Raw genomic sequence first — 56,680 nt, 5'->3', positions numbered from 1 at the left:
TGGCGATCTCCATCGGCGTCGCCGTCGGTGACGCGGGAGACGAACTGGTCGAAATCCTCAAGCGCAAGGCCAATGAGGTCAAGGTCGGCCCCGGCGACGACGCCACCAGCGACATGGGCCCGGTGGTCACCCCGGCCGCGCGGGCACGGGTGATCGACGCCGTCGCGGGTGGCATCGCGCAGGGCGCCACCGCGGTCGTCGACGGCCGCGGCCACACGGTCGCCGGCCACGAGGACGGCTTCTTCGTCGGACCGTCCCTTTTGGACAACGTGACCGTGGAGATGGACGCCTACCGCGAGGAGATCTTCGGGCCCGTGCTCGGCATCGTGCGGGTCGGCACGGTGGACGAGGCCATCGCGCTGATCAACGCGAACCCCTACGGCAACGGCACCGCCATCTTCACCGGCAGCGGCGAGGCCGCCCGCAAGTTCCAGCGCGAGGTCAAGGTCGGCATGATCGGCGTGAACGTGCCCATCCCGGTGCCGATGTCGTACTACTCCTTCGGCGGCTGGAAGGACTCCCTCATCGGCGACAGCCCCATCCACGGCCCCGAGGGCGTCCGCTTCTACACCCGGGCCAAGGTGGTGACCACCCGCTGGCCGCACACCGAGGCCGCCTTCACCTTCCCGACCGCCGGGTGACGACTCCACCCTCGTCGTCCGCTTGAACCGTTCGGCGCGCGGATCCGTATCCCCGTTTGTCGGGAAGTGATGGACGACGGAGGTCCCGTGCTACGACACACGCTGGCGGTGCTGATCGGTTTGGTGGCTTGCGCGCTGTCCGGATGTTCGATGACCGAGGCCGCCGATCCGGCGGCGCCGAACGCATCCGGCGCCAACCAGGCGGACATTCGGTTCTCCCAGGACATGATCCCGCACCACCGGCAGTCGATCCAGATCGCCGAACTGGCCGTGCAGCGGGGAATCTCGGAGTTCGTGAAGGCCGAGGCCGGGGAGATCATCGGCCAGGAAACCGCCGAGATCGAAACGATGTCCCGGTGGCTGCGGGCCTGGAACATCGAGGTGCCCGCCGGGACCGGGCATTCCGGGCACGCCATGCCGGGAATGCTCTCGGCGGGCGAGATCGCCTCACTGGAGAACAGTTCGGGCACGGATTTCGACCGGAGGTGGCTGACCGCGATGGCCAAGCACCTGCGCAACGGGGTCGGCATGGCGTCGACGGTCCTGGCGTCCGGGCAACACCCGGAGACCAAGGCGTTGGCGCAGGACATCGTTGCGGAGCAAGGAAAGCAGGTCGCCGCGATCAACGAACAGCTCGCCCGGTCGTGAATGGACAGGGCGGTGCTGACCGCCCTGTCCACTCGCGACCCCCGGATTCGCCAGCCGATCAGCTCTTCATGTCGGCGAACATGCCGGGCTCGTAGGAACCCGCCGGGTTGCGCACGATCACGTTGAGCCGGTTGGCCGCGTTGATCAAGGCGACCAGGGAGACCAGCGCGGCGATCTGGTCGTCGTCGTAGTGCTTGCGCACCTGGGCCCAGGTCTCGTCGGACACGCCGTGGTGATGGTCGGCGAGCCGGGTGCCCTCCTCGGCGAGCGCCAGCGCGGCCCGCTCGGCCTCGGTGAACACGGTGGCCTCGCGCCAGGCGGCGACCAGGTTGAGCCGGACCGGGGTTTCGCCGGCGGCCGCGGCATCCTTGGTGTGCATGTCGGTGCAGAAGCCGCAGCCGTTGATCTGGCTGGCGCGCAGCGAGACCAGCTCCTGGGTGGCCTTCGGCAGCGACGACTGGCCGATCACCAGGCTGGCGTTGGCGAACCGCTTGCCGAACTTGACGGCGAGCTCGTTGTCGAACAGGTTGAATCGGGCGTCCATGACTTCGTCCTCACTCGTGGTTTCGCACTGAACGAACACGAGATGCCAGGGGGACCGGTCCTTGTGACAGCACGTGACGTACGCCACGGGCGGGTCGCCACTGTCACAGAACAGCGAAGCCCGGCGTCTGTTGGGTGACACCGTCGAGAACGAACAGGAGCCACCATGGCCGAAGACCGCCCGGACCCCGCCACCGAGGCGTTCCTCGCCCACCGCAACCTGCTGTTCACCGTCGCCTACGAGATGCTCGGCCTGGCCGCCGACGCGGAGGACGTCCTGCAGGAGACCTGGCTGCGGTGGGCGAACGTCGATCTCGACACGGTGCGGGACCAGCGTGCGTACCTCGTCCGGATCACCACCCGCCAGGCGCTCTCCCGGCTGCGCACGCTGGGCCGCCGCAAGGAGTCCTACGTCGGCCCCTGGCTGCCCGAGCCGCTGCTGACCGCGCCCGACGTGGCCGCGGACGTCGAGCTGGCGGACAGCGTCTCGATGGCGATGCTGCTGGTGCTGGAGACCCTCGCGCCGACCGAGCGGGCGGTGTTCGTGCTGCGCGAAGTGTTCGACTTCGGGTACGACGAGATCGCGGAAGCCGTCGGCAAGAGCCCCGCCGCGGTCCGCCAGATCGCCCACCGGGCGCGGGCGCACGTCGCCGCGCGCCGCCCGCGCGGGGTCGTTTCACCGGCCGAGACCCGGGGCGCGCTCGACGCGTTCCAGCGGGCGGTCGAGACCGGCGATCTGCAGAGCCTGCTCGACATCCTCGCTCCGGACGTCGTCCTGCTGGGGGACGGCGGCGGAGTCAAGCAGGCCGTGCTGCGCCCCATCGTGGGGGCCGACCGGGTGGCCCGCGTGCTGGCCGCCGGGCTGGGCCGGATCGCCGACGCGGCGTCGCTGCAGCAGGTACAGGTCAACGGCTACCCGGCCCTGATTCTCCGGCTCGACGGCGAACTCGACACCGTCGTGGCGCTGCGCATCGACGACGGCCTCATCACCGGGCTCTACGCCGTGCGCAATCCCGAAAAACTGTCGCATCTGCAGCGGGAGACCGTCCTGCGCCGCTGAATCCGGAAATGCCGCGTGGGGTACGCGCGCCCGGGTGTGGAACTCGCCTACCGAAACGGGGAACTCGGTAGACCGAAACGGGGGACTCGCGTGCCCGGCGCCCGGTCGGTCGCCTGCCTCGTCACGACGGGCCGGGGAGCGTGCTGATCTCCCACAGCGCGAGTGCCTTGTCCGCATACGCGCCGTCGTTCTCGGTGCAGCCTTCGAGGAGCACCGCCAACGGCTCGGGGAATCCGAAGGGTTCCCGGCACAGGTTCAGCGGCCGCCAATCCCCCGTCGAGATGTCGGAGTTGCGGGTCAGCTCGACGAACGTCGTCGTCAGCAGGTAGCGGGAACCGCTGCGCCGCAGGTTGCTCACCGCGCGCCCGATGTCCGCGTTGCTCAGGTGCACCAGGCAATCCCGGCAGAGCACCGCGTCCGCCCGCGGCAGCGGGTCCCCGATCAGGTCGAGCGTCCGGAACTCCCGCGCGCCGCCGTCCCCGTACCGCTCGGCGTTCCGCGTCACCAGTTCTGCCACGATGTCGGCCCCGATGTACTTGTCCACACCGAGATCCACGCCGCTGAGCCAGCCGAAGTCACCGCACGGAAGATCCAGCAGCGTGCGCACGCCGAAGCGGGCGAGCAGCTCCGGCAGCCGCGTGCGCAGCTCACGGGTCTGCTCGGCTTCCGAACCCGAACCGGACACCGATTCCGAGCCCCAGAGGTTGGCCCGGAAGATATGGGTGAACCGCTCCCGGTTACCCATCCGCTCAAGTACCTCGGCATGCCGCCGGTAGTTGATCTGCGCCACCGTCATCGGTCGATCATCCATACCAGGCACCTTACGACGCCCCGGCGTCAGTACAGGTCGCGCTGGTAGAGCTGTTCGACGGTGGCGCCCAGGCCACCGACCTGGTCGCCGAGGGTGCGGGCCATCTTCCCGGCGTTCTCCGCGATCGTCATGGTGTAGAAGTCGCTGCCCAGGGTGACCGCGTCGGCGAGGTGGCGTTCGTCGCGTTGCCACAGCTTCGCGCGGATCACCGCCTTGCCGCACTGGGAGAACACCTCGCGCACCCGCACGATCGTGGCCAGTACGGCCGGTTTGCCCTCGGCGCCGAGCCGGTCCAGCAGTTCGGGGTCGTCGGTGACGAACGCGTTGCCGTTGACGCGCACGGTCTCGCGCAGCCCCGGCACGAAGAACACCAGGCCCACGGCCGGGTTGCGGGTGAGGTTCTCGAACGTGTCGGCGAGTTTGTTGCCGGGGCGGTCCGGGATGGCCAGCGTCCACGGATCCAGCACCCGCACCGTCCCCGGCGGATCGCCCTTGGGGCTGGCGTCCAGCTGCCCGGTCTCGTCGGCGGTGGCCAGGACGAAGAACGTGCTGTGCGCGATGAACCGGGTGACGAACTCGCCGAGGTAGGGCTCCTTCTTGTCCGCGATGAACGGCGGCGGGTAGCCCAGGACCTCCCGCACCCGGGCCATGTCGATCGGCCGGTAGTCGTCGGCCGCCGTGCGCTCCGGGGCCGCCCCGCGGGCATTTCCGATGTCCACGCTCATCGTCGTTCTCCTTGTCACCACTGGGAATTCGTCAGATGTCGAGCACCAGCCGGGAGCCGCGGGCGCGGGACACGCAAGGAAACATGCGGTCACCGACTGCGCGATCCTCCGCGGAGAGGATGTCGTCGCGGTGCTCGGGAACGCCCTCGAGCACCCGGGTCTCGCAGGTGCCGCAGACACCTTCCCGGCACGAGCCGGTCACCGGCAGGCCCTCGTCTTCGAGCGCGCTCAGCACGCTGCGGTCGGCGGGCACGGTCACCGTGCGGTTCGACCTGGCGCACACCACCTCGATCTCGGTGTTCGGCAGGGCCGGTTTGGGGCGGGCTTTGAACCGCTCCAGGTGCACGGCGCCGGGCTCCCAATGCGCGGCGCCGTCTTCGACCGCGGCCAGCAACGGCTCCGGACCGCACGCGTAGATGGCGGTGCCGGGACGTGGCTGGTCGAGCCATTCGTTCAGCGGTATCCGGCCTACCCGATCCTCGGGGTAGAGCCACACCTGCTCCTGGTACGGCCGCAGTTCGTCGAGGAACGCCATCGAGGCCGCCGCGCGACCGCCGTACGCGAGCCGCCACGGCACCCCCTGGTGCGCGGCCTGCCGCACCATCGGCAGGATCGGCGTGATCCCGATTCCGCCCGCGATGAACAGGTACGCCGGGGCGGGGTGGAAGCCGAAGTTGTCCTGCGGGCCGCGCACCCGTACCGGTTGGCCCGGGCGCAGGAACGCGTGCACGTACTCCGACCCGCCGCGGCTGGCCCGCTCGCGCAGCACCCCGATGCGGTAACCGGACCGGTCCTCCGGAGACCCGCACAGCGAGTACTGTCGCGCGATCCCGGTGGGCAGCACCAGTTCGACGTGCGCGCCGGGGCGCCACGGGGGCAGGTCCCGTCCGTCCGCCGCGCACAGTTCGACCGAGACCACACCCGCGGCCTCCCACCGCAACTGGCGCACCACCATCGGGAGTTCGACCGCCCCGGTACCGGGCCGGGCCGGAGCCGCACTCGTCATAATCACCCCTGCTGTGTTAACAAAGTTATCACCAATAAATCCAATGTAGTGATAACATCGTTAACGTGTCAACGAACGCGGACGGAACCCGGACTCGACGCAAGACGGCACTGCGGGTGGAGACGGTCGCGCGCGCGGCGCTCGCGCTGGTCGACTCCGGCGGACTGGAGTCCCTGACCATGCGCCGGCTCGCCGTGAGCCTGGACGTGCAACTGCCGACGATCTACCGGCTGTTCGACAACAAGCAGGCCCTGCTCGACGAGATGGCCGAGACGGTCCTGGGCGGCGTGCTGGCCCGGGTGCGCGAGGACGGCGAAGCCGACTGGGCGGGCCGCGCCGCCGCCCTCGCGCGGGCGATGCGGGAAACCTTGCTGGCGCAACGGGACGGAGCCCGCATCGTCGGCGGCACCTACACGGCCAAGCAGCACACGCTGACCCTCGCCGAAACGATGCTGGCGAGCATGCGGGACGCCGGTTTCCCGGGCGACACCGCGCTCCGGGCCAACACCACGATCTTCAGCTTCGTCCTGGGCGAGGTGCTCGAACAGCAAGGCGCCACCGGTGGCGAGATCGAAACGCTCACCGCCTCGCTGCGCGGCGGCCGGTATCCCTGCCTCGCGGCCGCTCCGGTCGAACTGATCGTCGACTTCGACGCGCGCTTCGACTTCGGACTGCGCATCCTGCTGGCCGGGCTGAGCGCCGAACTCGCGTGACCCACGCCAACGATCCGGCGGTCCGCGACCTGAAGCCGCCCTCCGCTCGGCGCGACCGCGGGCCGAGGGTGGCACCACCCCGGGCCGCCGACCTTTCGACGCGAGGTCAGCGGCGGCCCGAGGGGGCTGGGCTAGGCGGCGCGACCGGCCTTGAGCGCCGCCGCGGTGTCGGCGACGCGCCGGGCCTGGTAGCGGGCCGCTTCCAGGGCCACGTCGCCGGGCTTGCCCCCGCCGGCCACGTGGGAGGTGCCGTAGGGATTGCCCGATTTGAACTGGACGGGGTCGGTGTAACCGGGGGGAACGATGATGCCGCCCCAGTGGTAGAACGTGTTCGCCAGCGCCAGGAGGGTGGACTCCTGCCCGCCGTGGGGGGTGTTGCTGGCGGTGAACGCCGAGTACACCTTGTCGGCGAGCTTGCCCGCGAACCACAGGGGGCCGGTGCCGTCGATGAACGCCCGGAGCTGGCTGGCCGGGTTGCCGAAGCGGGTGGGGGTGCCGAACAGCACCGCGTCGGCCCACTCGAGGTCGTCGTGGCTGGGCTGGGCCAGCTCGGCGGTGTCCCGCACGTGCTGGCTCCAGGCCTCGTTGGCACTGATCGCCTCGGGTGGCGCCGTTTCGGCGACCTTGCGCAGCCGCACGTGTGCGCCGGCCTTTTCCGCACCCTCGGCGGCGGCTTGCGCCAGGGCGTGCACCGTGCCGGTGGCGCTGTAATATATGACTGCGACGTTCACGGGATCCATGATCAGTTTTCCTTCTTTCGCGGGGTTCTCCAGTACTACGACGACGCAATCCCCCGCTTTGTGAGGTGACCGCCCACCACAGGCGTGACCAAGGGAGTTGGCGACACCATTAACACGCAAGAAGACCAGCGCGAACCGGGCCTGAGCACGATCCTGGGCAAGCGGCGTCACCTGATCAATCTCGCGTACCGGCTCCTCGGCTCGCTGGCCGACGCCGAGGACGTCGTGCAAGAGACGTACGCCCGCTGGTACGCCCTGTCGCGCCAGCAGCAGGGCGCCATCGAATCCCCCGGCGGCTGGCTGACGACGGTCGCCAGCCGCATCTGCCTCGACCTGCTCGGCTCGGCGCGGGCCAGGCGGGAGCGGTACGTGGGCGAATGGCTTCCGGAGCCGCTGCCCGATCACGCGGAGTGGATCACCGGGAGCACGGCCGACCCGGCCGACCGGGTCACCCTCGACGAGTCGATCAACATGGCGTTCCTCGTCGTGCTCGACTCGATGACCCCGGCCGAACGCGTCGCGCTCATCCTGCACGACGTCTTCCACTACTCCTTCGCGGAAGTGGCCGAGATCGTCGGCCGGACCCCGGCGGCATGCCGTCAGCTGGCCTCCTCGGCCCGCCGCCGCATCCGCGCGTCGCAGGGGCCCGCGACTCCGGCGGCCCAGCGCGCGGACATCGTCCGGGACTTCAAGCAGGCCTGGGCGGCCAAGGACATCGACGCCCTCATCGGCCTCCTCGACCCCGAGGCCACGACGGTCGCCGACGGCGGCGGCCTCGCCAGCGCCGAACTCCACCCCGTCGAAGGCGGCGAGCGGGTCGCGCGCGCCTTCGCCGGCATCGCGGGCAGGGCCCCCGAATTGACGATCCTGGAGCGCACGGTCAACGGCCAGCCCGGTCTGGTGGTGCGGCAAGGGGGCGTCACCGTGACGGTGCTGGCGTTCGACGTGGCGGGTGACCGGATCAGGCACATCTGGGCGGTGCGCAACCCCGAGAAGCTCCGGGCCTGGACCGGAGCCGCCAGCCCGGCGCCGACCCGCTGAGGCTCGCTACCGGGCGAAGACCAAGGTCGCGGGCGACGGGGTGGGCTGGAACGAGACGTCTTCGAAGCCGGCCTTGGTGAGCCAGGCGTGGTAGTCGGCGCGCCGCCAGGTCCCGCCCTGTTTGCTCTTGAGCAGCATTTCCGAGGCGAAGAGCAGCGGGAAGGGCGGGCCGCTCCGGTCGTCGTCGACGATGTAGTCGTTGATGACCAACGTGCCGCCGGGCCTGAGGGCGTCCCGGAGCTTGGTGAACATCGCGATGTTGTCCGCCGCGCCCTCCTGGTGGGCGATGTGGGAGTACACCGCGAAGTCGTAGGCGGCGGTGCCGAAGCCGGTGGTGTGGAAGTCACCGTCGATGCAGGTGAATCGATCGGCCACGCCTCGCTCGGCCACCAACCGGCGGGCGATCGCGTTGATCGGCCCCCAGTCGAGCTGGGTCGAGCGGGCGGCGGGGTTGAGCTCGAGCCAGATGGCCGAGTAGATGCCCGAGCCACCGCCCACGTCGAGGATCGAGATCTCCCCGGCCTCCGCCAGGCGCAGCAGGTCGGCGGCGATCGTCGCGACCGGAACCGACTGCGCGGCGATGGCCTGGACCACCTTCTCCCAGTGGGGGTTGTCGGCCACCTCCACCGTCGCGTCCGTCACCGGCCCCCCGGCGCGGACCACCTCGGGCAGGGCCGCCAGGTCGCCCATGTGGGCCAGCTTGAGTTTGGCGAAGTCGCTCAAGCAGGCGGGCTTGCCTTCGACCAGGAAGGCGGCGGCTTCGGCGGTGTTGCGGTAACGACCGTCGCGCAGTTCCACCAGGCCCAGGCTGACCAGCCCGTCGAGGAGGGTTTGCGCGCCCCGCTCGGAGATCCCGCCCCGGGCGGCCAGCCGGTCGGCGGTGTCCGCACCGGCTTCGAGGTGGGTGAACAGCGAATGGCTCGCCGCCGCGCCGAGGATGCCGGTGGCCCAGTAGCCGTTGACCAGTCGCATGATCCGATCCGGCGTCGGTGTGTTCTGCATGCTGTCCTTTCTAGGTCCGGTGTGGACTCGCATGGGTCCGGACCGAGCCGCGCAGGGTTTCCGCGACCCGTTCGATCTGGTTCATGCCGAGTTCGGCGTGCATGGGGATGGCGAGCGTGCGCTGGAAGAGGTCGGCCGAGACCGGGCACTGCTGCTTCGTCTCGTAGACCGGTTGCAGGTGGCACGCCCAGGTGCCGTGCCCGCAGCCGACGCCCCGCGCCCGGAGGTCGGCGGCGACCCCGGCGCGGTCGACGCTCGGATCCAGCGTCACCAGGTAGGACTGCCACGCGTGGGTGCGGTCGGTCGGCACGTGCGGAAGCGTGAGGAGTTCTTCGCCGGTGAGCAGTTCGCGGTAGCGCTCCGCGCACGCGCGCCGGCGGTCCAGCAGCGCGTCGATCCGGCCCAGCTGCACCCGCAGGATCGCGGCGGCGATGTCGGACAGCTTGTAGTTGTAGCCGATCTCGGTGAACTCCGGGATCGGCAGGCCGATGACCCGTGCCTGCTCGAAGATGCTTTCGATGCCGAAGGACGACCGCAGCCTCGCGTCCGCCGCGAGCGACGGATCGGTGGTGAGCAAGGCGCCGCCCTCACCGCTGGTGATCCCCTTGCGCCCGTGGAAGGACAAGCAGGCCACCGGCGCCAGCGCACCCGCCGGGCGCCCCTGGTAGGTGGCGCCCACCGCGCAGGCGGCGTCCTCGACGAGAAAGAGCCCGTAGCGGTCCGTGATCGACTTCAGGTCCGCGTAATCGGCGGGCAGACCGACCGTGTCCACCGCGATCACCCCCACCGTGCGCGGACCGATCAGGTCCGCGACCGCCTGCGGGTCCACGGTGCCGGTGTCGGCACGCACGTCGGCGAAGACGGGGACCGCGTCGACGTAGCGCACCGCGTGCGCGGGGGCCGGGAACGTGTAGTCGGCGACGATCACTTCGTCGCCCGGCCGGACGCCGAGCGCGAGCAGGGCCAAGTGCAGCGCGGCGCCGCAGTTGCTCACCGCGACCGCGCCGTCGACCCCGAAACGTTCGGCGAGTTCCCGCTCCAGCGCGGGCCCCCGCGGCCCCTGACCGGCCGGCCAGCCCGAGCGGAACACCTCCGCCACGGCCGCCAGCTCCTGCTCCCCCAAACTCGCGTGCACCAGGGGAATCGTGTCCATCGTGGTCACCTCCCCGCTACGCTTCACGTTCTGCTCCTTGATGGGAATTCATCCCGCTTGCCATCGGCTTGGCGCCCCCTTGGCGCGGGCTCGAGGCACGCGCTGCCGCCACCCTTCCAGCGGGGGCCGCCAAGCCAACGCCAACCCGCTGCACAGTCCCGGCCAAGTCCGGTGACCGATGCTCGGCGCCGGCACTCGACGGGACTCGAAGGGATCAGCGCATGACGCCTGAAGCCACGCTCGCGCGATTTCGCGAATACATGGTCGGACCCGCGCGATTCATGAACGTGCTGTCCTGTTTCGAACTCGGCATAATCGACACGCTCCGGGAAAACCCCGGCATGACCGCGATCCAGCTCGGTGCCGCCGTCGACGCCAAACCCGACGCCGTCGAACAACTCCTGCACCTGCCGGTCAAAGAGGGCCTCCTCGCCTACGACGAAACCTCCCGCGGCTACTCCCTCGACGCCCTCGCGGACGTCGCCGAGGCCGACCTCGAACGAGTGCTCACCTTCCTGGACCTGGTCAAGGTGCTCATGCTCAGGCAGTTGTTCTACCTCACCGACAGCGTCCGCACCGGCGAGGTCGTCGGCCTGAAAGAACTCTACGGCTTCGACGGGAACCTGTTCAGCGCCGTGGCCGAGCACCGGGACCTGCGGGAGTCCTGGGCGACGGGGATGGACCTCGGTACCGCCCGCGTCGATCCGTGGTTCTTCGACCACGTCGACATCCCACCCGGCTCCCGAGTGCTCGACCTCGCCGGCAACACCGGCCTCGGCGCCATCAACACCTACCAACTGAAGAAATCGCCGGGACTCAAGGTGACCACATTCGACCTGCCCGAAAAAGAAAAGGAATGCCTGGAGAACTTCCGGGCGCACGGCGTCGCCGAACACTGCTCCTTCATCGGCGGAGACGTCTTCGAGGAAGTCCCCCACGGCTTCGACATCGTGCTGATCAAGCACTTCCTGACCTTGTTCGACCAGGACGCGGCGACCAAGATCCTCAGCAACGTCAACAAGGCACTGGACGTCGGCGGGCAGGTCAACGTGCTGGTTCCGGTGTACCAGGACAACGTCCGGGACTTCGACTCCCGCTCGGTCGACTTCTACCCCGCGTTCTTCCTCGGCTGCGCCATGGGCCAGGGCGGGCCGCAGAAGCTCTCGACCTACCGGGGCTGGCTGGAAGAATGCGGTTTCGAGATGACGAAGGTAACCGTCGAGAACCCCGCCGGCATCCCGCCGGACGCACTCCCCCTGCAGGCCATCCTGTGCGCGACGAAAACCGCGTGATCAGCTGACCGCACGGCAGTCATAAAAGGGATTAGTTGAATGACACCTGAAGCCACGCTCGCGCGATTTCGCGAATACATGGTCGGACCCGCGCGATTCATGAACGTGCTGTCCTGTTTCGAACTCGGCATAATCGACACCCTCCGGGAAAGCCCCGGCATGACCGCGGCCAAGCTCGGTGCCGCCATCGGCGCCAAACCCGACGCCGTCGAACAACTCCTGCACCTGCCGGTCAAAGACGGCCTCCTCGCCTACGACGAAACCTCCGGCGGCTACTCCCTCGACGCCCTCGCGAGCGTCGCGAAGGCCGACCTGCGGCGAGCGCTCACCTACCTGAACATGATCAAGGTCGTCGCGCTCAGGCAGTTGTTCTACCTCACCGACAGCGTCCGGACCGGCGGGGTCGTCGGCCTGAAAGAACTCTACGGCTACGAGGGAACCCTGTACGGCGCCGTGGCCGAACACCAGGACCTGCGCGAGTCCTGGGCGACCTTGATGGACACCGTCACCGCCCGCATCGATCCGTGGTTCTTCGACCACGTCGACATCCCACCCGGCTCCCGAGTGCTCGACCTCGCCGGGAACACCGGCCTCGGCGCCATCAACACCTACCAACTGAAGAAATCGCCGGGACTCAAGGTGACCACCTTCGACCTGCCCGAAAAAGAAGAAGAATGCCTGGAGAACTTCCGCGAACACGGCGTCGCCGAACACTGCACGTTCATCGGCGGGGACGTCTTCGAAGGAGTTCCCCAAGGCTTCGACATCGTGCTGATCAAGCACTTCCTGGACATGTTCGACAAGAGTGACGTGGTCCGGATCCTCGAAGGCGTCAACCGGTCGCTGGAGGTCGGCGGGCAGGTCAACGTCATGGTTCCGGTGTACCCCGAGAACATCAAGGACACCGACAACTACAACGTCGACTTCTTCCCGGCCTTCTTCATCGGCTGCACCATGGGCCAGGGCGGGCCGCAGAAGCTCTCGACCTACCGGACCTGGCTGGAAGAATGCGGATTCCGGGTCACCAAGGCGATCACCAGGGATTCCGCCGAAATCCCCCCGGACGTCATCCCGATTCCGGCCGTCCTGTGCGCGACGAAGACCGCATGATCAGCCGAGCGGACGGGGAAGAAGAATGAAGTTCGGTGTGTTCTCCATGAACTCGGACGAGGGCCTCGATCCGCTCGAGCTCGCCCGCGAGGCCGAGGGGCTCGGTATCGAGTCGATCTTCGTACAGGACCACAGCCACGTGCCGGTGACCCGCCGAATCCCGTTCGGCGCCGGGAACGAGAAGACCGCCAACATCGCGGAACGCAAGGACCTGAGCAAGGGATTCGAGGAAGCCGGGGGCGATATGCCCCGCGACTTCTACCGCAACCGCGAGCAGTTCGTGACGCTGGCCGCGATGGCCGCCGTCACCTCGACCTTGCGGATCGGCACCGGGATCTGCGTTGTGGTGCAACGGGATCCCATCTGGCTGGCCAAGCAGGTCGCCACCCTCGACCAGTTGTCGCGGGGGCGGCTGCTGTTCGGGGTCGGGGTCGGCTCGCCGTGGAATCGCGAGGAGATAGGCCACCACGGCACCGATTACCGTACCCGGATGACGCTGATGGCCGAGCGGATGGAGGCCATGCAGCGGATCTGGACGAACGACCAAGCGGAATACCACGGAAAGTTCGTCCGGTTCGACCCCCTCTACTCCTGGCCGAAACCGCTGCAGAAGCCGAGGCCGCCGGTGTTCGTCGGCGGGGACGGCCCCACCGTGCTCGACCGGGTGCTGGCCTTCGGCGACGGGTGGATGCCCGGTCACCACGACGACATGGGCTTCTTCCGGGCCCGGATCGCCGAGTTGCAGGAGCGTGCCGCCGCGTCCGGCCGCGGGCACATGGAGATCACCGTCTTCCTCGCCCACCTCGATCGGCTCGACGACTACCTGGCGGCGGGCGCCGATCGCGTCGTGATCATGCTCCCGACCGGGGCGGAACGGAAGTTCCTCAAGGACGTCGCCAGCGCCATGTACCGCTTCTGACCGACCCTCACATCTCGCCGGGCTACTTCGTCAGAGGTGTGTAACCAGTCAGCGATGTGCGGAGGAGCCCAACCATGGACGCTCGTTTGAACCTGTTCGGCAACCGGGGCGCGGTCAAGGTCCTGAAGTACCTCACCTCGGCGCACAACGTGGTCGCGAACTCGACGCTGCCGGTCACGACGCAGGAACTGGTGCGGCTGCGCGCCAGTCAGATCAACGGCTGCGGCTTCTGCGTGGACATGCACACCAAGGAAGCCACGCACGCCGGGGAGACCGCGTTGCGGCTCAGCCTGGTCGCGGCCTGGCGGGAGGCCACGGTCTTCACCGATGCCGAGCGCGCGGCCCTGGAGCTGGTGGAGCAGGGCACCCGCATCGCCGACGCGGCCGGTGGTGTCACCGACGAGGCCTGGGCGAACGCCGCCAAGCACTACGACGAGGAACAGCTCGCCGCGCTGGTGTCCGCCATCGCCATCATCAACGCCTTCAACCGCGTGAACGTCATCGTCCAGAACCCCGCCGACGGCAGCTACCAGCCCGGCCAGGCACTCCTCTGACCACGTCACACCCCCACCCCGGCGAGGGCGACCTGCTGGGAGGAGCGGGCGAATTCGCCGCGTAGGTACACCGCCCAGGTGGTCACCGCGCACACCACGTAGAAGGCCAGGAACGAGTAGAAGGCGATGTCCCCGGAGCCGAAGCTCTGGAACGAGGCCCGGAACGCCAGGTTGATGAACAACCCGCCCAGCGCCCCGACCGCCCCGGCCACCCCGATCAGCGCACCGGACAGCCGCCGCGCCTTGAGCAGCTCGCCCGCCTGGTCCGCGCCCGCGTCGATCGCCAGCGCCGCCTTGGTCCGGAAGATCGCCGGGATCATCTTGTAGGTCGAGCCGTTACCGATCCCCGACAACACGAACAACACGATGAAACCCAGCGTGTACAGGCCCAGCGACTGCGCGTTGGAGGCCACGATGGTCAGCCCGGCACCGAGTGCCATCAGCACGAACACCGCCAGCGTCACCCGCGCCCCACCGACCCGGTCGGCCAGCTTGCCGCCCAGCGGGCGGGACAGGGAACCCAGCAGCGGGCCGAGGAAGGTCACCGCCGCCGCCTGCACCGGACTGCGGTGGAACTGGTTCTGCAGCACCAGCCCGAACGCGAAGCTGTAACCGATGAACGACCCGAACGTGCCGATGTAGAGAAACGACATCACCCACGCCTGCGGCTCCCTGACCACCTCCCGCATCGACCGCTTGTCGTTACGCACACTGGCGATGTTGTCCATCCACAACGCCGCACCCACCGTCGCCAGCACGATCAACGGCAGGTAGATCCACAACACCAGCCGCGGCGTCGCCGCACCCACGGTGCCCAGCACCAGCAGCGCGACCAGCTGGATCACCGCCACCCCCAGATTCCCGCCCCCCGCGTTCAGCCCCAGCGCCCAGCCCTTGCGGCGTTCCGGATAGAAGGTGTTGATGTTGGTCATCGACGAGGCGAAGTTCCCACCCCCGACCCCACCCACCGCCGCGACCAGCAGGAACACCCAGAACGGGGTACCCGGCCGCATCACGATCGCCGCCAGCACCGTCGGCACCAAAAGCATCCCGGCACTGAAGATCGTCCAGTTCCGGCCCCCGAACCTCGCCACCGCCAACGTGTACGGCAACCGCAGCACCGACCCACCAAAGTCGGCGTGGACACCAGCAGAAACTTGTCCGCGGGCGACAGCCCGTAGTCCTTGCCCATGAACAACACCATCACCGACCACAAGGTCCAGATCGAGAACCCCACATGCTCGGCGAAGATCGAGAAGACCAGATTCCGCCGGGCGATCTTCTTCCCGGTGCTCTCCCAGAACCCCTCATCCTCGGGATCCCAATGCTCGATCCACCGCTTCTTCCCTGGTTTCGCGGTGGTGATCACTCCGACTCCCTCCGAGGCTTTTCCCGGATGCTGTCACGGCGTACTAACGAACCGGTCAACGATCGTGCGGACGGCGGGTGGGTCGCCCTGGTCGCGGTGCTCCTATGCGGGGGAGGGCGGTCCGTAGCGGAGCGGGGTGATCTGGGTGATGCCGTAACGGTCGCGCAGCCGTTGCACGGCGCCGGAATCCACCGATCGACCGGCCGCGAAGATCTCCACGATCTCCTCGAAGTAAAGCTCGTGATCGGGCGCCGGGTAGCTCTGGAACAGCATGCGCGCGGGCTTGTCGGTGGGGTTGGTGAACGCGTGCGGGCATCCGGGCGGGACGAACATGCAGCTACCCACACCCGCCCGGATGACTCGTTCCCCGTCCGGAGATTCCCAGTCCTGCCACCCTTCCTCGGTCCGTTTGATCGGCTCGAACGCGAAGAGGTCCAGCTCGCCTTCCAAGACGTAGAAGAACTCCTTGGAATCCTCGTGGGTATGCGCCCCCACATCGAAACCGGGCGGAACCAGCACCTCGAAGCAGGAGGCGAAGCCCCCGTGCGCTCCGGTGACCTTGAAGGTGACTTCCTGCGCCTTGGTGACCAGCTTCCGCCCCTCGCCGGGCGGGATGACCAGGCCGTCCATACGATCGTCTCCTTTCGCCTGCGCGAAATCTCGTTCACGGAAGGGTCGCGACGCGGCCCTTCGGATTGAATTCCAGGTTCTTCGGTGCGTCGGCGATCCAGCTGCCCACCGCCATCTCGGCGGTGATACCGGGACCGAATCCCGCGATCACGCCGGTGGCTCCTGGCAGCGTCGCGTCTTCGTCGAACAGCGAGCGCAGCGCTTCGAGCACCACCGCGCTGGCGATATTGCCGTATTCGGTCAAGGTCGCCCGGCTGTGGCGGAACGCGTCATAATCGACGCCGAGGAACTTGCTCAGATCGTCCAAAATCCGCGGACCGCCGGCGTGAATGATGTAGAAGTCGAGGTTGCCGACATCCCAGCCGTGGTCCGCGGCGAGCTCCCGCAGCACCGGGGCGAGCGGTTCCATCGTCCCGGGCACCCGGCGATCCAGCTGGAAATGGAAACCGGTGGCGCGCACGGCGTAGGAAATCCATTCCTCGGTGTTCGGAATGAGATACGAGGCATTGCGCTCCAGCACCATGCCGGTGCCGCCGCTGCCCCGCACCACCGCCGCCGCGACGGCGTCCCCGAACAGCCCGTCGGACAGCAGCGAACCGACACCGTCGTCGCCGGGTTGGTAGCACAGCGAACACAGCTCGCACGAGACGATCAGCACATTGCCTTCGGGATAGGCCATGCAGAAATCGTGGGCACGATTGATCGCCGCGCCACCGGCCGCGCAGCCCAGCTGCGCGATGGGGATCTGCCGGGCATCGGACCGAAATCCCATGTTGTTGATCAGCCAGGCGGTCAGCGACGGCATCAGAAACCCGGTACACGACACGTAAATGATCGCGTCGATATCCCGAGCCGCCAGACGAGCGTTCGCCAGCGCTTGTTCGACCACCTCGGGGCACCGCTTCTTGGATTCGATCTCGTAGATGCGGTTGCGTTCCTCGAAGCCCGGGTGGCGGAGTGTCTCTTCGAGCGGCCGCACGATATGCCGCTTCCGCACTCCTGTGTTCCGGATCAATCGAAGAGCCAGCGGAAGCTGCGGCTTTCCGGCATGGAGCCTTCGCGCGGATTCCAGGGTCTCTTCCATGGTGACGACGTATTCCGGCACACTCACCGACGGCTTGCAGAGCGTTGGCATGGGTGGCGCACCCCCGGGGTCGCGTCGGATGTACGCCAAGAACCGTCGTTCATCCCACTTGCCATCGACTTGGTGTCGACCTGGCGATCACTCGGGGGCGCCGACCGCCGAAACAAGCCGCCGCCAAGCCGGCGCCAACCCGCCGAATAGCCGCGGGCGAGTCCGGTGACCGATGCTGACCGCACGCGACCGAGCCAGCGTACGGCGCGAATTCCATCGAATACCGGAAAAGGAGCTGGTGTGGATGAAGGGCTTCGCGGTCGGCAATTCGGCACGGAAGCGCGGTCTTTATCTCGGCATCCTGCCGGAAACCGCCGCGGACAAGAACCCTTCGACGTTGCTCACCCTCGACCACGATCTGGACGTCCTCCCCGAGGAGGGGCGGCGCCTGACGGTGGCCGAACTCGCCTGGCACGTGGACGACCTGGCGGGCCGGTTGTGGGCGGCCGGGGTCCGGCCCGGCGAACGCGTCGCGATCCACAAGGCCGCCAACTTCGACGTCTGGGTGCTCGCCACCGCGGCGGCGCGCATCGGAGCGGTGCCCGCGATGCTTTCGCCCGCCCTGGACGGCGCGACCGTCGGCGCCCTGCTCGGCCGGTTGGAACAACCGCACCTGCTCACCGACGCGCACAAACTCGACGCGCTGGCCGACGTGCCGCTGACGGACCTCACCAACCGGGTGATCATCGTGACCGGGTCCCTGCCGGGTGCGACGTCGCTCGCCGAGCTGGCCGGCTCCCCGCGGGTTCAACCGGTGTTCCAGGGGCTGGACGAGCCCGCGCTGATCACGCACACGTCCGGCACCACGGGGCTGCCCAAGCTCGTCGTGCACACGCCGCGCACCCAGCGCGCCCGGCTGCGGCCGCAGTTGTTCCTCCTGTCGTTGATGCGGAAGCAGGAGACCGTCGCGATCCACGTCCCCTTCGTGCACTCCCGCCTGTACGCGGCGATGGCGCTGTGCCTGTCCAGGGCGATGCCGGTGCTGCTCATGAACGGATCCGCCGCCGACCAGGTCGCGACGTTGTTCGCCAAGCAACGGCCGGGTTTCATCGAGGCGCTGCCCAACTCGTTCCTGGAATGGGAGGGGCTCACCGACGATCCGCGCAAGCCGTTCGCGTCGGTGAAGTACTTCAGCAGCACGTTCGACGCGATCCACCCGGGCACCATCAGCCGGTTGCTCGGCTCCTCCGAGCGGCGAGCGCCGCTGTTCTTCCAGATCTATGGGCAGAGCGAGGTCGGACCGGCCGTCGGCCGGCCCTACTTCCGCAAGTCCGCCCATCGGACGGACGGGCGCTGCGTCGGCTACCCGCTGCCGGGCAGCGCGCGGGTTCGCGTGGTCGGCCGGGACGGCAAGCGGCCGTCCAAGCGGAATCCCGGCTTCATCGAGGTCCGCTGGGACGGCCTGGCGAAGAGCTATTTCGGCGAGCAGGAGCGCTACGACGCCAACCTGAACGGCGGCTGGTGGCGGACCGGGGACGTCGGTTACCGCACCAGGCGGGGCTGCCTGCACCTGCTCGATCGGGAGGTGGACGTCATCCCCGGGGTGCACAGCAACCTTGAGATCGAGGATCTCGTCTTGGGCAGGCTGCGTGAGCTGAGCGAGCTCGTCGTGGTGCCGGGCCCGAAATCCGAGCCGGTCCCGGTGGTCTGCACCCACGAGGACCAGCCGCTGGACCGGGACCGCTGGCGCGCGGCCGTCACCGAGTTCCCCCACCTGGCCGATCCCGTCCAGATCCCGTTCGCCGAGCTACCTCGGACCGCCACGCTGAAGGTGCGGCGGACCGAGCTGTCCCGCCGGCTCCGCGAAACGACGACGGAGCCGGCGTAAACCGTGACCATCACGAACCGCGGCGCTACGGCGGCCAAGCCGGGCCCGGCGGCGGGCAAAGGCACAAGGCCTCCTCAGCCGCGACCGGCCGGTGCCGCGGACGAGTGGTGCAGACGTGCGGCGCGGCCCGGGGCCTGCCCGGCACCGGCATGGCCGGGGTCGGGCGCCGGTCCAGGGCCGGGTCCTGGTTCAGGATCTCGCGCTCGAGGTGTTGCAGCGCCGGCCTGGGGTCGATGCCCAGTTCCTCGGCCAGCCGCACCTTGATGGTCCGCAGCACCTCCAGCGCCTCGGCCTGCCGCCCGGCCCGGTACAACGCCAGGCTGAACAGCTCGCAGCCGTATTCGCGCAGCGGATGGGCCTGCACGAAGGCCGCCAGTTCGGCCACCGCGACCTCATGCGCGCGCACGGCCAGCAGTGCCGCGCAACGCCCCTCCACCACCGACAGCCGCAACTCCTCCAGCCGCGCCACCTCCGGCGCCACACAAGAAGCGTTGGCCATTTCCGTGTAGGCCTGCCCCCGCCACAACGCCAGCCCCGCCTCGAACTCGCTCAACGCCTGCCGCGGATCACCCCGCTCCCAGGCCTGCCACCCGGCGGTGGCCTGCTCGCCGAACCGGCGGACGTCGACGTCGACCACGCGGCCGTCCACCAGATAGCCCTGGGGACAAGTGCGCAACACCGTCGCCGGTGTGCGCGGCGCGCGATCCGGTTCCAGCACTCGCCGCAAATTGGCCACATACGTCTGCAGCGAGGTCATCGCCGATCGCGGCGGACACCCCGCCCACAACTCTTCCCGCATCAGATCCACCGCCACCGGCTGACCCACCTGGCTGACCAACAACGTGAGCAACGCACGCTGCTTGGGCGCTCCCAGCTCCACCAGCCGGCCATCGACCACCGCCTCCAGCGGACCCAATGCCCGAAACTCCACCATGACCTGCGAATCTCCCGGGGTATCCGGCGGTTGCGCTTCGGTCCATCGGATAGATCCCGACGGATTGCGACACGAGGTTGCAGCGACTTCCGCGTTAGTCATGTGGTCAGTTCCTCCGAAAACAGCAGGGAAGATGTAGCGACATGCCATAACGATGCCGAAGTTACTTGACTACAGAACGTCTCCGGCTGGACAGGAACGCGCGCAGCACGATGATGTCGGTGATTCGGCCATGCGCAAACCCCCAGGTTCTACGACAACCGCGCGCACTCATTCGGCAAGGCCTTGGCGTTGCGTGTGGACAATCTCATTTAGACACTCCGGTAGTATGAGCCCGGAGTAGGCCAATCGCTACCGACACTGTGGAACCAACCAGAATTTCCATAGCATGTCCCCCAAGCCTCTCGATAATGCTACTCTCCGTTTGTCGACTCTTAATTTCGATCTTTGTCGAGAGGACGCGCACTCGGCGAGTGATCAATTTTCCGCGCTCGACAGCGGCCCGTGAAAAAATGACCTCTCGCACTGGCGCCCATTCGGCGTAGGAAACGAGCGCCCATCCAGCGGAACGGCCCGGTCAACAGCTTTCGATCCGGAAACCGTTCGCGGAGACCAGGCGCACCGGTTCGACGTCCCCGGCTTCCGCCGCGTGGCGCCGGAAAGATTCACCGGCTTCGTACGCGCGAATCCGGCGCAGGTACGTGCGGCTGGACACGGCCAGGTCGACCTCGCCCACGCGCAGCCGCCAAGACCACAGCCCGCGGTCGTCGCGGCCCGGCAGCACCGTCGCGCCGGTCAGGCCGGACCGAAGCTCGCGCAGGGACACCAGGCAGGCCACCTCATTCGGATGACACTTCACCGGTTGCGCGAGAGTTCGATTATTTGCCGACAGGAAGCGCCACACGACACAACTGTCCCACTGCCCTCGCGCCGGGAACACCGTGAACATCTGAAAGCGAGCGTCGGCCATGACCTCTCTCTGTTTCACCAGCCCCCGACAGTGCCGCGCAAGGGTCCGGCAGTCCGGTGTCCAGGGGGCGAACATCGGCAGTCCGTCCGGCGCCACGCCGATGCACGACGGATGAAGGCGCCACGCCGTATGCTCCGCGCATTAACGACCCGAATGGCGACTTTTACCCCATGCGACGCCCATTCATCATTGTTCGATGAAAAGGAAAAGCAAACCTGTCGGCCAGAAGTTGCCGGTGTTGGAGATTTACCCGTGGCAAAAGCGGCCCGGCACGATCAAACTGATCACGGCGTCCCCGGAAAATCACCGCAGCCCGATCGTAATCAGGATTCCCGGGAACGTCCGGAACGGTACCCGGCTGCGCGCGTCCGGCACCGCGGACTTGCGCGTTCGGCTGCTCTACGGGAGAACTGTCCTGCACGCGCTCGTCGCCGCGCTGGTCCTCCTGGGCCTGTTCACCAATGCGGCCGCGATCGCACTGGTGGTCGGTGTCCTGTGGATTCTGCTGCGGTACTGCCGGGGTTATGTCGGAGTGGCGAACGGGACGAGGGCGAACGCGTGGCGCGGCAGGCGTGCGCCGCGGTCCACGGGGTTCCGGTACTACCTGCGCTTCTTCGGCGTTCTCTACCTCATCCCCATCGGGCTCGCCACCGCGTTCCACGTGTTACTGGCATCGGTGCTGACCATATTCGGCGGAATGCTGACCATCGGGCAACTGGCCGGCCTCCAGCAATGGCTGGAAGGGATCTCGAAATTCTTCGCGGACAACCTGAAGCTGACCGAACTGCGGATGCTCGGCCTGCTCGTCCTGGTCTACGTGCTGAGTTGCGTCCTGACCGCCTGGCCGGGCAAGGCCCGCGCCGGGGCCGCCCGGGGGCTCAACCGCCTGGCCGACCTGTACGGCAAGTACAGCGGCCCGATCGCGGCCGGGCTGGCGACGCTGGCGGCGTTCACGCTGCTCGGCACGCACGCGGGTGTGCCGAGCGGCGACCTGCTCCTCCGGATCAAGACCAAGGAGGACGACTACGCCAAGATCGCACACCAGGTGGAGGCCAGACTCGCCCAGGAGGTCGCTACCAGCCTGTACCGGGACATCGCCGGCAAGATGCCGCCGGAGTACCGGGACGCCTTGCCCTTGCTTCCCCGGATCAGCGCGACCGCGGCCGCGGTGCACGCGGAAGCCGAGCAAGCACGAACATTCGGAGTCCGTGACGACGCGGTCGACCAAGCGGTGCGCGACGAGTCCGCACGGAAGCAGAAGGTGGACGCCCTGCCGGGCGAGCAGAAGGTCGTCAGCCCGGACCGGAAGGCGCCACCGCCGGAAATCACCCCGAACCGGATCGACGACGCCGCGCGCACGACGTCGGGAAGCCCCGCACCAGGGATCGAGATCGCGACGGAGGGGCCGAAGAAGATCGTGCTCCAAGTGGAGAAACTGGCCACCGAACTCCTGCTCAAGTTCACCAAACCGATCACCGAGGCCATTCCGCTCCTGGAACCGATGATGCAGAGCTTCGTCGAATCGGTGGACAAGTCACTCCAGGACCGGCTGGAAAAGGCATATCACCGGGTGCTGGACTTCCTGACCCGCGACTCCGCGACCAACGTGGACGACCTGGTGTCCGGGGAAGCCCGGGCCGTGGTCGCCGAAACCGACGTCTCCCGCCCCGTTGCCGACGCGAGCCCGCGAGCGACGGAACTCGCCTCCGAATGGCGCGGCAAAGCGGCCGTGCTGGACGAAGGCGCGGCACGCCTGGCCCGGCAGACCGGCGCCAAGGTCGAGGACCTCATCAACGCGCTGGGCGGCCCGAACCCGCGAGAAGCCGCCCGGCAGTTGCAGAACCTCGACAAATCCCTCAGCCAGGCACACGTCCAGCAACTCGTGCGCACCATGACCGCCGGTATACCGGTGACCAGTCACAACGCGGCCATCGTCGTCGGCAATCTCGACTCGCCACACGTCACCTCCGACATCCGCGGCCAGGCCCGGCGCATCTGCGGTTGTCGTTGAAAACGACCGCCGCGCCGGGTGTTCAGCCCTGGTGGCGGGACAGCGCGGGGGCCCAGAAGTCGGGCAGGACGAAAGGCACGACCTCCTCGTCGAGCAGGCCGAAACCCCGGTACACGGCGTCGTGCGGCGCCCGCTGACCGCGGGCGGGATGGTCGGCGGGAATTCCGGCCGAGTAGTCCTCGGTGACGAACTCGCGCCATGCCTCGGTCGCGCATTGCCGGTGCAGGATCTTCCACTCCCCGTCCCGCTTCTCGAACACGTCCAGGTAGCGGCCCTCGATCTGCTGGTCGAGGTAGCGGCCGTCGTTCAGCGACACGTGGTGCAGCACGTACCACTGCGATTCCACGAACGCCCGCGTCCCGTCGAGGGTGATGAGCGGGTTGGTGATCGAGTGCTGGGAGTTGTCGGCCCGCGCCAGCACCTCGACCACGTGCTCGGCGAACTCGTGGGCGTTGCCGTTGAAGAACCAGTGGCAGTCGGTCGCGTCCGGGTGGTAGCAGGACTTGAACAACTCGAGGTCGCACCGGTCGGCGGCGCGCGCGTAGCGGAACAGCACCTCGGTGATGGCGGCCCGGTCCTCGCATTCGGCCAGCCTGCCCTCCAGCTGGGCGACCCGGGCGGCCAAGGCTTCGAGGGTGTGGTCGTCGGCGGAAGTGGCCACGCTGTCCTCCTTGACATGGGTGAACCGCCAATCTACTGCGGCACCGCGGTCATCGAGCGCCGCGACCGCACACGACAAGCCGGGGCAGACTGGCAGGATGGCGCACCGGCCCCGTGGAAACCCACCGGTATCAGGAGGATCCGTGCTGAGTGTCCCCTCGACCGACGACCAGCCGGACGGCGAGGACAGCCGCTCCGCCGGGCGGAGTCCGGTGACGACGTCCGCGTCGATCGTGGACTGCGCCGCCTACCGCGACGGCACGCGCCTACCGGGCCGGTGGACTCCCGCCGACGCCCTGGCCGAGGTCCGCCGCCACGGCACGGGATTCGTGTGGGCCGGGTTGTTCGAGCCCGACGCCGAGCACCTCCGGGACATCGCGGAGATCTTCGGCCTGCACGAACTCGGTGTCGAGGACGCGGTCCGCGCCTACCAGCGCCCCAAGCTCGAGCGGTACGACGGCACCCTGTTCACCGTGTTCAAAACCGTGCGCCACGTCGAGCACGACTCGCCGACCACCGCGCACGAGATCGTGGAAACCGGCGAGATCATGGCCTTCCTCGGCGCCGATTTCATCGTCACCGTCCGGCGACGCGAACATTCCCGCCTGCGCCGCCTGCGCGACCGGCTCGAAGCCGCACCCGAACGGCTCGCGCTCGGCCCGGCCGTCGTGCTGCACGCCATCGCCGACCACGTGGTCGACGCCTACCACGAGGTCACCAGCGCGTTCGAACGGGACATCGACGAGGTCGAAGCGCTCGTGTTCGCCCCGCGCAGCCTCATCAGCGCCGAACAGATGTACCTGATCAAACGCGAAATCGTGGAACTCCGCCGATCCGTGACCCCGCTGGCCACCCCGCTGCGCGTCCTGGGCGACACCGAAACGCCGCTGATCCCGCAGCAGGTGCGGTCCTACTTCCACGACGTGGACAACAACCTCGAATCCTTGACCGAGCGCATCGCCGGCTTCGACGAACTGCTCACCAGCCTGCTCGACGCCACCCTCGCCAAGGTCACGCTCCAGCAGAACAACGACATGCGCAAGATCACCGCCTGGGCCGCGATCGTCGCCGTGCCCACCATGGGCGCCGGGATCTACGGGATGAACTTCGACCACATGCCCGAATTGCGCTGGACCTACGGCTACCCCATCGTGATGACCGTGATCCTGCTGGTCTGCCTGCTGCTGCACCGGATGCTCAAACGCAACGGCTGGCTCTGAACGGACGGCGCATGAAACTGCTCACCAAACCCCTGTTCTGGGCCGCGCTCCTCCTGCTGGCCTGGCTTGTCCTGATCACCGTGCAGATCGCACTCGGCATGGGCGCCGCCCCGCGCTGACGCATCTGCCGAACCCCGTTCGCCCCGAGACCGCCGGGAGGCATTCGCCGATGGGCACGATCATGGTTCGCCGCCGCGGTCACGGCTCTGGTCGTGGCCGTTCCCGTTTCACCCGCCCGTGCGCAGCCCGCGCCGCCGCGGGTCGTGGCGGAAACCCGGGTCGACGCCCGCACGCTGGATCTGCGGATCGACTCGCCGGCCCTGGGCGCGGTGGCCGGTGTGCGCGTGCTGCTGCCGCCCGGCTGGTCCCGGCACGCGCAACGCACCTGGCCGGTGCTGTACCTGCTGCACGGAGGCGGCGGCAACTACCGGAGCTGGGCCACCGAATCCGATGTCGCCTGGGAGACCTTCCACCTGACCGAAGTGCGCGAGCTCCTGGAACGCGACTACCGGGCCGGTTCCGCCCGCGCGATCGGCGGAATCTCGATGGGCGGGCAAGGCGCCATGGCCTACGCGGCCCGGCACCCCGGCATGTTCCGGGCGGCCGCGAGCTACAGCGGCGGGCTGCACACCCTGCGGGATCCGCTGGGATTGCGCCTGGCGATGCTGGTCAACTGCTTCGGGACGGACTACCGCAGGATCTGGGGTGATCCGGAGATCCCCGAGCAACGCGTGCTCTGGCAACGGCACAACGCCTACGACCTCGCGGACCGGCTGCGCGGCGTGCGGCTGTTCGTCAGCTCCGGCGACGGCACGCCCGGACCGTTCGGATCACCACTCGACCTCATCGGCATCCGGGCGGAACAGGAGGTCCACCGCATGACGACCGTGTTCGTGGAACGGCTGCGCCGGTCGCACATCCCGGTCACCACATACTTCGGCGAAGGCACGCATTCCTGGCCCTACTGGCAACGGCAGTTCCACGCCTCCCTGCCCACGCTGCTCGCCGCGATCGGCGGCTGAGCCGCCACCGGTCGTGGGTGGTACGGCCGGTTCTATCAATAACCGGTCCGTCCACTCACGACTCCACCGGTTCCGGGTGGTACCTCATCCGTTGGCGGCGAGCCGGAATTCGAGCAGGCAGCGCTGGTCGGTCAGGGTGGTCACCGCATCGAGGACCAGTCCCTGCGCGGCGGCGAGCGTGCGGAACTCGTCGATCCGGCGCTCGCGTCCGCCGTAGAACGCGAGCATGACCAGGTCCATCTCGGTTTCGGCGCGCATTCCGCCGACCGGCTCGAGGACGAGAACACGGCCGGACGGGTGGACGGCCTCGACGCAGCGGGCCAGGATGCGGTGGGCGTGCTCGTCGTCCCAGTCGTGGAGGATGTCGCTCAGCAGATAGGCGTCCGCCCCCGCCGGGAGCGGGTCGAAGAAGCTGCCCGCGGTCACTTCGGTCCGGTCGTCCAGATCGTGCGCGCGGAAGGTGCGGGCGGCCTCGGCGGCCGTGGGTTCGAGATCGACGAGATGGCCGCGCATCCGGGGGTGGGCCGCCAGGATCGCGGCGAGCAGGGCGCCCCGGCCGCCGCCGACGTCGACCAGGGTGGCGAACCGGGACCAGTCGAAACCGGCGACGATCCCCGGGATCTGCTCGCGGAACCGCTGGATCATCTGCCGGTCGAACGACTCGCGGAGGTGGGAATGCTCGGCGAGGTCGGCCCAGAAGTCCTGGCCGTAGCGGCGGGCGTAGGACGCTTGGCCGGTGGCGATGCTGTGGCCGAGTTCGACCAGGGCCAGTTCGGCGCGACCGGCGGCGGAATCCAGGTGCAGGAGGTTGGCCAGGCCGTTCCCGGCGTCGGCGCGGAGGTTCGCCCCGAACTCGGTGGTCCGGTAGCCGGTGGAGGTCCGTTCGACGACGCCGAGGGTCGTCAGGTGGCCCAGCAGCAGATCGAGCCCGACCGGGGAATGGTCGAGTTCGACCGCGAGTTCCTCGGCGGCGGCGCCGTCGCCGAGGAGCCGGTCCGGCAGGCCCAGGGTCACCGCGACCCGCAGCGCCATCGGCGTCGCCAGCCCGGACAGGCGACGGAGCACGTCCACATCGTTTTCTTGTCCCACGAAGACGCACTTTCCCATGCCTGTCAACCGAAATTCGGTCGCCGAGCCAGGGCCGCGAAGTTGTGCGCCGCGGGATTGAGGTTGTCGTGCCGGTGTGCGGCCGCGAGGTGCGCGACGCGTGCCTGCGGGCTCAGCGGCCGGTAGGCGACATCGGCACGGTGCAACTGGCTCACCGAGGACGGCACGATCGAGACCCCGAGACCGGCGGCGACCAGGGCCGCGAGGGTGTGCATCTGCACCGCTTCCTGCGTGATGGCAGGTTCGACACCGTGGCTCCGGCAGTGGTTGAGGATCTGGTCGTACAGTCCCGGGCCGAGGGCGCGCGGGAAGAGCACGAACGGCTCGCCCGCGAGCCGTTCCACCGCCACCGCGCGCTCCCGTGCCAGTGGATGCCGGACGGGCAGTGCGGCCAGCAACCGTTCCGTGCCGAGCGGTACACAGTGGACGGTTTCGGCGCCGGGCAGCGGCGGGCGCACCAGCCCGACGTCCAGGTTGCCCGCGTGCAGGGCCCGGAGTTGTTCGGCGGTGGTCATCTCGTGCAAGGTCAGCGCGACGTCCGGGTGGTGCTCCCGGAAACTCCGCAGCAGTTTCGGCAGCAGGGTCAGCGTCGCCGTGCCCACGAAGCCCAGGGCGAGTTCGCCGGTGTCCCCGCGCCCGGCGCGCTGGGCCGTTCGCCTGGCCGCGTCCGCGGCGTCGAGCGCGCGTTGCGCCGCGGGCCGCAACGCTTCCCCCGCCGCGGTGAGCCGCACCCGCCGGCTGCTGCGGTCGAACAGTTTCACGCCCAGTTCGTCTTCCAGGGCACGGATCTGCTGGCTCAGCGGTGGCTGCTGAATCCCGAGCGCCCGCGCGGCACGGCCGAAATGCAGTTCTTCCGAGACGGCCAGGAAGTAACGCAGGTGCCTCAGTTCCACCAGGCCGAGCATATCGCCCGCATATCGCTGAGCGCGATTCTTGATATGGAACGTCTCGATGCCGCCGTCCGGCCGCATCATGGCCGGGTCAGCACGAGAATGCCGAGGAGATTCCCATGCCCGCACTGCCGAAGACCCTGTGCGTTCTCGCGGCGGCGGTCGTGGCCGCGACCGGAGTCGCGCCCGGTGCCGCGGATGGCACCGATCCGCGCCGGGTGCTTCGCACCGAGTTCCACGTCACCAGTGATCCGGGGGTGCGCATCGGCGTCCGCGAGGTTCGCGCCGCCACCGGTCCGGCGCGCCCGGTGCTGTTGCTGCACGGCGCCCGCGTGCCCGGCGCGGCGAGTTTCGACCTCCCGGTGCCGGGTGGCTCCCTGGCCGAGGACCTGGCCCGCGCCGGTCACCGGGTCTACGTGATGGACGCGCGCGGCTACGGGAATTCCACCCGCCCGCCCGCGCTGTCCCAGCCGCCGGAGGCGGGCCCGCCCGCCGTCCGCTCCGACGCGGTGGTCCGCGACGTGGCCGCGGTCGTCGACCAGATCCTCCAGCGGAACGGCGCCGCCGGCGGCAAGGTGGCGCTGCTCGGCTGGGCGACCGGCGGGCACTGGCTCGGCCAGTACGCCGCCGCCCATCCCGACCGGGTCGGCCACCTCGTCCTGTACAACACCCTCTACGGGCCGATCGACGGTCACCCGAGCCTGGGCAGAGGCAGCGACTACGAAGACCCGGCGCGGCCGGGACAGTTCAACACCGCCCGGTTCGGCGCCTACCGGCTCAACACCGGCGCCAGCCTGCTGCCCTCCTGGGACAACAGCATCCCGACCCCGGACAAGGCGCGCTGGCGCGATCCGGCCGTGCTGGACGCCTACACCCGCGGCGCGCTGGCCTCCGACCCCACCAGCCGGACACGCACGCCGCCGAGCTTCCGCGCACCCACCGGCGCCCTCGAGGACAGCTTCTACCTAGCCACCGGACGCCAGCTCTGGGATGCCAGCCTGATCACCGCGGCCACCCTGGTCCTGCGCAGCGAACGCGACTTCTGGAGCCGCCGCCAAGATCCGGAACTGCTCCGCCGCCATCTCGTCCACGCCCGCACCGTCCGCACCGCCGAACTCGCCGGCGCCACCCACTACGCCCATCTGGACCGCACCGAGCACGGACGCGGTCAACTCCTGCGCGAGGTCACCACGTTCCTCGGCACCGCCGTGCCCTGACCCGCCGGGTCAGGCGGGGTTCGCCCGGAAGGGGGCGAGCGCGGGGCCGGTGCCGGTGAACCTGGTGGCCTGCTCCTCGAGCGCGGTGGAGAACCGGGCCAGGAGTTCGACCAGGGTCTCCTTCTCCCGGGCGGTGTAGGCGTCGTCGATGGCCCGTTCGATCTCGACCGCCGCGGTGTCGGCTTTGGCGAGCACCTTGCGGCCGGCGGCGGTGAGTTCGATCTGCTGGGAGTTGAGGTGGTACGGGTCGGGCTGCTTGACGACGAGCCCCTTGGCCTCGAGGTTGGCCATGATGGTGGCCATCGTCTGCGGGGTGACCAGGGCGAACCGGGCCAGCGCCGAGGTGGAGGCGCCGGAGTGCTGGGAGAGTATCGCCAGCGCGGTGTACTGCGGCACGGTCAGGCCGCTCGGCTTGAGGGCCACCTGCTTGACGGCCATCAGCTCCTGCTCCACCCGCTTGACGTGGTACCCCAGTCGTTCTTCAGCACGCATGGTCACACATGAATTTTACTGATCGACAGTACTCTCTTGTATTACAGTACTCTGTAAACCTTGCCAGTCCTTCTCCAGCCGATCGGGGATCCCATGACACGCAAGCGCAAGGCAGAACCATCCACGGGGCCCGGCAGCAGTCGCCGCGAGTTCCTGTCCAGGAGCCTGGCCGCGGGCGCCGGGGCCGCCGTGCTGGGCGCGGGCGGCGCCGGGCGGGCGGACGCGACGCCCGATCCGCCCGCCGCGCCGCCGGAATCGGTCCGGCTCACGTTGCGGGTCAACGGCAGGCCGCGCACCTTCGACGCCGACACCCGGACCAGCCTGCTCGACGCGTTGCGCGAGAACCTCGGGCTGACCGGCACGAAGAAGGGCTGCGACCAGGGCGCCTGCGGGGCGTGCACGGTGCTGGTGGACGGCCGCCGGACGTTGTCCTGCCTGACCGTGGCGGGGATGTACACCGGACGGGAGATCACCACCATCGAGGGGCTCGCCGCCGGGGACCGGCTGCATCCGGTGCAGCAGGCGTTCGCCGAGCACGATGGTTTCCAGTGCGGTTTCTGCACTTCCGGCCAGATCATGTCGGCGGTCGGCCTGCTGTCGGAGAACCCGCGGGTGCCCGACGCGGAGATCCCCGAGCTGATGAGCGGGAACCTGTGCCGCTGCGCGGCTTACCCGAACATCGTCGCGGCGATCGCGGACGCCAGGGGGCGATGAGTGTGCGCCCCTTCCACCTGACCCGGCCGCGCAGCGTCGCCGAGGCCGTCGGGGTGCTCGCCCGCGACCCCGGCGCCGCCGCGATCGCGGGCGGCACCGATCTGATCACCCTCGCCCGGGACGGGATCGCGGCCCCGTCCCGCCTGGTCGATCTCGGCGGGCTCGGCCTGGACCGGATCGAGTGGCGGCCGGACGGCACGGTCCGGATCGGCGCGCTGTGCCGCAACGCGGTCGACGACGCCCGGCTGCGGGCGGAGTTCCCGGTGATCACCGAGGCGCTGCGGTCCGGCGCCTCGCCGCAGATCCGGAACATGGCGACCTTCGGCGGCAACCTGCTGCAACGGGTGCGGTGCCCGTACTTCCGGCAGCCGGAGTTCGCGTGCAACCGGCGTGCCCCGGGCAGCGGGTGCGCCGCGGCCGACGGGGACGGCTCACGGCAGGCGATCTTCGGCGCCTCCCCCGCCTGCATCGCCGTGCACCCCTCGGATCTCGCGGTCGCCCTGCGGGCGATGGACGCGGTGGTGCTGGTGGCCGGGCCGTCCGGCTCGCGGCGGATCCCGCTGGACGAGCTGCACCTGCTGCCGGGGGACACCCCGCACCGGGAGACATCGCTGGGCCGGGCCGAGGTGATCACCGCGATCGAAATCCCACCGCGTCCCTTCGGCCGCCGCTCGCACTACCTGAAGTTCCGCGACCGCGCCTCCTTCGCCTTCGCGCTCGTCTCGGCCGCCGTCGCGGTCGAACTCCAGGGCGGGGTGGTGCGCTCGGCGCGGATCGCGCTGGGCGGCGTCGCGGCGAAACCGTGGCGCGGCCCGGCCGCCGAGGCCGCGCTCACCGGCCGCCGGTTCGCCGCCGCCGCCATCGCCGCGGCGGCGGACGCCGCGGTCGCGGGTGCGGCACCGCGACCGGACAACGCCTACAAGGTCGAACTGGTGCGCCGGGTGGTCCGGCGTGCCCTGTCCGAACTGGAGCAACGATGACCACCGCGGCGGAACGCGACTGGACCGATCCGATCGGGGCGCCGCTTCCGCGGGTCGAGGCGCGGGACAAGGTGACCGGCCGCGCGATCTACACCGCGGATGTCCGGTCGCCGGGTGCGGCGGTCGCGGTGCTGGTCACCAGCACGATCTCGGCCGGGCGGGTCCGCGCGATCGACAGCTCCCGCGCGCTGGGGGTGCGCGGGGTCCTGACCGTGCTGGACCACACCAACCGTCCACAGTGGAAAGGACGGCCCGGCGTCACGATGTACCAGGCGGAGAACCGGCTACCGCTGGAGGACGACCGGATCCACTACGGCAACCAGTGCCTCGCCCTGGTCGTCGCCGAGACCGCGGAAGTGGCCCAGCACGCGGCCGGGCTGGTCCGCGTCGACTACGAACCGCACCGCCCGGTGCCCGATCTCGACGCCGGGCGGCCCGCCGCCTACCGGCCGAGCGGGCCCTACGTGGACCGGTTCCCGGTGGAGCACCGGCGCGGTGACGCGGAAGGGGTGTTCCCCGCCGCGCCGGTGCGGGTGGACGCCGAGTACCGGACCGCCAACCTCGCGCACGCGCCGATGGAACCCTCGTCCACCCTGGCCTCCTGGGACGGCGACCGGCTCACCCTGTACGACTCCAGCCAGGCCGTCCAGCTGCACGCCCGCGCGGTGGCCGCCGCCTTCGGCCTCCCGCCCGGCAACGTCCGGCTGATCTGCAACTACCTCGGCGGCGCGTTCGGCAACAAGTCGTTCCTCTGGGCGCACACCCTGCTCGCCGCGCTGGCGGCGCGGGTGGTGCGGCGGCCGGTCCGGCTGACCCTGACCCGCAAGCAGGTGTTCACCGGGACCGGGCACATGGCCGCCACCATCCAGCGGGTGCGGCTCGGCGCCGACCGCGACGGCAGGCTGACCGCGGCCCTGCACCACAGCGTCAACTCGACCTCGCACCTGGACGACCGGCCGGAACCGGTCATCCAGAACACCCCCGCGCTGTATTCGGTGTCCCATGTGGACGCCCGGGTGACCGTGGCGAAGGTGCACATCGGCACCTCCACCTCGATGCGCACCCCCGGCGACTCCGCCGGGCACTTCGCCGTCGAATGCGCGATGGACGAACTGGCCTGCGCCACCGGAGTCGATCCGGTCGAGCTCCGGCGCCGCAACCACGCCGACGTCCATCCGCACACCGGGAAACCGTGGGGCGGCAAGCGGTTGCTGCGCTGCTACGAACTGGGCGCCCGGGAATTCGGCTGGGACCGCCGGGATCCCCGGCCCGGCTCGATGCGCGACGGCGCCGATCTGATCGGCTACGGGATGGCGACCGGGATGCGGGGCGAACACTCCGCCCCGGCCGCGGCCCGGGTGGAGATCCACGCCGACGGCACGGCCGCGCTGTCCACCTCGACCCAGGAGATCGGCGGCGGCACCCTCACCACGATGATCCAGATCGCCGCCTCCGGCCTCGGCATCGCGCCCGAGCGGGTGCGGATCAGCGCGGGCGACACCGCCCTGCCCGCCGGTGCGCCCACCTTCGGCTCGCTGACCTCGGGCAACACCGGTAGCGCGGTCCACCTGGCGGCGGAGCGGGCCCGCCGCGCCGCGATCCGGCTGGCGGTCAACGACCCCCGCTCGCCGCTGCACGGGATGCCCGAGGACGCGGTGACCGCCGAACACGGCAGGCTGTTCGCCCGCGACCACCCGGGCCGCGGCGAGACCTACCAGGATCTGTTGCGGCGCAACGGGATCGGCAGCCTCCGCGAGGAGGGCGCCTACCAGCCGGATCCGAACAGCCAGTACGCCCTGGCCACCTTCGCCGCGCATTTCGTCGAAGTCCGCATCGACGCCGAACTCCCGCGAGTGCGCGTCACCCGGCATGTCGGCGTGTTCGACTGCGGGCGCGTGCTCAACCACCGCACCGCACGCACCCAGGCCCAGGGCGGCATCATCTTCGCCATCGGCGGCGCCCTGACCGAACGGCTCACCCCGGACCCGGTGTCCGGCAGGCTCCTCGATCCCGCGCTGACCGACTACCACCTGCCGGTGCACGCCGACATCGGCGACATCCGCGTCCTGTTCACCGACGAGCCCGAACCGAACGCCCACCCCAACGGCGCGAAGGGACTCGGCGAGATCGTGGCCGTGGGGGTCGCCCCCGCGATCGCGAACGCCGTCCACCACGCCACCGGGAAGCGGATCCGGGAGCTTCCGGTCACGCCGGAGAAGCTCCTGTGAGGGAACCGAGTGCCGGGTCGTGAGTGTTCGGGCCGGTTAGAGCGGGCTCTCGTTTGGTCGCGTACTGGTGACCTGGCGTTTCCGCTCGACGAGCCCGCGCTTAGCCGACAAAGTGCGAAACCGCGCTGGGTGGTGGTGCTCGGAGGTACCCAATGCGGCGTTCGGTACCTTCAACGCCCCGAAAGCCACATTGGTGTCCTCCGGGGATCCCGCTGGCGCGTGTCCCCCGTTTCGGACAAGCATCGGGGTAGCAGCCAGGCCGCGCCTGCACGCCCAGACCGGTCACCGTCTCTTGTAAGGGAACCAAGTCTGAGGGTCGTGAGTGATCAGGCCGGTTACTGTAGAACCGGCCCGAACACTCACGACCCCCGTATCAGGCGGCGTCGGAGATCAGCACGCCCGAGTCGGGGTGCTGCTCGTTGGCGCCGGTTCGGTAGTTCTGTTCGACCCTGGCGGCTTCCTGGGCGTTGGGCTTCGGGTTGGTGCAGCTCGTCCCGGCGGAGGAGCCGGACATCAGCGAGGAGCACGGGCCGGGTTTGACGTCCGGCAGGCCCAGGCTGTGGCCCAGTTCGTGGGCGGCGATCCGGATGACGTTGTGCCCCTGCTGAACCGCTTGCCTGCCCATCCACACGGTGACGCTGCCGCTGGGGCGAACGGGTCCCAGGGTCGCGCGTGGCCAGCCGTTGTCGGCGAGGATTCTGATGTTCACGCGGGCGCCCGGCGTGGCGCGCACGAGCTGCACGTTCTTCACGCTGGTGTTCCACACCTCGACCCCTTGGGCCACGGCGGATTTGAACTCGGCGGCTTGGCTGTCGTCGAAGGTGATCGTGGTGGCCAGCGCGGTTGCCGCCGCGGCGGGCGCGGCGACTCCGGCGGTGAGCGGCAGGGTGAGGACGGCGGCGCCGGCGAGAACGCCGATCATGCTGCGTCGAAGCATTTCTGACTCCTCGGATGAGCGGCGTGGCAGGTCAGTCCGCTCGCAGGGGGCACGAACTCGGGATAACCGGAAATGATGCGCCTGTGCGCGAGACAAAAATACCGGCGGTGGGCCGGGTGGCGCTCTGCCAGTTGGGTATGGCCCGGGCTTATGCGTCCGTCTGGTTTGGACAAAGGTCCGAAGTGCTCATCCTTGGCGTAAAACCGTCAGCTGCCTTGTGCGCTTGAGGGGGCCGATGCTGGGGTCGTGAGTGGACAGGCCGGTTGGAACCGGTCCGAACACTCACGACCCGGCGGACCCGATCGGTGTGTCAGCAGGACTGGGTGGCTGCCTGGCAGGGTTCCAGCAGCTGGGTGGCGTCGAAGAACCGCGCGGAGGGTTTCTCGCGGACGTCGCCGGTGGTGACGTCGCGGATGACCTGGCCCTCGGTTTCGGTGAAGGGCGGGTCGGCCCGGTAGCCGCCCAGGTAGATGCCCTCGGGCCCGGACTTGTTGGCGGTGACGATGTGCAGGTAGTCGCCGGTGCGGCTCTTCCACATCCCGCTGCGGACGGGCTCGGTGCCGTCGGCGTTCATCGCGACCACGTCCACGCCCATGCGCGCGAGGACCTGGGCGGTCTCCGGGGCGAGCATGTCGACGTCCTGCATCAAGGCGAGCCGCCCGTAGTCGCGGTCGATCACGAGGTAGTCGTTGGACAGCCCGGTGATGGGTTCACCGCGCTTCTTGTGGGTGCGCTTGTAGTCGTAGGTCTTTCCGTCGGAGGTGAGCAGGGTGCTCACCGGCGCGTCGGCGCCGGTGGCCGGGAAGTGGATGAGCAGATCGGTGCCCTCGCTGGTGGCGAACGCGCTCAGCGCGGCGAGCCCCGAGGCGTCTCGGCCCGGCAGGTAGTTGGCCGGGAACACGATCAGCCGCAGCTTCTTCCCGGCGGCCGTGGCGTCTTGTTTCGCCTTGCGTGCCGCGGTCAGCGCGGCCGTCCAGGGTGCGGTGCCGGCCCCGGGATCGACCGCGGCCGCGGCGAACGTGGCAGGCGCCGGCTGGCGGAACTGCGACCGGGTGTAGGGCGCGAGGGTGTCCTGGGCCAGCAGGGAATACATAGCGGGTTTGCGCTCCACCGGGAACGTGCGCTTCCTGGGGACGAGGACGTCGGCGACGCCGACTTCCTCGTTCTGCCCGGAGATGTCCACGACCGGATTGCCGTCATGGGTCATGATCACGCTGCGGCTGCCGAAGTTGAAGTCGTACGGGAACGGTGACGGGATCGTGAAGGTGTTCTGCGTGAATACTTCCGGTTTGGTGCCGGCGGTGCCCTTGCCGTACCGGTTGGACACGATCATCGTGGTGTCGTTCTCGTAGGCGCGGACCCGGACGAAATCGGTTTCGATACCGACGTTCGCCGGTGCGATCAGGATGTTCGCGCCGGCCACCGCCGCCGCCCGCGGGAACTGCGAGTTGAACATGTCCGAGCAGATGACCAGCCCCATCCGCCCGTACTCGGTGTCGAAGGTCGGGATCCGATCGAAACTGTCCGCGTTGTAGGACGATTCGAGGAGGTGGTTGCGTTTGCGGTAGGTGCCCTTCACCTGGCCCTGCGGGTCGAGCAGCACCGCCGAGTTGTAGTACAGGTTCGTCTTCGGCTCGAACACGGGCATGCCGAACGCGATGTACGCCTTGTACTGCCGGGCGACCGCGCTGAGGGCCGCGGTCGTCGGCCCGGACAGTTCCTCCGCCACCTTCGAGATCTCGTCCCTGCTGAAGAACGAGTAGCCGCTGGTGGCCATCTCCGGCAGCACGATCAGCTTCGCGCCCTTGCTCGCCGCGTTCGTCGTCAGCTCGACCATCTTCGCCCGGTTGTTGGCGACCTTGCCTTCCTCCGGCGCGAAGTGAATGGTCGCCATCCGCACCGTCTGCGCCGCGGTGGACGCGTGGGCGACGTTCGACGGCACGGGCTCGTGCGACGGCAGGACCAGCAATGCCCCCAAGGTGAGCGCTGCCACCGCGTACGGCAGCAGACGACCGGTTCGTCTCGGCATGACTCGTGTTCTCCATTCCTCTGGTGTCGGAATCCACACCGGTCAGGCAGAACTGCCCGCCCGGTACCGCGTGGCCAAGTGCAGAAAGTTCCGGAGCAGGTCCGAGTCCGCCGCGAAGTAGAGGTGGAGGTAGCTGGCCAGCACGTTGTGCCGCAGGTAACCGGCCCGATGGGTGGCACCGGTGCTGGTCGTCACCTCGAACAGATCCGGCTCGAGTCCCTCGGCGGTGATGCGGGACTGGTGAAACTCCTGGCCCCGCACCCGCACGCCCGCCGGGCCGAACGGCGAGCGCGTGCGGGTGCGCACCTCGACGTACTTGATCGCCAGGTAGTCCCGGTCCATGACCACGTCGATGGGCAGCACCCCCGCCATGGGGGCGCGCACGCCGTCGAAGCCGGTCAGCGACCGCGCCAGGAACATCATCCCGCCGCACTCGGCCAGCATCGGCATCCCGCCCGCGGCTCGGTCCCGCAGTTCCGCGGCCAGCCGGTCGTTGGCGCCCAGCTCGGCGGCGAAGCTCTCCGGATAGCCGCCCCCGAGGTAGACCGCGTCCGCACCCTCGGGGAGTTGCTTGTCCACCGTCGGCGCGAACTCGACGAGTTCGAACCCGGCTTCGGCCAGAGCACGGAGGTTTTCCTCGTAGTAGAAGCAGAACGCCGCGTCCCGGGCCACCGCCAACCGGGCGCGGGCGGGCGCGGGCGCCGGGCGCGCGCCGCCCTCCGCGGCGGGCAGGCGGGTCCGGGTGAGCGCGAGGAGCCGGTCGATGTCCAGCGCGTCCCCGGCGGACAGCTGCGCGGCTGCCCGCTCCCCGGCTCCGGTCGCGTTCTCCTCGACCGTCATCAATCCGAGGTGCCGCTCGGTCACCCGCAGCTCCTCCCGCCGCGGCAGGTGCCCCAGCGCGAGCCGCCGGAGTTCGTCCGGGAGGGCGTCCAGCACCATCTCCGCGTGGGTCGCGCTACCCGCCCGGTTGAGGACGAAACCCGCGATCCGCAGCTCCGGGTCGAACGACCGCAGGCCGCCGAGGATCGCCGCGGCGGTACGGGTCATCCCCCACACGTCCACCACGACCACCACCGGCAGCCCCAGCAGTTTCGCCACGTGCGCGGCGCTGCCGGTCTCGGTACCGTTCTCCCCGTCGTACAGGCCGCCCATCGCCTCGATGACGCACACCTCGGCCCCCGCGGCCCAGCGCGTGAATGTCCGGCGAATCCCGTCCGGGCCCATCATCCACAGATCCAGATTGATCGACGGGCGGCCGGTGATCTCCCGGTGATACCCCGGATCGATGAAATCCGGGCCGATCTTGAACGCCCGCACCCGCAGTCCACGCTCGCACAACCGGCGCAGCAGAACGGCCGTGGCCGTGGTCTTACCGGCCCCGCTGTGCGTCGCGGCCACCACGAAGGCCGACCCGGCGGGATGCGCGGCTTCGCCCCTGCTCGGGTCGCTGCCAGCCACCGGATCGGTCATGCCGCCCCCTCGAGATACCGAGCGCCGACTTTACCCAATCTCCGGCCGTGCGATCGTCCCTCTCCACATCGAGTCCAACAGGGAGAGCATCCGCGCGGCCCGTTCGCTCCGGCATCACGTGTTCACGTGATCTCTCCGGGCGGTGCACGTGAGCCCTGGTCCAGGACGCCGCCGGCCAGCCGGACGCCGCCGTGCGCAGTGCCGCGGTGGTCTACCGCGGCCTGCCCGATCGGTTGCTGCTGCTCGCCTACGACCCGTGGCTGGGCCCGCAACTGGTCCGGATCGCGCAGCGCGCCGCGGCGCCGTCCGAAGCGGCCGCGGCGGTGGCAGGTACGCGCCGGCTGGCCGAGTCGAACCCCGGGGTGGCCGGGGCGGTCGCCGCCGCCCGGCACGCCGAGGCCCTGATCCGCGGGAGCCGCGCCGAACTGCGGGCCGCCGCCGACGCCTACCGCTCGGCGTCCCATCCCCTCGGCTTGGCGTCCGCGCTGTCCGACGCCGCGGCCGCGGAACGGGCCGGAGGCAACCGCGCCGAGGCCGTGCGGCTGTACCAGGAAGCGTTCCAGCTCTGGTCCGCCGCCGGAGCGGTCCGCGACATCGCCCGCGTCCAGCGCGCCCTGCGCGAGCTGGGGGTGCGGCGCAAGCTGCCCCGCACCGGCCAGGCGACCGGGTGGGACAGCATCACCGCCGGCGAACTCCGGGTGGTGCGGCTGGTGGCCGAGGGCCTGACCAACCGGCAGGTGGCGAGCCGGCTGTTCCTCTCCCATCACACCGTGGACGCCCACCTGCGCCGCGCCTTCACCAAGCTCGGGGTCCGCAGCCGGTTGGAGCTCGCCCGCAGGGCCGCGCCGCACCTGGCCGCGAACCTCGGCGGGGGCCGGTGAACCGGTCGTTGGACCGGGCGGGTCACCCGCCGTCGGAAGTCGGCGGGAGGGCGCGCGAGAACAGGCCGAGCAGGCCGTCCCAGTGCCGTTCCAGCCCGGCCGCGTCGAAGGCTGCCGTGTCGGACATGGTGAACCCGTGCACCGTGTCCGGGTAGACCTCGCTGGTGCGGCGGACACCCGCGGCGTCCATGGCCTTGTTCAGCCGGCTGATGCTTTCCGGGGGCATGTGATCGTCGTGCTCGGCGAGCCCGAAGTACAGCTCGGCGGTCAGCCGCGGCGCCAGCTTGTGCGGGCTGTCCGGCTCGTCGGTGACCAGCGGCCCGGGATGGAAGGAGGCGACCGCGGCCACCTGCTCGGGACGGACCGCCGCGGTGCGCACGGCCAGCACCCCGCCCAGGCAATAACCGGTGACTCCCACCGGGCCGGGACGCACCTCCGGCCGCGCGGCGAGGAAGTCCAGATAAGCGGCGGCATCGCGGACCGCGCGCTCCACGGTGAGCTCGGCGAACAACGGTGCGAGACGGCCGAAGAACGCTTCGCGGCCCGCCGCGGTGCTCAGGTCGCCCACCTCGACGACCGGGGCCGGGCCGTGCCGGTAGAACACGTTGGGCAGCAGAACGTAGTAGCCGTGCCCGGCCAGCTTTTCGGCCATCTCGTACAGCACCGGCCGCAGACCGATGGCGTCCATGTAGAACAGCACCCCCGGATGCGGGCCACCGCCGTCCGGGAACGCGGCGAAGGCGTCGGCCGTGCCGTCCGGAGTGGGGACCTCGACCATCGTGGTGGGCATGCGTTTCCTTTCTTACTTCTCGCGCTGCCGGCGCACCATTTCGGTGATCCAGACGGGCGCGAACGGAGACGTGCAGTTCGGCGGAGTCGGGTAATCCTTGAGCACCTCCAGGCGCTCACCGATGTCGATCGCGCGGGCGCGGTGCTCGGCGTGCTCGATCCCGATCTGCGCCAGGCAGTGGTTCATCGCCCACTGCAGGCGGTCCGGGGCGTCTTTCAGCTCCGCCTCGATGACGTCGAGCAGTCCCGCGAGGTCGAGCCCCTCGGGTTTCTTCGCCACGCGGTCGGTGGTCAGCGCCCAACCGGCGCTCGCGATCACCGGATCCGCGTCGGCGGACCAGGCCAGGCGCAACTCTTCGGCGTGCGGGCTCTTCTTCACCACGTAGTTCACCAGCCAGTCGTGCACCTTGGGCGTGCGCGCCTCGCGCAGCAGGACGTCCAGCTCGGCACGCTCGAACGCCTTCGGACGGCAGATCAGGAGCGCCAGCAGCCTCGCCGCGGTGTCCGCGGTCTCCCAGAGCTCGCGCGCGAGTTCCTGCCGCGTCTTCAGCTTCTTCGCGAGCGCGCGCAGCTCGGTGAGGTTCACCCCGTGATCGTCGCCGTGTTTCTCGTTCACCGCGCGTACCTTCGGGTCCTCGAGCGCGGCCAGCTCGGCCAGCACCTCGGCCACCGTCGTCTCCGGCACCTCAGCCTCCCCGTCCATCACGTGTGCGGTCAGCCTACGCACGGTGGACCTGGTGATCAGCGGACGGACCGGACCCTCGCGATCAGGCCCCCGGCGGCGAGGGTGACCGCGGCGGACACCAGGTACAGGGTCCGGTAGCCGCCGAGCAGCGCGAGCCCGGCGATCAGCGGGGTGAGCACCTGGGGTGCGGACTGGGAGATGTTCACGATGCCGAGGTCTTTCGCCCGCGCGGAGGCGTCCGGCAGGACCTGGGTGAGCAGGGCGAGCCCGACCGCGGCGTAGATCCCGAAGCCGGTGCCGAGCAGCAGCGCACCGGTGACGACGGCGGACCAGGTGTGCAGCACGGCGAGCAGTCCGGACGCGGCGCCCATCAGCGTGACGGCGACGTAGACGAAGGGCTTGCGGCGGCCCGAGGCGTCGGAGAGCTTGCCGGTGACCGCGGCCGCGATGATCACCGTGCCGCCGTAGAGGCCGGTGGCCATCAGCAGCGCGCCCTCCGGATTCGGCAGGCGTACCACGTCGGTCAGGAAGAACAGCATGTAGAACAGGCCGAGCGCGTTGCCGAGCTGGGTGCAGAAGTGCCCGCACCAGGCCCAGGCGAAGTCGGGATGTGCCCGCGGCGACACCCACATCTCGCGCACCAGCTCGCCGAACGACCTGCCCGGGCGGCTCGCCCGCGGGAGCACGGTGTCCGGGGTGCGCCACGCGAACAGCAGCGCGCCGGCGATGACGGCCGCCGCGCAGGCGAGGTATCCGCCGGCGACGCCGGAGAGCAGCGCGGTGACCAGACCGATCCCGGCCAGCACGCCGAGGATCTGGGTGATCCCGATGACGCCGGCGACCTCGGCCCGCTGCGCCACCGGGACCCGGTCGGGCAGCGCCGCGGTCAGCGCGGCGAGGGCGCAGTTCAGCGACGCCTGCGCCAGGCACCAGCCCACGGTCATCAGCACCACGTTCCCGGCGAGGGCGAGCACGGTGAATCCCGCCAGCGCGCCGAGCGCGCCGCCGACGGTCCACGGGTGCCTGCGGCCGAACCGGGACGTGGTGTGGTCGGAGAGGTGCCCGGCGACCGGGGTCACGATGATCGCGACCACCGCACCGGCGCCGGTGACCACGTTGAAGATCACCATCTTGTTCCCCGCGTCGAGCAGTTCCGCCTGCCGGGGCAGCAGGACCTGGATCGGCGTGAGGAAGGCGAACCACAGTCCGACGTTCGCGGCGAACAGCCACGCCACCCAGCCGGGGCGGACCCGCGCGGTGGGCTCGGCGAGGGCCGCGACGCCTCCGGCCGGTTGGGTGCTGGTCATGGGCGGGTCCCTTCGCCTGATGCGGCCCCACGCGCCGCGCACGTGCCCGCCAGCATCCAGTGCCGCGCGCACGGCGTCCAGCCGCACGTGAGGGAGGCGGGTGCTGGGGGTCGTGAGTGGACAGGCCGGTTAGAACCGGTCCGAACACTCACGACCCGACCCCGGCACCCGGCATCACAGTCCGGCTTGCTGGGCGAGCAGCCCGGCCTGGGTGCGGTTGGCGCACTGGAGTTTGGCCAGGATCTGGGAGATGTAGTTCTTCGTGGTGCCCTCGGTCAGGTGCATGCGCGCGGCGATCTGCGCGTTGGACAGGCCGTTGCCGAGGCAGGCCAGGATGTCGGTCTCCCTCGGGGTCAGGTGGCCGATCACGGCGAGCGCCTCGTCGCGTGCGGTGTGCCGGTCGGTGGCGGTGGCCACCAGGCGGCGGGACGCGGCCGGGGAGAGGACCGTGTGCCCGTCGGCGGCGACGCGGACCAAGCCGATCAGGTCCTGGGGTGGGGTGGTCTTCAGCAGGAAACCGGCGGCGCCGGCGCGCAGGGCGCGCAGGATGTGGTGATCGGCGTCGAACGTGGTGAGGGCGACGACCGCGGGTGGCCGGTCGAGCTTGTGGATGCGCTCGATGGCGGTGAGGCCGTCGACGCCGGGCATGCGCAGGTCCATGAGGACCACGTCGGGCCGGTGACGCAGCACCGACTCGACCGCGGCGGCGCCGTCGTAGGTCTCGTCGACCACTTCGATGTCGTCGGCGAAGTCGAAGACGGCACGCAGGTGTTCGCAGACCATGGGGTCGTCGTCGACCAGGGCTACCCGGATCATGCCGCCGGCGCCGGCAGGGTCGCGCACACCTGGAAGCCGCCATCGGTGGCTCGGCCGGTGTGCAGGGTGCCGCCGATCATTTCCACGCGCTGGCGCAGGTTGTGCAGCCCGGTGCCGGAGCCCGTCGCGGCCAGCGCGGGATCGGCGGCCCGCGTCGAGCCGGTGTTGTGCACGGTGACGTGCACGCCGTCGCCGCCGTACCGCGCCCGAACCCGGACCGCCGCACCGGGTGCGTGCTTGCGGACGTTGGTCAGCGCTTCCTGGACGACGCGGTGCGCGGTGCGGCGGATCACCGGCGCGACCGCGGCCGGATCGCCCTCCTCGACCAGTTGTGCCGCGACACCGGCGGATCGGGACTCCGCGATCAGCGGCGCCAGCTCGGGCACCGGCGCCGGCGAGTGCCTCGTGGGTATCGAATCGCCGCTCTCGTCGTGCAGGACGTGCACCACTTCCTGGAGTTCCTCGAGCGCCTGGCAGCCGGCGGCACGCAGTTCCGCCGCCGCGGCGCGGGTCTCCGCATCGCGCGCGGTCATGCCCAGCAGCCCGGCCCGCAGGACGATCAGGCTGAGCCGGTGGGTGATGGTGTCGTGCATTTCCGCGGCGAGCCGGGCGCGCTGCGCGGCCAGCGCCTCCGTGACGAGCCGCCGGCGCGCGGACAGGTACATCCCCAGCAGCGCGGGGGCGGCGGTGATCAGCAACGCCTGCGTGACCCCCGGGCCGGTCGGTTCCCACGGGCGCGCCGCGACGATCGCCAGGATCGCGACCGGCGCCAGGGCAACGCGCTGGTCGGCGGCGAAGGCCAGGGCGCTGTAGGCGAGGAACGGCGTCGCCGCGAGCGGCACCAAGGGGGTCATGCCGGTGTGCACCAGGGTGCCCGGCGCGATCGCCTCCACCACGGCCATGGCGACCGCGGACGCCGCGAGCAGCCAGCCGGTCAGCAGCGGCGCCCGCCGCCGGAACGGCAGCAGGCCGAGCGCGGCGCATTCCACCGCGATGCCCGCCGGGCCGTACGCGGCGTTGCTCGGCGGGCCCAGCAGCGACACGGCCACGAGCGACACGGCCACCGCCATCGCCAGCGCGTCGAACAGGGCGTCCCGTCGGGTCACGGGTTACACCGTACGCAGTGTGCCCAGGTACGAGACCTGAGGAAAGTCATGTTCTCCGCTGGCGTTCGTCAAGCCGGCTCATGACTTTGCGCACTGCCGTCGCACCCGTGCCTCCGGCTGGAATGGCTGCCACCGACGAGGAGGCGGCCACGGCGATGTGCACCACGGGACACCAGCGAATGACCAGCGTGCTGCTGTGCTGCGGCGCCGTGGCCGGACCGTGGTTCCTGGTCGTGGTCGCGCTGCAGGAGGCCACCCGCACCGGTTTCGATCCGGGACGGCATCCGCTCAGCCTGCTGAGCCTCGGCGGCCTCGGCTGGCTCCAGGTCACCAACTTCGTGGTCACCGGCCTGCTGAACCTGGCCTTCGCGGCCGGGCTGCGTCGCCGCCGGATGCGTGCCGGGGCGTTGCCGCTCGCGGGCCACGGGTTCGGCCTGATCGTCGCCGGGGTTTTCGTCCGGGACCCGGGAAACGGCTACCCGCCGGGGATTCCGGCGCCCGTGGCGGCCAGCTGGCACCACGTCCTCCACGGTGCCGGCGCGGTGCTGGCGTTCGGGTCGCTGATCGGCGCGTGCGCCGTGTTCGCCCGCCGGTTCGCGGTGCGGGGCAACCGGGGTTGGGCCGGTTACTGCGGCGGCACGGGGGTGGCGCTGGCGGCGCTGCTGGCCGCGACCAGGGCCCCGGCGCTGGAAAGCCCGGCACTCCACCTCGCCGCGGTGGCCGGGTGGCTCTGGGCTTCGGCGCTGGCCGCGTACTTCCTGGTCTCCCTGCGGGACCTGCCTACCGAAATGGGGAACTCGGTGTCCCGAAATGGGGAACTCGCACGTCCGGAACGGGGGACTCGCGTGTCCGAGTGTGTAACTCGCGCCGCCGCGCAGTGCGAAAGGACGAATTCATGGCCGGATCGTTGAACCGCCGCAAGGCCCTGCTCGCGGGGGTGGTCGCCGCGGTGCCGATCACCGCCGCCGGCAGTGCCGCCAGCGCGGCGGTACCTGGTCAGCGCTACGACGTGCGCCACTACGGCGCGCGCGGGAACGGCACGAGCATCGACTCGCCGGCGATCAACCGCGCGATCGAGGCCGCGGCCGCCGGTGGTGGCGGCACCGTCTACTTCCCCGCCGGTACCTACGCCAGTTACACCGTGCGCCTGAAGAGCAACGTCGCGCTCTACTTCGACCACGGCGCCACCCTGCTCGGCGCCACCCCGACACCGGCCGGTGGTTACGACCCGCCGGGCGCCGGCGCCGGCAACACATACCAGGACTTCGGGCACAGCCACTGGCGGGCAAGCCTCATCTGGGGCGAGAACCTGGAGAACATCTCCCTCCTCGGGCCCGGCCGCATCGACGGGAACGGCCTGATTCCCCGCATGGAGCACAACAGCCCCCGCGGCGCGGGCGACAAAGCGATCGCGCTCAAACTCTGCCGCGAGGTCACGATCCGGGACGTGACGATCGTCGGCAGAGGGCACATCGCGATCCTGGCGACCGGCGTCGACAACCTGACGATCAACGATGTCACGATCGACACGCTCCGGGACGGCATCAACGTCGACTGCTGCCGCAACGTGCGCGTCTCCGACGTCACGGCCAACACGTTCAACGACGACGGGATCGCGCTCAAGAGCTCCTACGCGCTCGGGTTCGCCCGGGCGACCGAGAACGTGACGATCGCCAACTGCCTGGTCAGCGGCTACGACGTCGGCAGCCTCGCCGCGGGCACCTTCACCCGCGACAACCCGGCGTCCTGGGACGGGGACGGGCCGTTCGGCCGCGTGAAGTTCGGCACCGAGTCGGTGGGCGGGTTCAAGAACATCACCATCAGCAACGTGCTCTTCGATCGCTGCCGGGGAATCGCACTGGACACTGTGGACGGTGGAGTCCTCGAGGACGTCACGATCAACGCCATCACCATGCGGGACATCGTCAACTCCCCGATCTTCCTGCGCCTCGGCGCCAGGATGAGCGGCCCGCCGGGCCTGCCCGTCGGCGCGCTCCGGCGGGTCACCATCAGCAACGTCACCGTGCACAACGCCGATCCCCGATATGCCGCCGTCATCACCGGAATACCCGGGCACCACGTCGAGGATGTGTCCATTCGAGACGTCCGCGTCAACTTCCGGGGCGGACTGTCGATGACCGAGGCCACCGAGCAACCACCGGAACTGATCAACAAGACCTTCGCGATACCCGGCCGCCGCGAACCCTTCGCCGTCCCCGAACGAGCCGACGTCGCTCCCGAACCGGCGATATTCGGCATCCTGCCCGCTTACGGCTGCTACATCCGGCACGCCAAGCGCATCGAAATGGACAACGTGCGGGTGAACTTCCTGACCCCCGACCTGCGCCCGGCCTTCGTGCTGGACGATGTCGACGGCGCCGCCTTCCACCGCTGCCGCGCGGCCAAGGCGCCGGACGTGCCGACCTTCGTGCTTCGCGACGTCACGGAGTTCGACGCGCTGCACACCAGGCCGGTCGCCGACACGCACCTCGACCACGTGGAACGCGAAGAGATCTGACGAGTCCCCGTGTCAGGCGCGGTGTCAGCGCCGTGACTGTTCGGCGTCAAGGCGGTCGGTGATCGTGGCCGCCATGATCAGTTCAAGGACCAGGGATACCGACAACAGGGGCCGGATGCCGCGGGCCTTCCGGCGAGCGGGGGTCACGGCACTGGCGGCCGCGCTGCTGGCCGGGGCGGCCCAACCCGGGGTGGCCACCGCGGACAGCGGGGCCGGGCAGGATCGCCCGGAGCTGCGGGCGGCCCTCCAGGAGATCGTCGATTCCGGTTTCACCGGGGTGCAGTTGCGCGTGCACGATCAGCGGGGCGACTGGGCCGGCAGTGCCGGGGTGCGCGAGCTGGGCGAGACCGCGAAGCCGCCGACGAACGGGCGGTTCCGGATCGGCAGCAACACCAAGACGTTCGTCGCGACCGTGGTGCTGCAACTGGTGGCCGCGGGCGAGGTCGGGCTGGACAACCCGGCGGCCGACTACCTGCCGGAGTACGGCCTGGACCGGCGGATCACGGTGCGGATGCTGTTGCAGCACACCAGCGGGTTGTTCAACTACACCGGCGAGCAGTACCCCGACGGAACGGTCGTGCCGGGGATCCCGTGGTCGGGCAAGGAGTGGGTGGACAACCGGTTCCACACCTACCGGCCGGAGGAGCTGGCCCGGTTCGCGCTGTCCAGGCCGCCCCGGTTCGCGCCGGGGACGGACTGGAGCTACTCCAACACCAACTACACGCTGGCGGCGCTGCTGATCGAAAAGGTCACCCGCAGCTCCTCCTACGGCGACGAGATAGCGCGGCGGATCCTGCGGCCGCTCGGGCTGTCGGGCACCGAGGTGCCGGGCACCCGGACGGGGATCTCCGGGCCGCACGCCCACGGCTACTACCGGTACCAGGACGCCGGGCAGTGGACGACGGTCGACGTCACCCGCCAGAACCCCTCCTGGATCCACGCCGGCGGCGAGATGATCTCGACCACCCGGGATCTGCGAAAGTTCTTCTCCGCGCTGCAGGGCGGCGAACTCCTCCCGGCCCCGCTGCTGGCCGAGATGCGCAAGCCGCACCCGAAGAGCCCCGGCTACGGCCTCGGGTTGTTCGTGCAGGACGGCAGCTCACCGTCTCCCTTTCCGCAGCCGAGCTGCGGCGTCACCCTCCTCACCCACAACGGCGGCGTCCAGGGCTACGGAGCGCTGATGTACAGCACGCCCGACGGGAAGAGGACCCTGACCGCCTCGGTGACCTATGTGGACGACGCCGCGCTGTCCAGCAAAGAGCCGTCCCGGAAGGCGCAGCAGCGGCTGGTCAACCTGGTGTTCTGCGACGGGCGGTCCGCGGGCTGACGAGCTTGCGCCGCGCCCACTACTCGGTGCTACTATCTACCGGTACTCAGTGCCACTGAATAGTGGGACTTGATCTCGAAGGTGAAATCCAGATGACAACCAATCAGGACCAGCGCCCGGCGATCCACGTGCGGGGCCTGGAGAAGTCGTACAAGACACTGCGGGTGTTGCGCGGCGTGGACTTCGACGTGGCGCGGGGCAGCATTTTCGCCCTGCTCGGCTCGAACGGGGCGGGCAAGACCACGGCCGTGAAGATCCTGTCCACGCTGCTCAAGGCCGACGCGGGGACGGCCAGCGTCCACGGCTTCGATGTCGCCACGCAGGCCGCGGACGTGCGGGAGTCCATCAGCCTCACCGGACAGTTCGCGGCCGTCGACGAAATCCTCAGCGGGCGGGAGAACCTCGTGCTGGTCGCCAAATTGCGGCACCTCAAGGATCCGGGGACGATCGCGGATGAGCTGCTGCGGCGTTTCTCGCTGACCGACGCGGGCGCGCGGAAGGTGTCGACGTATTCGGGAGGTATGCGCCGCCGCCTCGACCTCGCGATGAGCCTCGTCGGGAATCCGCCGGTCATCTTCCTCGACGAGCCGACGACCGGGCTCGACCCGCAGGCGCGCATCGAGGTGTGGCAGGCCGTCAAGGAACTCGCCGGCCGGGGTACGACGGTACTGCTCACGACGCAGTACCTGGACGAAGCCGAACAACTCGCCGACCGGATCGCGATTCTCCACGAGGGCCGGATCCTGGTGAACGGCACCCTCGCCGAACTCAAGCAACTGCTCCCGCCCGCCAAGGTCGAATACGTCGAGAAGCAGCCGACCCTGGAGGACGTCTTCCTCTCCCTCGTCGGCGCCGACGGTAAGGAACGATGATGACCAAGCATTTCTTCGGCGACTCCGCCATCCTGCTGGGGCGCTCCCTGCGCCACATCACGCGCAGCGTGGACACCATCATCACGACCGCGATCACGCCGATCGCCATGCTGCTGCTGTTCGTCTACGTGTTCGGCGGCGCGATCAAATCGGGGTCGGATTCCTATGTGAACTACCTGCTGCCCGGAATTCTGCTCATCACGGTCGCTTCGGGCATTTCCTACACCGCGTTCCGGCTCTTCCTGGATATGAAGAGCGGCATCTTCGAGCGATTCCAGTCCATGCCGATCGCGCGGTCGGCCGTGCTGTGGGCGCACGTGCTGACCTCGCTGGTCGCCAACCTGATCTCGCTCGTGGTCGTGGTGGGCGTCGCCCTGCTCATGGGTTTCCGCTCGGGGGCGGGAGTGCCGGCGTGGCTCGCGGTCGCCGGCATCCTGATCCTGGTCATCCTGGCGTTGACCTGGCTCGCCGTCATCCCCGGCCTCACCGCGAAGTCCGCGGACGGCGCGAGCGCGTTCTCCTACCCGCTCATCTTCCTGCCGTTCCTCAGCTCGGCATTCGTGCCCACCGGCACCATGCCCGGCCCGGTGCGCTGGTTCGCCGAGCACCAGCCGGTGACCTCCATCGTCAACGCCATCCGCGCCCTGTACACCGAGCAGCCGGTCGGCACCGACATCTGGGTCGCCCTCGCCTGGTGCGTCGGCATCCTCATCGTCGCGTACCTCTTCGCCACGGCCACTTACCGCCGCAGGATTTCCTAACCGCAGAAAGGATTACGTCATGGCAGGCACGACAAGCGGGACACCCGGGCAGAGACACGTCGGGCGCCGGACCGTGCTCAAGGGCGCGGTGGGCGCCGGTGCGCTCGCCGGCCTCACCGGCCAGGGCGACGCCTCCGCGAGCGCCTCCGGAAGCGGTGGTGACGATGCCGAGAACGGCGCCGAGCACGGCTGGGGAAAGGTCGCCGACGCGTTCCGCGCGAACTTCGCGGGAAAGCCCGGCGAGATCGGCGCCGCGTGCAGCGTCTACGTGGGCGGCCGCCCGGTGGTCAACCTGTGGGGCGGCCTCGCCAGTCGCGAGCCGCACCAGCCGTGGCGCAGGAACACCATCGTCCGGGTCGCCTCCACGACGAAAGGCGCTACCGCGATCTGCGCCCACCTGCTGGCACAGCGCGGTGAACTGGATCTGGACGCCCCGGTGGTCAAGTACTGGCCCGAATTCGGCGCGGGCGGCAAGGAGGAGATCCCGGTCCGCTGGTTGCTGTCCCACCAGGCCGGTCTGCCGATCGTCGACGGGCCGCTGACCTTCGAGCAGGCGTGCGCCTGGCACCCGGTCATCCGTGCGCTCGAGGCGTAGAAGCCGTTGTGGCGGCCGGGCACCGAGCACGTCTACCACGCCGTCACCTACGGGTTTCTGGTCGGGGAGGTCGTGCGGCGGATCACCGGCAAGTCGCTCGGCACGTTCTTCGCCGACGAGGTCGCTCGCCCGCTCGGACTGAGCGCCTGGATCGGGCTGCCGGAGAAACAAGAGCACCGGATCGCCCGGGTCGAGGACGCCGCTCCGTTCAGCCTGGAGGAGCTGATCGCCGGATTGGTCAAGACCACCGGGCTGGACGCGGACACGGTCACCGCATGGGTCAAAGCCATGTACAGTCCGGGCTCGGTCCAGGCCCGCGCCGGCGAACTCGGCGGCGCCCTGGACAACACGACCGGATACTTCTTCACGCGTGCCTGGCGCGCGGCGGAGTTCCCGGCCGCGAACATGCTCTCCGACGCGCGATCGCTGGCCCGGATGTACGCCGCCACGGTGAGCGACGTCGACGGGGTGCGGCTGCTGGATCCGGCGACGGTCCAGCGGGCGACGGTCGTCCAGACCGACAAGACGCCGATGCACGGCCTGCCGCCGGGGCTGAACATCCCGGCTGACCGCTCCTTCTACATGTCGCTCGGGTTCATGCGGGCCTGCCGGCCGATGCCGATGGTCGGGCCGGGCTCGTTCGGTCACCCCGGCTCCGGCGGATCGATCGGCTTCGCGGACCCCGATGCCGGTGTCGGCTTCGGCTACGTCACGAACCTCTGGAACTACCGGCCCGATGACCCGCGGGCGGCGAACCTGGCCGAGGCCGTCCGCTCCTGCCTCGGCTGACGCGGATCAGGGCGCACCGGGAGCGGTGCCCAGCTCCTGGTCACCCCGCTGCTGCGCACGGCGCACCTTCCGGCGGATCAGCAGCAGCACGGCGACCAGCGCCAGGGCGCCACCACTGCCGAGCAGCCACGGCCAGCCCGCCCACCGGGTATGGCCGTAGACCGTGACGAGTTGGTTCTCTCCGGTCACCTGGGTGAGCTCGCGCGGCACCAGGATCACGTCGTCCGAATCGAGCAGATCGTTGCCCGCGCGGAACTCGTCGAGGCCGGAGTAGGTTTCGCCGTTGGCGTCGATCACCTTGGCGTTGGCGATGAACAGGGTCATCAGTTCCAGGGCGCCGTCCGGGTGCTTGACCAGCGCGACGCGGCCGGAGACGTGCTGGGGGTCGCCACCGGCTTCCCGCACCGCGCGACGGACCGCGGCGTTGAGATCGCAGGAGGTGTCGAAGGAGTCACCGCCCTGCCGCTCGGTGTCGAGCGGCTCGTCGGTGCAGGTGAACACGCTCAGCAGCCGGGACAGCAGTTGCTCGGGAGAGTAGTAGGCCGCGAGGTTGGCCTGGCGGTCCCCGGGGGCGGAGCCGTAGCCGGGCAGGCGGTCGTTCTTGACCGCGGCCGACTGCCAGTACTCGATGAGGAGGTTCGGCTTGGGATCCGGCGCGTCGGCGGAACCGCAGGCGGGCAGCGCCAGGCCGATCGCCACCAGGATGGCCGCGAGCAGCCGGGGAGAAGTACGCATGCCAGGCAAGGTAGGGAGGAGGCGACCGTTCCCCCGGAGCCTGACCGGAAGCTGCCACGGGTAACTCCGCGACCGGGCGGATCGCCGCCTACCGGGTTTCGCCGAAGGTCCGCCGGTAGGCGCCGGGGGTGGTGCCGAAGTGGGCCCGGAAGCGGCGGCGCAGGTTGACCGCCGAGGCGAGGCCGACCCGGGTGGCGATGGCTTCCACCGGCAGGTTGGTCCGTTCCAGCAGCACCCGTGTCGCGTCGAGGCGCCGGCCGAGCAGCCACTGTCCCGGGCTGGTGCCGAGCTGTTCGGTGAACCGCCGGGCAAGCGTCCGGCTCGACAGCCCGGCGCGTTCGGCGAGCCGGTCGACGGTCAGCCGGGCGTCGAGCCGGGCGGTGGCCCACTCCAGCAGTGGCGCCAACGACTCGTCCGCCTTGGCCGGGACGGGCTGTGCGGCGTACTGGAGCTGGCTGCCCTCCCGGTGTGGCGGCAGCACCATGTTCCGGGCGATCTGGGCGGCGTACGCCGCGCCGTGGTCGGAACGTACGAGGTGCAGGCACAGGTCGATGCCCGCACCGGTTCCGGCGCTGGTCGCCACGTCGCCGTGGTCCACGTAGAGCACGTCCGGGTCCACCCGCACCTCGGGGAAGGTGGCGGCGAGTTGGGCGGTGTGGCGCCAGTGGGTGGTGGCGCGGCGGCCGTCGAGCAGTCCGGCCTGGGCGAGGACGAACGCCCCCGTGCAGATGGCGACGATCCGCGCCCCGCGCCGGTGGGCGGCCCGCAGCGCCTCGGTGACGGCCCGCGGCGCGGGTGCGCCGGGCGGCTGCCAGCCGGGGATGAGCACGGTGTCCGCCGCCCGCAGGGCCGCCAGCCCCGCGTCGACGAGGATCGGGTAGCCGACGGTGGTCCGCAGCGGGCCGGGGCGCTCGGCGCAGATCCGGAAGTCGTAGTGGGCCGGTACGTCCTCGCGGACGGTGCCGAAAACCTCGGCGGCACAGGCGAGTTCGAAGGGCGACTGGGGCGGGTTGAGCAGGGCCACCACTCGATGACGGCGCATGACAAGAATGTACCCATAGGTGTCTTTTTGGACTCTCGGCGGGGAGGCTGGCTCCGGTCACAGTGGTCCCATGAGCGAAACCACTGAAACGGGCGTGCTGCGGACCGCGGTCCAGGTCGACGGCGAACCGGCCAGCTACCTGACCGCGGGGCAGGACGGCCCGGCCGTGTTGCTGCTGCACGGGACCTATTGGAGCCGGGTGTGGCTTCCGGTGCTGGGCCGCCTCGCGGAGGCGGGGCTGCGGCCCCTCGCGGTCGATCTCCCCGGGCTGGGGCGTTCCGGAGGCGAGCTGACCCGGGAAACGGCCACGGTCCCGGCCCTCGCGGACTGGGTGGCGCGATTCGCGTCCGCGCTGAAGATCTCCGGGCCGATCGCCGTGGCGGGCCATGACATCGGCGGCGCCATCGCCCAGCATCTCCTCGCCCGCGAACGGCTGGAGGTGTCCCGGCTCGCCTTGGTCAACTCGGTCCTCTACGACTCCTGGCCGGCGCCCCACGTGGCCCGGTTCCGGGACCCGGAAGCCGCCGCGGCGACCGAACTTCTCGCCGCCCGGCGACAAGCCGTGGGAGCGGCCCTGGCCGGTGCCGCCACCGAGGAGCTGGTCGCCGAATATCTGGATCCGTGGACCGATCCGCGGGTCCGCCGCTCCTGGCTGGCCCTGGCGGGCGCGGCCGAAAGCCGCTACACCCTTGATCTCGTTCCCGCGCTGCGGCGGTCCACGACGCCCAAGTTGCTGATCTGGGGCGAGGACGACGGCTTCGAGAAAGTGGAGTACGCCGAGAAGTTCGCCGCGGAGATCCCGCGCACCACGCTCCTGCGCATCCCGGAAGCGGACCACATCCCCACGGAGAACGCCCCGGGCCGGATTGCCCGCGCACTCGTCGATTTCTTCACGGCGTAGCGGCGTCCGGCGGTAAAATGGGGCGCCCGGCCGCTGATTCGCGCATTGGTTGGAACGGTGCACCCGACACGCGAGTATCCGAATACGTCATTCGGTCCTCGGCGGGGTAGTGGCCGGTGACGGCCGGCTATCGCGAGGTGTTCGCCGCCGGGGAGTTCCGGGCGCTGTTCCTCTCGCACCTGTTGTCGATCGTCGGTGACCAGCTGGCGCGGGTCGCGCTGGCGGTGCTGGTATTCGACCGCACCGGCTCACCGGCGCTGGCAGCGCTGACCTACGCCCTGACGTTCGTCCCCGAACTGCTGGGCGGACCACTGCTGGCCGGGCTGGCCGACCGGTGCGCACGCCGTGCCCTGATGGTGGCGTGCGACCTGTGCCGGGCGGCCTTGGTTTCGGCGATGGCGATTCCCGGAATTCCGCTCTGGGCACTCGGTCTGCTGCTGGTGGCGGTGCAACTCGTCGGGGCGCCGTTCAAGGCCGCCCGCGCCGCGATTCTCCCCCGGGTCCTCGTCGCCGACCGGCTCGAAGTCGGCATGGGCATCATGTTCATGACGCTTCAGCTCGGCTCACTCGGCGGGTATTCCCTGGGCGCCCCGCTCGTCGCGTGGCTGGGTACCGGCTGGGCGTTGCTGATCGACGCGGCGACGTTCGCCGGGTCGGCGGCGCTGATCGCGGTGGGTGTGGGACCACACCCTTCCCCGGCGCGCGAAACCGGGCAGCCGACGGTGCTGGCCGCGTTCGGCACGAGTGCCCAGCTGGTGTGGCGGGATCGGCGGCTGCGGTATCTGGTCGCGATCGCGTGCCTGATCGGCTTCCACACGGTGCCCACCGCACTGGCCGTGCCGTACGCCGCCGAGATCGGCGTGAGCACGGCGGCGGTCGGCGTGCTGCTGGCGGCCACCCCGGCGGGCAGCGCACTCGGGGCCGTGCTGATCACCCGCATGGTGCGGCCGGCGTGGCGACTGCGGCTGCTGGGCCCGCTGGCCGTGGCTACCAGCGCGGTTCTGCTGCCGATCGCGCTGGCGCCGGGCCTGTGGATCACGGCGGGGCTTTGCCTGCTGTGCGGCCTGCTCTCCGGATACGACGCGGTCGGTGTCGCGACGTTCACCCGGACGGTGCCGGCGGAAAGGCGCGGCCAAGCCTACGGTCTGGCCACGGCGATTCTGCGTGCCGCGCAAGGAGCGGGCATCGCGCTCGCCGGTGCCGTCGCCGAACTGACCACGCCGTCGACCGCGATCGCCACCTTCGCCGCACTCGGCGTCGTGGCGGGCGCCGGTGCCGCCGCTGGCTGGCAACGCGCGCGAACGGCGGCGGTGCCCGCCGCGCGGTAGCCGCTATTCCCCCGGCGCCGTTTTCCTTCATCCGGCTGAATACGGGCTACTCCGCTCGGGCTTTTCGCTTTCCCGCTCCGCCAAAACAATGTGATCTTGCGGTATGAAGGTGCGATGCCGACAGCCGTTGCCGAACCGGATCCGGCGGTCTTACGTTCGATGCTGGCCCGAGTCACCTCCGGATCGGCCTACCTGAGGGAAAAACTGGCCGCGGCGGGAGTGACTCCCCGGACGATCGGCCATCCCGAAGATCTGGCCGAGTTGCCGTTCACCACGAAGGAGGAACTCCGGGAGACCGGGATGCTGCGCTACGCCGCGGTCACCCCGGATCGGATCGTGCGGGTGCATTCCTCGTCCGGCACCACCGGTCGGCGCACCATTTGCGCATACACGGCACGGGACGTGGACGATTGGGCGGATATGCAGGCCCGGTGTTACCGCTATGCGGGCCTGACGGCCGACGACCGGATCCAGGTCGCGGTCGGCTACGGCCTGTGGACGGCGGGAATCGGGTTCCAGACCGGCGCCGAGCGGCTCGGCGCGATGGCCGTGCCCACCGGACCGGGCAATACCGAACTGCAACTGGAGATGCTGCGCGAGTTGCGCAGCACCGCGTTGAGCGCCACGGCGTCGTACCTGTTGCTGCTGGCCGAACTCGTGGAAAAGCGCGGCCTGCGCCCGGAACTCGCGCTGCGGGTGGCGATCACCGGCGGGGAACGCTGGGGCGAGGCGACTCGCGCCCGGATCGAATCGCTGCTCGGCATCGAGACATTCGACCTCTACGGGCTGACCGAACTGTGGGGCCCCGGCACGGGCGCCGAATGTTCGCGCCACGACGGCATCCACGTCTGGAGCGACCACTACCACGTGGAGATCATCGATCCGGAGACGCTCGAACCGGTTCCGCCGGGCGTGGCCGGGGAAATCGTGGTGACCACGCTGAACAAGGAAGCCACACCGCTGATCAGGTATCGCACTCGGGACCTGTCGTACCGGTACCCGGACCCCTGCCCGTGCGGGAGCCCGTACCCGCGCATCGGCCGGATCCAAGGCCGGTCGGACGACCAGGTCAAGGTGCGCGGGGTCATCTTCGTCCCGATGCAGGTCGACACCGTGCTCGCCGACCTGCCGGGCGCGGGGCCGGAGTTCCAGGCGCACATCGATCGCGACGCGAACGGCCGGGACTCGCTCACCATCCGGGTCGAGGCCACCGGCGAGCCCGGACTCGGCGAAGTGCTCGAACGGCGGCTACGCGACCGGATCGGCCTGCGCGTCGACTTGGATCTCCTCGAGCCCGGCACCCTGCCGCGCAGCGAGGGGAAAACCCGGCGCGTGTTCGACCACCGCGACCTGTGAAGCGCAAGCCATGACCTTGGCCGAGCGGACCGTCCTCGCCAGCGATGCGCACGTCGCCATCGCCGGCCTGCTCGACGGTGAGCGCGAAGCGATCGACGCGCTCGGGGACGCGACGTTCGATCTCGATCCGGATGACCGTCCGGTTCCGGTGGAGGTCCCCCGGTTCTGGGCGGCGATCGTCGACACCACGACCGGTGCGCTGCTGGGCAGGGTGAGCTGGCGCCCGGTCACCCACGGACCGACCTTGTCCAGCATGGCGTGGAACATCGGCATCAAACTGCTGCCCGCCGCGCGCCGGCGCGGGCTGAGCAGCGCCGCGGGCCTGCTGCTGGCCCGGTACTTGTTCGACACCACCGGACTGGACCGGGTGCAGGCCACCGTCGACGCGGGCAACCTGCCCGGCTGGCGCGGGCTGGAAACGGCCGGTTTCCACCGCGAAGGCGTGCTCCGGGGCGTCGTGCGACGCGGCGGGCAACGCCGAGACGTCGTGTACTACAGCCTGCTGCGCTCGGACCTGGACCGCCCCGCCCGCGAACGGGCCGTCCTCGGGCGGCGCGACGGGACGGTGCTCGCGGAAGCCTTGCCGGGAGATCGCGTCGCCCCCGACAGCTTCGCACCCGACCCCGACCGGGACCTGTCGCCCTCGGCTCTCCCCCCGGCACGCCGCGGCGCGGTGCTCGACCCGGACACCGGGCGCGTGCTCGGGCTGGTCACCTGGCAGGTCGTCGACCACGGCGGCACGCTCGGCTGCTCGGCCTGGCGCCTCGGTGCCACACCCGGCGTGGACGCCACCGCACTGCGGCTGCTGGTCGGGCACCTGTTCGCCACCACCGGGCTCGACCGGGTGGAGGCGGGCGTCGACGTGGACGACCTGGCCCGGCAGCACGCGGTGGAGGCAGCCGGTTTCCGGCGGGAAGGCGTGCTCCGCGGCGCCCGGCTGCGCGGCGGGCAACGGCGGGACGTGGTGCTGTTCGGAATCCTGCGCACCGATCTGGCGGAGTCGTGAGTGCTTGGGCGGGTGGTGGTGCTCGGAGGTACCCAATGCGGCGTTCGGTACCTTCAACGCCCCGA

The 56,680-nt window shown here is 69.9% G+C and carries 52 protein-coding genes and 2 pseudogenes (1 of these 54 cut by a window edge); 28 read left to right on the top strand and 26 right to left on the bottom strand.

The genetic code is table 11. From position 1 onward, the window contains the following. Positions 1-641 carry the 3' portion of a CoA-acylating methylmalonate-semialdehyde dehydrogenase gene (locus FXO23_RS34790; RefSeq protein ID WP_158890177.1) on the top strand. The gene continues 844 nt to the left of window position 1, outside the view, so only the last 641 of its 1,485 coding nucleotides appear in the window; its start codon lies beyond the left edge, outside the window; the stop codon is at positions 639-641. Between the two features lie 87 nt (positions 642-728). Beyond that, entirely contained in the window at positions 729-1,289 is a 561-nt protein-coding gene (locus FXO23_RS34785; protein ID WP_246258207.1) for a DUF305 domain-containing protein, read from the top strand. Between the two features lie 58 nt (positions 1,290-1,347). Here the strand turns inward: FXO23_RS34785 and FXO23_RS34780 are convergent, their stop codons facing one another. Further along, positions 1,348-1,833 (bottom strand): carboxymuconolactone decarboxylase family protein, encoded by a 486-nt coding sequence (locus tag FXO23_RS34780; RefSeq protein WP_158890173.1) that lies wholly within the window; start codon positions 1,831-1,833, stop codon positions 1,348-1,350. Positions 1,834-1,998: 165 nt separating this feature from the next. Between FXO23_RS34780 and FXO23_RS34775 the strand changes: the two genes are divergently transcribed. Continuing rightward, complete coding sequence (locus tag FXO23_RS34775; protein WP_158890171.1) at positions 1,999-2,892, top strand: RNA polymerase sigma-70 factor; 894 nt, start codon at positions 1,999-2,001, stop codon at positions 2,890-2,892. Positions 2,893-3,013: 121 nt separating this feature from the next. On the opposite strand, the gene FXO23_RS34770 is transcribed toward FXO23_RS34775, so the two are convergent. From FXO23_RS34770 to FXO23_RS34760, 3 genes are read right to left on the bottom strand one after another with little or no spacing between them, the layout of a single operon-like run. After that, positions 3,014-3,703 carry a class I SAM-dependent methyltransferase gene (locus FXO23_RS34770; RefSeq protein WP_158890170.1) on the bottom strand — a complete coding sequence of 230 codons (690 nt, stop codon included), beginning with the start codon at positions 3,701-3,703 and terminating at the stop codon, positions 3,014-3,016. A 26-nt stretch (positions 3,704-3,729) separates the two neighbouring features. Continuing rightward, on the bottom strand, positions 3,730-4,428 hold the full coding sequence (locus FXO23_RS34765; RefSeq protein WP_158890168.1) for an MSMEG_1061 family FMN-dependent PPOX-type flavoprotein: 699 nt from the start codon (positions 4,426-4,428) through the stop codon (positions 3,730-3,732). A 31-nt stretch (positions 4,429-4,459) separates the two neighbouring features. Next, complete coding sequence (locus FXO23_RS34760; RefSeq protein ID WP_158890166.1) at positions 4,460-5,434, bottom strand: PDR/VanB family oxidoreductase; 975 nt, start codon at positions 5,432-5,434, stop codon at positions 4,460-4,462. Between the two features lie 65 nt (positions 5,435-5,499). Between FXO23_RS34760 and FXO23_RS34755 the strand changes: the two genes are divergently transcribed. After that, on the top strand, positions 5,500-6,147 hold the full coding sequence (locus FXO23_RS34755) for a TetR/AcrR family transcriptional regulator C-terminal domain-containing protein (protein ID WP_158890164.1): 648 nt from the start codon (positions 5,500-5,502) through the stop codon (positions 6,145-6,147). A gap of 131 nt (positions 6,148-6,278) precedes the next feature. On the opposite strand, the gene wrbA is transcribed toward FXO23_RS34755, so the two are convergent. After that, on the bottom strand, positions 6,279-6,887 hold the full coding sequence (gene wrbA, locus FXO23_RS34750) for an NAD(P)H:quinone oxidoreductase (RefSeq protein WP_179956969.1): 609 nt from the start codon (positions 6,885-6,887) through the stop codon (positions 6,279-6,281). Positions 6,888-6,971: 84 nt separating this feature from the next. Between wrbA and sigJ the strand changes: the two genes are divergently transcribed. After that, positions 6,972-7,928 carry an RNA polymerase sigma factor SigJ gene (sigJ, locus tag FXO23_RS34745; RefSeq protein ID WP_425484938.1) on the top strand — a complete coding sequence of 319 codons (957 nt, stop codon included), beginning with the start codon at positions 6,972-6,974 and terminating at the stop codon, positions 7,926-7,928. Between the two features lie 6 nt (positions 7,929-7,934). Here sigJ and FXO23_RS34740 read toward each other — a convergent pair whose 3' ends face one another. After that, positions 7,935-8,930, bottom strand: coding sequence for a methyltransferase (locus tag FXO23_RS34740; RefSeq protein ID WP_218952236.1), 996 nt, complete (start codon positions 8,928-8,930; stop codon positions 7,935-7,937). Between the two features lie 10 nt (positions 8,931-8,940). Further along, a complete protein-coding gene (locus tag FXO23_RS34735; protein ID WP_158890270.1) occupies positions 8,941-10,083 on the bottom strand; it encodes a DegT/DnrJ/EryC1/StrS family aminotransferase in 1,143 nt (380 codons plus the stop codon). 221 nt (positions 10,084-10,304) lie between these two features. On the opposite strand from FXO23_RS34735, the gene FXO23_RS34730 reads away from it, so the two are divergent. The 4 genes from FXO23_RS34730 to FXO23_RS34715 all read left to right on the top strand — a co-directional run bounded on the left by FXO23_RS34730 (position 10,305) and on the right by FXO23_RS34715 (position 13,958). Continuing rightward, positions 10,305-11,375 (top strand): acetylserotonin O-methyltransferase, encoded by a 1,071-nt coding sequence (locus FXO23_RS34730; RefSeq protein WP_246258206.1) that lies wholly within the window; start codon positions 10,305-10,307, stop codon positions 11,373-11,375. Between the two features lie 39 nt (positions 11,376-11,414). After that, entirely contained in the window at positions 11,415-12,485 is a 1,071-nt protein-coding gene (locus tag FXO23_RS34725; RefSeq protein ID WP_246258205.1) for a methyltransferase, read from the top strand. Between the two features lie 25 nt (positions 12,486-12,510). Further along, positions 12,511-13,404, top strand: coding sequence for an LLM class F420-dependent oxidoreductase (locus FXO23_RS34720; RefSeq protein ID WP_158890162.1), 894 nt, complete (start codon positions 12,511-12,513; stop codon positions 13,402-13,404). 74 nt (positions 13,405-13,478) lie between these two features. Then, complete coding sequence (locus FXO23_RS34715; protein WP_158890160.1) at positions 13,479-13,958, top strand: carboxymuconolactone decarboxylase family protein; 480 nt, start codon at positions 13,479-13,481, stop codon at positions 13,956-13,958. A gap of 5 nt (positions 13,959-13,963) precedes the next feature. Here FXO23_RS34715 and FXO23_RS34710 read toward each other — a convergent pair. The 3 genes and pseudogenes from FXO23_RS34710 to FXO23_RS34700 form a co-directional block, all read right to left on the bottom strand. Further along, positions 13,964-15,327, bottom strand: a pseudogene (locus FXO23_RS34710) (nitrate/nitrite transporter). Between the two features lie 102 nt (positions 15,328-15,429). After that, positions 15,430-15,957, bottom strand: coding sequence for a cupin domain-containing protein (locus FXO23_RS34705; protein WP_158890158.1), 528 nt, complete (start codon positions 15,955-15,957; stop codon positions 15,430-15,432). A 34-nt stretch (positions 15,958-15,991) separates the two neighbouring features. Next, the gene (locus FXO23_RS34700) at positions 15,992-17,092 is read right to left on the bottom strand and encodes a type III polyketide synthase (protein ID WP_179956968.1); all 1,101 of its coding nucleotides are present in this window, start codon (positions 17,090-17,092) and stop codon (positions 15,992-15,994) included. 244 nt (positions 17,093-17,336) lie between these two features. Between FXO23_RS34700 and FXO23_RS34695 the strand changes: the two genes are divergently transcribed. Continuing rightward, positions 17,337-18,920: a class I adenylate-forming enzyme family protein gene (locus FXO23_RS34695; RefSeq protein ID WP_158890156.1), complete on the top strand. Its 1,584-nt coding sequence runs from the start codon at positions 17,337-17,339 to the stop codon at positions 18,918-18,920. Positions 18,921-18,945: 25 nt separating this feature from the next. Here the strand turns inward: FXO23_RS34695 and FXO23_RS34690 are convergent, their stop codons facing one another. Together FXO23_RS34690 and FXO23_RS51145 are read right to left on the bottom strand one after the other, a co-directional pair. Continuing rightward, positions 18,946-19,854: an AfsR/SARP family transcriptional regulator gene (locus FXO23_RS34690; protein ID WP_218952235.1), complete on the bottom strand. Its 909-nt coding sequence runs from the start codon at positions 19,852-19,854 to the stop codon at positions 18,946-18,948. Positions 19,855-20,431: 577 nt separating this feature from the next. After that, positions 20,432-20,824, bottom strand: coding sequence for a hypothetical protein (locus FXO23_RS51145; protein ID WP_218952234.1), 393 nt, complete (start codon positions 20,822-20,824; stop codon positions 20,432-20,434). 235 nt (positions 20,825-21,059) lie between these two features. On the opposite strand from FXO23_RS51145, the gene FXO23_RS34680 reads away from it, so the two are divergent. After that, the gene (locus tag FXO23_RS34680) at positions 21,060-22,835 is read left to right on the top strand and encodes a hypothetical protein (protein WP_158890150.1); all 1,776 of its coding nucleotides are present in this window, start codon (positions 21,060-21,062) and stop codon (positions 22,833-22,835) included. 22 nt (positions 22,836-22,857) lie between these two features. Here FXO23_RS34680 and FXO23_RS34675 read toward each other — a convergent pair whose 3' ends face one another. Further along, the gene (locus FXO23_RS34675; RefSeq protein ID WP_158890148.1) at positions 22,858-23,496 is read right to left on the bottom strand and encodes a nuclear transport factor 2 family protein; all 639 of its coding nucleotides are present in this window, start codon (positions 23,494-23,496) and stop codon (positions 22,858-22,860) included. A 142-nt stretch (positions 23,497-23,638) separates the two neighbouring features. Between FXO23_RS34675 and FXO23_RS34670 the strand changes: the two genes are divergently transcribed. Both FXO23_RS34670 and FXO23_RS34665 read left to right on the top strand, forming a co-directional pair. After that, on the top strand, positions 23,639-24,715 hold the full coding sequence (locus FXO23_RS34670; protein WP_425484937.1) for a magnesium and cobalt transport protein CorA: 1,077 nt from the start codon (positions 23,639-23,641) through the stop codon (positions 24,713-24,715). Positions 24,716-24,927: 212 nt separating this feature from the next. After that, a complete protein-coding gene (locus FXO23_RS34665; protein WP_246258204.1) occupies positions 24,928-25,737 on the top strand; it encodes an alpha/beta hydrolase in 810 nt (269 codons plus the stop codon). Positions 25,738-25,821: 84 nt separating this feature from the next. Here FXO23_RS34665 and FXO23_RS34660 read toward each other — a convergent pair whose 3' ends face one another. Beyond that, complete coding sequence (locus FXO23_RS34660; protein ID WP_425484936.1) at positions 25,822-26,826, bottom strand: methyltransferase; 1,005 nt, start codon at positions 26,824-26,826, stop codon at positions 25,822-25,824. Between the two features lie 23 nt (positions 26,827-26,849). Next, complete coding sequence (locus FXO23_RS34655) at positions 26,850-27,737, bottom strand: LysR family transcriptional regulator (RefSeq protein ID WP_158890142.1); 888 nt, start codon at positions 27,735-27,737, stop codon at positions 26,850-26,852. A 116-nt stretch (positions 27,738-27,853) separates the two neighbouring features. On the opposite strand from FXO23_RS34655, the gene FXO23_RS34650 reads away from it, so the two are divergent. Continuing rightward, positions 27,854-28,951: an alpha/beta fold hydrolase gene (locus FXO23_RS34650; RefSeq protein ID WP_158890140.1), complete on the top strand. Its 1,098-nt coding sequence runs from the start codon at positions 27,854-27,856 to the stop codon at positions 28,949-28,951. A gap of 9 nt (positions 28,952-28,960) precedes the next feature. On the opposite strand, the gene FXO23_RS34645 is transcribed toward FXO23_RS34650, so the two are convergent. Further along, complete coding sequence (locus FXO23_RS34645; RefSeq protein WP_158890260.1) at positions 28,961-29,443, bottom strand: MarR family winged helix-turn-helix transcriptional regulator; 483 nt, start codon at positions 29,441-29,443, stop codon at positions 28,961-28,963. Positions 29,444-29,713: 270 nt separating this feature from the next. On the opposite strand from FXO23_RS34645, the gene FXO23_RS34640 reads away from it, so the two are divergent. From FXO23_RS34640 to FXO23_RS34630, 3 genes are read left to right on the top strand one after another with little or no spacing between them, the layout of a single operon-like run. After that, positions 29,714-30,157, top strand: coding sequence for a (2Fe-2S)-binding protein (locus FXO23_RS34640; RefSeq protein WP_218952238.1), 444 nt, complete (start codon positions 29,714-29,716; stop codon positions 30,155-30,157). After that, a complete protein-coding gene (locus FXO23_RS34635; RefSeq protein ID WP_158890137.1) occupies positions 30,154-31,137 on the top strand; it encodes an FAD binding domain-containing protein in 984 nt (327 codons plus the stop codon). Before FXO23_RS34640 ends, FXO23_RS34635 begins: the two co-directional genes overlap by 4 nt. Further along, positions 31,134-33,365 carry a xanthine dehydrogenase family protein molybdopterin-binding subunit gene (locus FXO23_RS34630; protein ID WP_158890135.1) on the top strand — a complete coding sequence of 744 codons (2,232 nt, stop codon included), beginning with the start codon at positions 31,134-31,136 and terminating at the stop codon, positions 33,363-33,365. The genes FXO23_RS34635 and FXO23_RS34630 overlap by 4 nt, the downstream gene beginning before the upstream one ends. Positions 33,366-33,738: 373 nt before the next feature. On the opposite strand, the gene FXO23_RS34625 is transcribed toward FXO23_RS34630, so the two are convergent. The 3 genes from FXO23_RS34625 to FXO23_RS34615 form a co-directional block, all read right to left on the bottom strand. Further along, positions 33,739-34,302 carry a snapalysin family zinc-dependent metalloprotease gene (locus FXO23_RS34625; protein ID WP_158890133.1) on the bottom strand — a complete coding sequence of 188 codons (564 nt, stop codon included), beginning with the start codon at positions 34,300-34,302 and terminating at the stop codon, positions 33,739-33,741. A gap of 310 nt (positions 34,303-34,612) precedes the next feature. Beyond that, complete coding sequence (locus tag FXO23_RS34620) at positions 34,613-36,331, bottom strand: nitrilase-related carbon-nitrogen hydrolase (RefSeq protein ID WP_158890131.1); 1,719 nt, start codon at positions 36,329-36,331, stop codon at positions 34,613-34,615. 42 nt (positions 36,332-36,373) lie between these two features. Next, positions 36,374-37,801 (bottom strand): cobyrinic acid a,c-diamide synthase CobB, encoded by a 1,428-nt coding sequence (locus FXO23_RS34615; protein WP_158890129.1) that lies wholly within the window; start codon positions 37,799-37,801, stop codon positions 36,374-36,376. A gap of 191 nt (positions 37,802-37,992) precedes the next feature. Between FXO23_RS34615 and FXO23_RS34610 the strand changes: the two genes are divergently transcribed. Continuing rightward, positions 37,993-38,682, top strand: a complete 690-nt coding sequence (locus tag FXO23_RS34610) for a helix-turn-helix transcriptional regulator (RefSeq protein ID WP_158890127.1) — start codon at positions 37,993-37,995, stop codon at positions 38,680-38,682. Positions 38,683-38,704: 22 nt separating this feature from the next. Here the strand turns inward: FXO23_RS34610 and FXO23_RS34605 are convergent, their stop codons facing one another. The 5 genes from FXO23_RS34605 to FXO23_RS34585 form a co-directional block, all read right to left on the bottom strand. After that, on the bottom strand, positions 38,705-39,472 hold the full coding sequence (locus FXO23_RS34605; protein ID WP_158890125.1) for a dienelactone hydrolase family protein: 768 nt from the start codon (positions 39,470-39,472) through the stop codon (positions 38,705-38,707). Between the two features lie 12 nt (positions 39,473-39,484). Further along, positions 39,485-40,156 (bottom strand): DNA alkylation repair protein, encoded by a 672-nt coding sequence (locus FXO23_RS34600; protein WP_158890258.1) that lies wholly within the window; start codon positions 40,154-40,156, stop codon positions 39,485-39,487. A 56-nt stretch (positions 40,157-40,212) separates the two neighbouring features. Continuing rightward, positions 40,213-41,463, bottom strand: a complete 1,251-nt coding sequence (locus tag FXO23_RS34595; protein WP_158890123.1) for an MFS transporter — start codon at positions 41,461-41,463, stop codon at positions 40,213-40,215. Between the two features lie 174 nt (positions 41,464-41,637). Then, on the bottom strand, positions 41,638-42,279 hold the full coding sequence (locus tag FXO23_RS34590) for a response regulator (protein WP_158890256.1): 642 nt from the start codon (positions 42,277-42,279) through the stop codon (positions 41,638-41,640). Next, positions 42,276-43,385 (bottom strand): sensor histidine kinase, encoded by a 1,110-nt coding sequence (locus tag FXO23_RS34585; RefSeq protein ID WP_158890121.1) that lies wholly within the window; start codon positions 43,383-43,385, stop codon positions 42,276-42,278. The genes FXO23_RS34590 and FXO23_RS34585 overlap by 4 nt, the downstream gene beginning before the upstream one ends. Before the next feature lie 107 nt (positions 43,386-43,492). Here FXO23_RS34585 and FXO23_RS34580 point away from each other — a divergent pair, with 107 nt between their 5' ends. From FXO23_RS34580 to FXO23_RS34555, 6 genes and pseudogenes are all read left to right on the top strand, one after another. Further along, entirely contained in the window at positions 43,493-44,296 is an 804-nt protein-coding gene (locus tag FXO23_RS34580; protein WP_246258203.1) for a DUF998 domain-containing protein, read from the top strand. Next, positions 44,281-45,903 (top strand): rhamnogalacturonidase, encoded by a 1,623-nt coding sequence (locus FXO23_RS34575; RefSeq protein ID WP_158890117.1) that lies wholly within the window; start codon positions 44,281-44,283, stop codon positions 45,901-45,903. Before FXO23_RS34580 ends, FXO23_RS34575 begins: the two co-directional genes overlap by 16 nt. A gap of 73 nt (positions 45,904-45,976) precedes the next feature. Further along, positions 45,977-47,230, top strand: a complete 1,254-nt coding sequence (locus tag FXO23_RS34570; RefSeq protein ID WP_158890115.1) for a serine hydrolase domain-containing protein — start codon at positions 45,977-45,979, stop codon at positions 47,228-47,230. A 92-nt stretch (positions 47,231-47,322) separates the two neighbouring features. Then, on the top strand, positions 47,323-48,102 hold the full coding sequence (locus FXO23_RS34565; protein WP_158890113.1) for an ABC transporter ATP-binding protein: 780 nt from the start codon (positions 47,323-47,325) through the stop codon (positions 48,100-48,102). Next, a complete protein-coding gene (locus tag FXO23_RS34560) occupies positions 48,102-48,863 on the top strand; it encodes an ABC transporter permease (protein ID WP_158890111.1) in 762 nt (253 codons plus the stop codon). The genes FXO23_RS34565 and FXO23_RS34560 overlap by 1 nt, the downstream gene beginning before the upstream one ends. Positions 48,864-48,882: 19 nt before the next feature. Next, positions 48,883-50,247: pseudogene (locus FXO23_RS34555) on the top strand (serine hydrolase domain-containing protein). 6 nt (positions 50,248-50,253) lie between these two features. Here the strand turns inward: FXO23_RS34555 and FXO23_RS34550 are convergent. Further along, on the bottom strand, positions 50,254-50,982 hold the full coding sequence (locus tag FXO23_RS34550) for a hypothetical protein (RefSeq protein ID WP_158890109.1): 729 nt from the start codon (positions 50,980-50,982) through the stop codon (positions 50,254-50,256). An 88-nt stretch (positions 50,983-51,070) separates the two neighbouring features. After that, the gene (locus tag FXO23_RS34545; protein ID WP_158890107.1) at positions 51,071-52,024 is read right to left on the bottom strand and encodes a GlxA family transcriptional regulator; all 954 of its coding nucleotides are present in this window, start codon (positions 52,022-52,024) and stop codon (positions 51,071-51,073) included. 70 nt (positions 52,025-52,094) lie between these two features. Here FXO23_RS34545 and FXO23_RS34540 point away from each other — a divergent pair, with 70 nt between their 5' ends. The 4 genes from FXO23_RS34540 to FXO23_RS34525 all read left to right on the top strand — a co-directional run bounded on the left by FXO23_RS34540 (position 52,095) and on the right by FXO23_RS34525 (position 56,615). Further along, positions 52,095-52,925, top strand: a complete 831-nt coding sequence (locus FXO23_RS34540; RefSeq protein WP_158890105.1) for an alpha/beta fold hydrolase — start codon at positions 52,095-52,097, stop codon at positions 52,923-52,925. Positions 52,926-53,041: 116 nt separating this feature from the next. Beyond that, positions 53,042-54,253, top strand: coding sequence for an MFS transporter (locus FXO23_RS34535; protein ID WP_218952233.1), 1,212 nt, complete (start codon positions 53,042-53,044; stop codon positions 54,251-54,253). 114 nt (positions 54,254-54,367) lie between these two features. Next, on the top strand, positions 54,368-55,609 hold the full coding sequence (locus FXO23_RS34530; RefSeq protein WP_158890103.1) for a phenylacetate--CoA ligase family protein: 1,242 nt from the start codon (positions 54,368-54,370) through the stop codon (positions 55,607-55,609). Positions 55,610-55,619: 10 nt separating this feature from the next. Next, positions 55,620-56,615, top strand: a complete 996-nt coding sequence (locus FXO23_RS34525; protein ID WP_158890101.1) for a GNAT family N-acetyltransferase — start codon at positions 55,620-55,622, stop codon at positions 56,613-56,615. Positions 56,616-56,680 lie beyond the last annotated feature (65 nt).

The sequence above is a fragment of the Amycolatopsis anabasis genome (genome assembly GCF_009765355.1).
In the GTDB taxonomy this organism is placed as follows: Bacteria; Actinomycetota; Actinomycetes; order Mycobacteriales; family Pseudonocardiaceae; genus Amycolatopsis; species Amycolatopsis anabasis.
Note: the sequence above shows the minus strand (reverse complement) of the source record. Positions and strands in the feature narration are given on the sequence as shown.

Bases quoted from the DNA above. Each gene is read 5' to 3' on its own strand.
- FXO23_RS34715 (WP_158890160.1), top strand. From the start codon at position 13,479: ATGGACGCTCGTTTGAACCTGTTCGGCAACCGGGGCGCGGTCAAGGTC.
- FXO23_RS34615 (WP_158890129.1), bottom strand. From the start codon at position 37,801: ATGACCGATCCGGTGGCTGGCAGCGACCCGAGCAGGGGCGAAGCCGCG.
- FXO23_RS34605 (WP_158890125.1), bottom strand. From the start codon at position 39,472: ATGCCCACCACGATGGTCGAGGTCCCCACTCCGGACGGCACGGCCGAC.
- FXO23_RS51145 (WP_218952234.1), bottom strand. From the start codon at position 20,824: ATGGCCGACGCTCGCTTTCAGATGTTCACGGTGTTCCCGGCGCGAGGG.
- FXO23_RS34570 (WP_158890115.1), top strand. From the start codon at position 45,977: ATGATCAGTTCAAGGACCAGGGATACCGACAACAGGGGCCGGATGCCG.
- FXO23_RS34760 (WP_158890166.1), bottom strand. From the start codon at position 5,434: ATGACGAGTGCGGCTCCGGCCCGGCCCGGTACCGGGGCGGTCGAACTC.
- FXO23_RS34565 (WP_158890113.1), top strand. From the start codon at position 47,323: ATGACAACCAATCAGGACCAGCGCCCGGCGATCCACGTGCGGGGCCTG.
- FXO23_RS34545 (WP_158890107.1), bottom strand. From the start codon at position 52,024: ATGCGCCGTCATCGAGTGGTGGCCCTGCTCAACCCGCCCCAGTCGCCC.
- FXO23_RS34765 (WP_158890168.1), bottom strand. From the start codon at position 4,428: ATGAGCGTGGACATCGGAAATGCCCGCGGGGCGGCCCCGGAGCGCACG.
- FXO23_RS34775 (WP_158890171.1), top strand. From the start codon at position 1,999: ATGGCCGAAGACCGCCCGGACCCCGCCACCGAGGCGTTCCTCGCCCAC.
- FXO23_RS34540 (WP_158890105.1), top strand. From the start codon at position 52,095: ATGAGCGAAACCACTGAAACGGGCGTGCTGCGGACCGCGGTCCAGGTC.
- FXO23_RS34620 (WP_158890131.1), bottom strand. From the start codon at position 36,331: ATGCCGAGACGAACCGGTCGTCTGCTGCCGTACGCGGTGGCAGCGCTC.
- FXO23_RS34595 (WP_158890123.1), bottom strand. From the start codon at position 41,463: ATGACCAGCACCCAACCGGCCGGAGGCGTCGCGGCCCTCGCCGAGCCC.
- FXO23_RS34590 (WP_158890256.1), bottom strand. From the start codon at position 42,279: ATGATCCGGGTAGCCCTGGTCGACGACGACCCCATGGTCTGCGAACAC.
- FXO23_RS34700 (WP_179956968.1), bottom strand. From the start codon at position 17,092: ATGCCAACGCTCTGCAAGCCGTCGGTGAGTGTGCCGGAATACGTCGTC.
- wrbA (WP_179956969.1), bottom strand. From the start codon at position 6,887: ATGGATCCCGTGAACGTCGCAGTCATATATTACAGCGCCACCGGCACG.
- FXO23_RS34635 (WP_158890137.1), top strand. From the start codon at position 30,154: ATGAGTGTGCGCCCCTTCCACCTGACCCGGCCGCGCAGCGTCGCCGAG.
- FXO23_RS34735 (WP_158890270.1), bottom strand. From the start codon at position 10,083: ATGGACACGATTCCCCTGGTGCACGCGAGTTTGGGGGAGCAGGAGCTG.
- FXO23_RS34705 (WP_158890158.1), bottom strand. From the start codon at position 15,957: ATGGACGGCCTGGTCATCCCGCCCGGCGAGGGGCGGAAGCTGGTCACC.
- FXO23_RS34695 (WP_158890156.1), top strand. From the start codon at position 17,337: ATGAAGGGCTTCGCGGTCGGCAATTCGGCACGGAAGCGCGGTCTTTAT.
- FXO23_RS34690 (WP_218952235.1), bottom strand. From the start codon at position 19,854: ATGGTGGAGTTTCGGGCATTGGGTCCGCTGGAGGCGGTGGTCGATGGC.
- FXO23_RS34630 (WP_158890135.1), top strand. From the start codon at position 31,134: ATGACCACCGCGGCGGAACGCGACTGGACCGATCCGATCGGGGCGCCG.
- FXO23_RS34740 (WP_218952236.1), bottom strand. From the start codon at position 8,930: ATGCAGAACACACCGACGCCGGATCGGATCATGCGACTGGTCAACGGC.
- FXO23_RS34730 (WP_246258206.1), top strand. From the start codon at position 10,305: ATGACGCCTGAAGCCACGCTCGCGCGATTTCGCGAATACATGGTCGGA.
- FXO23_RS34625 (WP_158890133.1), bottom strand. From the start codon at position 34,302: ATGCTTCGACGCAGCATGATCGGCGTTCTCGCCGGCGCCGCCGTCCTC.
- FXO23_RS34575 (WP_158890117.1), top strand. From the start codon at position 44,281: ATGGCCGGATCGTTGAACCGCCGCAAGGCCCTGCTCGCGGGGGTGGTC.
- FXO23_RS34770 (WP_158890170.1), bottom strand. From the start codon at position 3,703: ATGGATGATCGACCGATGACGGTGGCGCAGATCAACTACCGGCGGCAT.
- FXO23_RS34780 (WP_158890173.1), bottom strand. From the start codon at position 1,833: ATGGACGCCCGATTCAACCTGTTCGACAACGAGCTCGCCGTCAAGTTC.
- FXO23_RS34550 (WP_158890109.1), bottom strand. From the start codon at position 50,982: ATGCGTACTTCTCCCCGGCTGCTCGCGGCCATCCTGGTGGCGATCGGC.
- FXO23_RS34725 (WP_246258205.1), top strand. From the start codon at position 11,415: ATGACACCTGAAGCCACGCTCGCGCGATTTCGCGAATACATGGTCGGA.
- FXO23_RS34525 (WP_158890101.1), top strand. From the start codon at position 55,620: ATGACCTTGGCCGAGCGGACCGTCCTCGCCAGCGATGCGCACGTCGCC.
- FXO23_RS34560 (WP_158890111.1), top strand. From the start codon at position 48,102: ATGACCAAGCATTTCTTCGGCGACTCCGCCATCCTGCTGGGGCGCTCC.
- FXO23_RS34530 (WP_158890103.1), top strand. From the start codon at position 54,368: ATGCCGACAGCCGTTGCCGAACCGGATCCGGCGGTCTTACGTTCGATG.
- FXO23_RS34650 (WP_158890140.1), top strand. From the start codon at position 27,854: ATGCCCGCACTGCCGAAGACCCTGTGCGTTCTCGCGGCGGCGGTCGTG.
- FXO23_RS34645 (WP_158890260.1), bottom strand. From the start codon at position 29,443: ATGCGTGCTGAAGAACGACTGGGGTACCACGTCAAGCGGGTGGAGCAG.
- FXO23_RS34720 (WP_158890162.1), top strand. From the start codon at position 12,511: ATGAAGTTCGGTGTGTTCTCCATGAACTCGGACGAGGGCCTCGATCCG.